The sequence below is a fragment of the Flavobacterium eburneipallidum genome (assembly GCF_027111355.2).
In the GTDB taxonomy this organism is placed as follows: Bacteria; Bacteroidota; Bacteroidia; order Flavobacteriales; family Flavobacteriaceae; genus Flavobacterium; species Flavobacterium eburneipallidum.
The window spans coordinates 1,384,114-1,441,784 of record NZ_CP114291.2; the positions used below are offsets into that span (position 1 = coordinate 1,384,114).

Genomic DNA, 57,671 nt, shown 5'->3' on the forward strand with positions numbered 1-57,671 from the left:
TTATGAGGTTTAGATTGGATTGAACCCATCAAATTTTGATAACTCCATAGTGTTGACGGTATGTAATCGGTTTCAGCTTGTCCGCTGTCAAGGATTTAACACGAGTTTCATTGTTCGTGCTGCGCACGCAACGAAACTCTAGCTGTTTGTGCGTAGTTTTTATAATTCATTTTTTCTGTAAAATAAAACTTATTATGTTTTTAACTTCAATTATTAACTTTTACTTTTAGGTTGAACATTAATTTCAGTTGGGGATTTTTAGATTTAATGTATTCAAATAATGATATTTTATCTTTTTCTTCATTTAATTCTCCAGTAACATAAATTATATTTTCATTTTCTGAATGTCCTCCAATGTAAACGTTTTCAAATTTTTCATTAGACCTAAATTCAGCATAAAAATTTTGTACCCAATCATTAATATAAATAGTACTTTTTCCTTTACTTGTAATTTTCCATACTAAGTCTGATTTAATTTCAGAAATTTCCTCTTTGAATTCTTTTATCACAGATTTTGAAATATTCTGTTTATTATCATCAATTATTTTCGCTATTAATTTTATACTTTTCTTACTATATATTTTTTGGCAAATTGTTTTTAAATCCTCAGATGATATAGTTGGAAAATCTGCTTTTAGTTTATCGATTAAAAATTCAGATATTTCATTTTTGATAAGCAAAGTACTCCATTTTTCCATTTCCTAACAGTTTTTTTATATTCTATCTAACGTTTTTTTTTTAATAGTCATCCAAATTTTCACTTTCTTCTGTTAGTCGAAGTAGTCATTTTTGGTGTAAATATGTGGAATTACGCACAACTCGTATATATGTATGATAAAATCATACAAACCCACCCATTTTAGGGTAGATAGGTCTGACAAATATCAGTGTTTATTTATTTTCAAATATAATCAAATTCTGATATCGAATTCTAATTTCGCAGTATTTTCTTTAAAAATAATTACTTCTTCTTCAACTTCTCCCTAAAAAAAGCAATAGTTCGTGTCCAAGACAAGGTGGCGGCTTTTTCGTCGTAGCGAGGCGTGGTATTATTATGAAAACCGTGATTCACTCCTTCATAGAAATATGCGGTATGTTCTACTTTGTTTTTTTTGAGAATGGCTTCATAAGCAGGCCAACCTTCGTTTACACGAGTGTCTAAACTGGCGTAATTTAATAATAAAGGAGTCGTGATTTTTTCGGCATCTTCAGCGGTTGGTTGTCCTCCATAATAAGGAACGGCAGCTCCTAAAGTTGGGATTTTTACCGCCATCATATTCGAAATCCAACCGCCAAAACAAAATCCTACTACGCCAACAGAACCATTACAATCTTTATGCGATTTCAGGTATTCGTAGGCAGCAATAAAATCTTCTAGCATTTCTTCGCGAGTGCGTTTCTTTTGCAATTCTCTACCATCATCATCATTCCCAGGATAACCGCCCAATGGCGATAAAGCATCGGGAGCCAAAGTGATAAATCCTTCGATAGCGGCTCTTCTGCCTACATCTTCGATATACGGATTTAATCCTCGGTTTTCGTGAACGACAATAATTCCAGGTAGTTTTTTCTTGTTTCCTTTGGGTTGCGATAAGAGCCCTTTGATTTTTCCACCACCTTTTGGGGAATCGTAGGTGATAAATCCTGATGTTAATCGGGAATCATCGGGTTGAATAGTGGTAGTGTCTTGATAATTGGGAGTCATAAAACTCAAAAGCGATGGAAGGGTTAAAGTTCCCACAGCAAAAACCGATAGTTTTTCGATGAATTGTCTTCTTTCAATTTTATTGTGTGCGTAATCATCGTACAAGTCAAATACTTCTTGGCTGATGTCTTCTTTGGTGAGTTTTTTCATAAGAGTTGTTTTTTTAGCAACTAATTTAGGAAATAAATGGATTGAGTATGCAATTCAAATTTTTTAAATACGAATCAAAGTCTAAAACTCTTCCACTACTTTTTTTCCTTCCAGCCAAGCAGCCATATTCAGCACGAGATAATTCCAGTTTTGAAATCCTTTGTTGAGTAATGGTTCTCCAGTTTCGGGTTCGTAATATTCGTGTAAAGCACCATTTTTTTCAAAATCTTTACCAAATAAACGAACAGTTTTAGTTGCCAATTCTTTTGCTTCAGCAGTATAACCATATTTTGTCAAACCTTTAAAAACAATATAATTGGATATTCCCCAAATAGGGCCTCGCCAGTTCGATGGATTAGCACTGGCACGCAAGCTGTACATTTTTTCCATTTTTGAAAGTGTTCGAACGCCAGCTGTCGCATTAAAGGTTTTCGGGTTCGAATAATGTTCTTTTACGATTCGTTCGGCTTGTACGGGAGAGGCAATTCCTGCCCATAAAGCTAAAAATCCAGACCAACTTTCGATCCGTTGAATCAGGCAATCATAATCTCTGGGATAGCCACTATGAATAACAAAAGCTCTTCCTAAAGTACTGTCGGTGTGATTGTCAACAGGAGTTAAGTTCAAATCAACACTGTAGAAAAAACCATCACGCTCATCCCAGCAATTTTTTTGAATGGCGGTTTTCAAAGCTTGGGCATCATTGGCAAATTCTTTACCAATAGCAGACTGATTCAATTGATTTGCCAAATAAACCATAGCTAACAGTTCTTTATACATCAGACAATTCAAATAAATAGAAGCCGAACTCTTGGCAGGTCTAAAAAAAGTAGCGGGATCATTATCTACACCAATAGCTACATCATTTTGCCAATAAAACAAACCTGTAGCTTTGTTGCGGTGATGCGATTTGTAATTGTTTACAAATGCCTGAAGATGGTAGAATTTCTCCCGAATCCATTCGGCATTTCCACCATTGGTTTGCGTGATAAAAGCCGCATGTTGTGCTAAAACAGGTTTGTGCATATTGACATTGTAGATGTTTTCTGGTCGAATATCTCTAGGTTTTGAGTCTTCCCAAATCACGATGGGCAAATACCCATCCCAATCGCCGTAATGCAGAAAATTGAGGACACAACCTTGCTCGTATTGAATGGCTTCTTTTTTGTCTTTTTCAGTACCAATGTCCGATAATATTTGGCGCAAAGCAATGTTACTTAACCACGAATCCCAGTCCCATAACACATTGTCATATTGGTTACTTCCCGGAGTGAGAAAAGGGTAAACCAATGATCCGCCACCTTTGCGATACATTCTTTTGTAATCTTTGTAAATATTTGTTTTTATCGTTTTGATATACTGGGAAATAGAATCCGATTGTTGGCTGTAAATACTTGAAGTGTAAAATACAAGGATGAAAAGTAATACTATTTTGTTTTTCATATTTTTTGGTTTAAAAAAATGGTTAGTATGTAATTTAACCTACAATAATAAGCTATTTTTTAAAAGAAATTAAATGTAGCGGTGTTAAATATTTGGCTGTATTATTTTATTTATTATTTTCGCTTAAACGTTAAAGCAAAATGACTAGGAAAACATCATTAAAGGATATTGCAAACAAAGTAGGAGTTTCTGCTACTCTAGTTTCGTATGTTTTAAATAATAAAGATAAAGAAAACAGAGTGTCGCAAGAAACAGCAGATATAATAAGAAAAGCAGCTCAAGAACTTCATTATTTTCCTAATTTGAATGCTAGAAGTTTAAAGACTAATATTTCACGCACTATAGGACTAATTGTTGCCGATATTTCGAATCCTTTTTTTTCGAGTTTGGCTCGAACCATAGAGGATGAAGCTTATGCCCATAACTACACCGTAATCTTTGGTTCGTCGGATGAAAATCAAGATAAATTTATAAAAGTACTGGGTTTTTTAAGCACCCGTCAGGTAGATGGATTTATTGTAGCCTCTCCCGAGTCATCAAGAGAAACGGTTTTAGGTATCCAACAATCTAATGTTCCTTTAGTTTTGATTGACCGTTATTTTGACGGAATTGATGTCAATACGGTAACAGTTGATAATTTTAAAGCCTCTTTCGAAGCAACTAGTCATTTGTTAAGTAAAGGACATCAAAAAATTGGAGCCATTGTCTATGAATCGGCACTTTTGCATTATCAAGATCGATGTAATGGGTATTTGGAAGCTATGAAACAAACCAATATTGCTGATCCTACTCAATATTTAAAGAAAGTGAACCATCAATCGTTGCAAAGTGAAATTCAAGAAGCCGTACGGGAATTGATTTTTGACGAAAAAGTCAGTGCTATTTATTTTGCTACTAATACTATTGCGACCGAGGGTTTGAAGCAAATTAGGAATTTTGGAAAGAAAATCCAAAGCGAAATTGACGTGGTGGCATTTGATGAGAATTTGATTTATCAGTTTTTGGATGTTCATATTCCTTTTATCAGTCAGCCCATAAAAGAAATGGGGCAAGAGGCAGTAAGAATCCTCATTGAACAAATTGAAAATAAAGATAAGGAATCCCAAAATATTCTCTTGACAGCCACACTTGAAACAAAATAAAAATTTTAAAATAAAACGATATAAATTCAATACAATGACAACGCAAACTAATAAACCTGCTTTCGGTGGAATTATTCCTCCAATGGTCACTCCTTTATTATCAGATAATCTTTCATTGGATGTAAATGGAGTTCAACATTTGGTAGAACATTTAATTTCAGGAGGAGTTCACGGAATATTTATTCTAGGAACTACAGGCGAATCAACCAGTTTAAGTTATACAACCCGTGAACAACTTATTGTAGAAAGCTGTAAAGCAGTGAATGGAAGAATTCCAGTATTTGTAGGGATTACAGATACTTCTATTGAAGAAAGTGTGAAATTGACTTTAATAGCAGAAAAAGCTGGAGCGGCAGCTGTTGTTGCGGCACCGCCTTATTATTATGGTTTGGGTCAAGAGGAATTGTATAAATACTATTGGAGTTTGGCAGACCAAGTTAGTTTGCCGCTTTTCTTGTACAATATGCCTTCGCATACCAAAATCAATATTGATGTGAAAACTGTAGTTCGCCTGTCTGAACATCCAAATGTTATTGGACTAAAAGACAGTTCGGCGAATGCAGTTTATTTTCAAACTTTGTGCTATTTATTGAAAAACAATTTCAGCCTTCTCGTTGGGCCAGAAGAAATCACTGCCGAAACCGTAATGATGGGCGGAAGCGGAGGTGTTAACGGAGGTGCGAATCTTTTTCCAAAATTATATGTTGCCTTATATGAAGCTGCTTTAGCTAAAGATTTTGATCGAATTGCAATTTTACAAGATTTGGTGATGGAAATCAGTACCCGAATTTATACCGTAGGTTCGTATGGTTCTAGTTATCTCAAAGGATTGAAAGGAGCTTTGTCAGGATTAGGAATTGTGAGAGGCAATATTGCTCCGCCGTTTACCGCTTTCGACGAAAAAGAAATGACAAAAGTAATCGCCAATATTAAGGAAATCGAAATTAAAGTTAACCAAGTAGTGTAACTTTTTTGAATAACCATATAAGTCATATAAGCTAAAAACTTATATGACTTATATGTTTTATAATTCAACTTCTTCCGTCATGTTGGCTGTTTTGGGATGTAAAGTTGTCAATTGCAAAATAATAGCAATGACAACTACCACAATTAGCAGTACAAATACACGACCCATTCCTCCATTATCGGCGGCTTTTCCTAAAAATTCAGTGATAACCGCTCCAGCCGAAATCCCAACCAAATTCATAATTCCGTATCCTGTAGCACGATAACGGGCTGATACAAATTGGCAAAGAATAGGCATATTATTAGTGTCAAAAATTCCAAAACCTAAACCAAATAGAATTCCACCAGTTATGATAGCCTCAATACTGATCCCATTTCCTAATAAAAACAAAGCAGGAATCGTAAACGACAAACCGATTACGCTGGTATAAATTCTTCCTTTGAGGTTTCTCATGACCCATTTATCGGAAATATAACCGCCCACTAAAACACCAACAAATGAAGACATAGCAATCGTAACGGTAGCTATGGGGCCAGCAACTGCCATTTCCAAATGCAATGTTTCTGAAAATAGGGTAGGTAACCAGTTTTTGGCAGCCCAACCGGGCAAACTCGGAGCCGAGAAATAAAAGAGCAAAACCCAAAACGAAATATTTCCGAATAAGATTCCCAATCCTTTGAGCATTTGTTTGAATTCTACTTGAATTTTTGTTTTTTGGTCTTTATTCAACGTATAACTTTTCTTTTCTTTAATGAGGAAAATAAGTATAATGCTATAAATTACGCCCAATAATCCAACAGAATGAAAGGTAAAATGCCAAGAAAAATGTTTGGAAATAGTAGCGCCAAATCCACCCAAAGCTTGTCCCAGATAAATTCCTGTAGTATGAATAGCAATGGCAAATGAGCGGGTGCTTCCTTGATGATAATCCACAATCAAAGACAAAGCAGCAGGAATATAAAAAGCTTCACTAAAACCCATAATCCCTCTTAAAATATAAATTTGATTGAAAGTAGTGGCATATCCCATCGCCATCGTAACGCCCGACCAAACAAAAAGACTACCCACAATCATATTTTTTCTATTGAGCCTGTCGGCAATGATTCCAGAAATAGGACTCATTAAAGCATAAATCCAAAGAAAAACTGCCATCAGTAAACCAAAATTTTCGGCTTTGGCAAGTTCTGGAATGTCAATCATCATGGCAGGTTTCATGGTAGAAAGCATCTGACGATCTAGGTAATTTAACAAAGCGACAAACCACAACAAACCCACAACTATCCATGGATAGCATTTTTTTTCATTCAATTTTGCAATCATAATTCGGTTACTAATAGACCCCTAATATACAAATTCAAATGAGAAAAATAAACATTATTAGCAGGGTATTAGCTTTTAAAACAAAAGACACATTAAATGCAAAAACATACCGCAGATTCGCAGATTTTCCACAACATAAATCAGATGAAATTAAAGTATATTTTTAAATTAGTGTAATAAAACAGCTCTTTTCATTTTTAAAATCTGCGAATCTGCGGTGGAATTTTAAAAGTGAATGCCTTGGATTATTAATGAGAAACGGATTTCAGTCCAATAATAGAGCTAATCAGTGTGATGATGAAGAAAATTCGCCAAAATGTAGCTGGTTCTTTGAAAATAAAAATTCCCATCAATACGGTTCCAACCGCTCCAATTCCTGTCCAAACCGCATAAGCCGTTCCGATGGGTAAAGTTTGAGTAGCTTTGACCAACAAAACCATACTAATAGTCAGCGAAACTAGAAATCCAGCATACCACCAATAGGCTTCGTTTCCAGAAGCTTCTTTGGCTTTGCCCAAACAAGAAGCAAATGCTACTTCGAATAATCCAGCGATAATCAAAAGAATCCAATTCATTTTTTTATTTTTAAAACTGATGCAAAGATAAAAGCTTTTTTATTTAGCCACTTTTTCAGCTGCTTTTTTTGCTTTTATCGCATCCGTGTAAGTTTTATACATTTGCTTCCAGCTGCGACCGTTGTTGTTTAGGTATTGCTCCGATTTGGTTTTGTAAATTTCGAAAATGGCCGAAATTTGTTTCATGCTCTTGTAATCGACAGCTTGTTCTCGGGCTTGTTTCATAAATTTCAAAATAGTTTCTTCTTCCAAAGTCGTCATGTCAGGAACAATAGCTTTGTACCCATTCATCGTAAATTGGACTTTTCCAATGGTGTATTTGTCTAAAATCAATTCCACTTGTTCTTCGGATAAATGGTTACGAAGCCCATTCATTAAGTTTTCGTGAACTGTTTTTGGCATTGATGATTGAGCAATAATTTGTTTTTCTAAATCGCTGAGTTGTTGTCCTGTGGTTGGATTGATTCCTGCTGGCACAATGGTTCCGGGATGTTCGTTGTTCCAATCTCGAACCGCTTTCAAGTGGGTAACGATTACCGCTTGAAGTCTTTGTTCTTTGGTAGAATTGTTCAAATTCAAAGTTGCAACCCATTCGGCGGCTTTCTTTTCTTGCTCCAGATTGGAATTGGCTTGTCTTTCTTCTTGGGTCAATTCCTTTTTTGGGCTTTGTTGTGGATTCGTTTGTTCTTGTCCGAAAGTAACATTCGAAAGGAATAAAGCGAGTAATAACGCGGGCAAGAGGGTTTTGTTTTTCATTTTAGTTTGAATTTTTGGTGACGGTTTTTTTTAGGGCAGTACGCTCGTCCTAATAATTGTTTCATTAATTTTTTAGTTTTCCAAATATTTCGTGATAGAAATAGAAAATAAAAAGAAGTATTAATGGAGAACTCATAAATAAAAACAAAATTGTAACAAAAGAGTTTTGTTCAATAAAAGTTCTAGCTTTAAACCACAATATTGTCAAAAAGAGTGTTGCCAAAACGGAAAGTAAAAAAGTTGAAATTAATACTCCGTAATTTTCATCATACTCTAATAATTGAGCGGAATATAATTGGTGCCAAATGAAAACGGTCAACAAAAACAGTGTAGTCACGTATATGATTTTTAGGATTGTTTGTGTATTCATAGGTTTAGTTATTATATTTTTATGTCAGTCTGAGACTGACTAACACATTCGCAAAGTCAGAGACTTTTGCGGAGCGGGGTGCACTCCATCAGTTTCTGGCGAAGCCCTAGATTAACAGAAGTCTTAACTCACCCAAGTGCTTATTGTTTTTACCTTTTTCCACTTTCCATTCTTCTTTTCATAAATCGCGGTTGAGCCACCACCACAAAGAGAACCACAATGGTGACCAAATGAAATAATTGCCAAATCAAGAGATTTATTAAAGATTGGCTGACTTATTGTAGAAAAGTCTTTTTCATTGTATTTAGATTCGAATCGACTCCAAAATGAAATAGAGCGCTCACCAGGTTTTATGAGATTGTCCAAATCTGAACGGAGCAAAACTTTTTTTATAGAAACTTTATCTTGGTCTAATCTGAAAGTAACACGATTAAGGATTTGACTATTAATAAATGTGGAATCTTTTTCGTTTAAATTTTCTTGAATAAATAACTTCAATGACTGTGAAGGATTTGAGTCTAATAACTCTTCAGATATATAGCCTTTATCTTGATCATTAAGTTCTGTTTTGATTACATAATTGATTAAAGAGTAACTTTCTTCTTGAAGTTTATTGTCATTTAGGTTATTACAACTTATGCATATTGCTACCAATAATAAGAAGAATTTTTTCATAGCGATTTGGTTAAGATTTCTGCGAACTTATATGTATTCGAAACGAACTTTTGCTTAGACTCCAAAATTGAGATAGACAGCGAAAGTTTTATTCAGTTTTATTTTTCTCTCAAATATATTAATTTTTTCTTACAAAAATTAAAAAGACTAGTTCGTATTTCAAACTAGCCTTTTGATTTCTATTGGTGAATTTTTCTGGGGTTTGCGTTAGGGATGGCAGCGGCATCCTTTTATGGAGCGATAGCGGAATAAAAGATACAGCGAACAGCCCGACCCTTATGGTAACGCCCAAAAAATCAACTGTTTTTATTCATACAAAGCCTTGTAAGTACTACAAGCTCTATAATCCGAAGATTCTGGATCCATACCAAAAGACGCCCAAGCACTTGGTCTGAAGATTTGGTCTTCGGGCACATTATGCATGTTTACTGGGATTCGGAGCATCGAGGCCAGAGTGATTAAATCGGCACCAATATGTCCGTAAGTGAAGGCGCCGTGATTGGCTCCCCAATTAGACATCACGTTATATACATCCTTGAAAGGTCCTTTGCCCGTGAGGTTCGGCACAAACCAAGTGGTTGGCCAAGTCGGATTGGTTCTTTCGTTGATGGTGTTGTGCACGTCTTCCGGAAGTTCGATGGTTTTTCCTTCGGCGATTTGCAATACGGGACCAATGCCTTTCACGATATTGATTCGGCACATCGTCACGGGCATTTCGCCTTTGGTTTTGAAAGTCGAAGAATAACCGCCACCTCTAAAATATTCCAACATTCCCGGTCCCCAAGTGGTTTTTTCGAGACATTTTTCAACTTCGTTTTCGGTAATGTCCCACCAAGGTTTCATTGCTGGTTTGCCGTCGATGGTTTGTTCTCCAGTTCCGTCCAATGCCGAAGCACCGGAATTGATGAGGTGGATGAAACCGTTAGCAGCGTCGCCTTTTAGTTCGTAACCCGTCACTCTTTTCACCGCTTCGGGACTCCAATAAGTTCTCACGTCGCTAAAAATTTGGGCTGCTCCAGTCAATAAATGTCCGAACAACATCGAAACTCCGTTCAAACTATCGTTTTCGGTAGCCAACATAAACGGTTGACGGATGCCATTCCAGTCGAAAGAAGAAGTAAGGATGGCTTCCATAAAATCGCCGTTTGGAAGGTGGTCTGTCCATTGTCTTTGTCCTTGGAAACCACCAGAAATGGCGTTTCTTCCTAAGGCTTCTTCGCCATAACCTAATGCTTTCAGTTTTGGATTCCCAATCATCAAGTCGCGACCAATCAAGGCCATTTTTACGACAAATTCCCAATCTTTGTCCAATTCTTCTCTTGATTTTTGTCGGTTTTCGGGATTGTAATCTTTGCCTTCTTTGCATTTTTCTTTAGTCCAAGCAAAGGCTTTTTCGTATTCTTGTTTGTCGTAGATTTCGTGTTCGATTCTTCTCGAAAATTCGGTCATGTCGATGTTTTCGCAACGCATTCCCAAAAAGCTTTCGAAGAAATTCGGATCAATGATAGAACCCGCAATTCCCATAGAAACGGCTCCCATAGACAGGTATGATTTGCCTTTCATTGTTGCAACTGCTAAACCGGCTTTTCCGAAAAGCAATAATTTTTTCTGTACATCTTCTGGAATGCTGGTGTCGTCGCTGTCTTGAACATCACGACCGTAAATACCAAAGGCAGGAAGTCCTTTTTGGTTGTGACCCGCCAAGGCTGCCGCCAAATAAACCGCTCCCGGACGTTCGGTTCCGTTGAAACCCCAAATGGCTTTTGGAATCAAGGGATCCATATCGATAGTTTCACTGCCATAACACCAACAAGGCGTCACGGTCAAACTTAATCCAACGCCCTCTCTCGAAAATTTATCGGCAGAAGCGGCTGCTTCGGTAACACCACCAATACAAGAATCCGAAATCACACATTCTACTTTGCTTCCATCAGCGTGACGTAAATTTTTTTCTAGGAAATCGGCGGCAATTCGTGCCATATTCATGGTTGATTCTTCAAGCGATTCCCTTACTCCATCCAATCTTCCGTCAATTACGGGTCTAATTCCTATTTTTGGTAATTGTCCAATTAAATTTTTAAAGTTCATTATGGTTTATTTTAGTGAATAATTTTAGGTTAGTTTTTTTTAAATAGCTTTTAAAAATAATGATTTTTTTAGGATAATGATGTTTGAAAATAAAATAATTGTATTTTCTACACAAAAAATAATTTCTCAAGAATTTGCTTTCAAGAATTTGAATAATTTTTAAGTAATTTTACGCTTCTCTAAAATTTCAAAATGGCATTATTAAACCAAATAAACAAAAAAGCGAAATCTTATTTAAATTCTGGATTTGGTGTAAATACTTACAGTTACGGAGGGCGTTTTGTGAATAAAAACGGAAAAGCAAATGTAGAGAAACAGGGAATGAATTTCCTGCATCGCATCAGTTGGTACCACACGATGATTGAAATGCCTGCTTGGAAATTTATGCTGATTCTTTTATCTTTTTACATTTGTATTAATTTTCTGTTTGCTTGCCTTTATTTCGTTATTGGTATCGAATATCTGAATGGTATTGACCCTTCTGATTCGGAATGGGTAAAGTTTGGAGAAACCTATTTTTTTAGTGCGCAAACCTTTACTACTGTGGGATATGGTCACGTTAGTCCGTCAGGTTTTTTGGCAAGTACGGTTTCGGCTTTGGAAGCTTTGATTGGTTTGTTGAGTTTTGCTATTGCTACAGGTTTATTCTTTGGACGTTTCAGTAAACCCATTGCTTTTATAAAATTTTCTCACAACGCCATTATCGCGCCATACAAAGACACAACAGCATTGATGATTCGACTCACGCCTTTTAAAAACACTAATCTTACTGATGCTGAAGCAAAAATTACGGTAGGAATAAGTGTGGAAGAAGATGGAAAAATGAGCAACAAATTCTATTCATTAGATTTAGAATTGGATAAAATTAATGCCTTGACTTTGAGTTGGACACTTGTGCATCCTATTACAGAAGACAGCCCATTGTATCAATTTACAAAAGAAGATTTCGAAACTATCAATGGCGAAATTTTGGTTTTTATCAAGACTTTTGACGATATGTTTAGCAATACCGTCGCCATCAGAACCTCTTATACTTTTGCCGAAGTGGTTTATGGAGCCAAGTTTCAACCCATGTATTCTAGAAATAATACCAATACCAAAACCATTTTGCATTTGGATAAATTGAATCATTTTGAAAGTGTTAGTTTATAATTTTAGAGGCTAAATATATTTTACTATATTTGTTTATTAATTTTCTGAAAATGATAAACAATATTAAATCGGTTTTTAGTATCAAAGACCTCGAAAACCTTTCGGGTGTGAAAGCACACACCATTCGAATTTGGGAGAAAAGATACAATATTCTAGAACCCATGCGTTCTACGACCAATATCCGAAATTACGATACACACAATTTACAAAAACTGCTCAATATTGTTTTGTTACACAATTATGGGTACAAGATCTCGAGAATTGCCTCACATTCATCCGAGAAGATTGAATTGCTGGTTAGAGAAATAATTTCGGAAAAAAGTTCAAAAAATCACGCCCTTAACGCTTTTAAAATGGCAATGATGAACTTTGATCAAGTGTTGTTTTTTAAGACTTATGCAAATTTGCTTTCCGAGAAATCATTCCGTGAAGTTTTTTATGAAGTCTTTATTCCATTAATGAATGAAATTGGGTTATTGTGGCAATCAGGTACAATTACTCCAGCTCAAGAGCATTTTGTTTCCTATTTAATCAAGCAAAAATTACTAGTCAATACTGAAAAAATTCAAGTTTTAGAACCTACACGAACCGATAAAATCTTCGTTTTGTATCTTCCTGAAAACGAAATTCATGAATTGGGGTTGATGTATCTTAATTATGAAATATTACTCAATGGTTACAAAACCATTTACCTAGGTGAGAGTGTTCCTGTAGAGAGTTTAAAGGATATGAAGCAATATTTTGATAATATCGTTTATGTAGCTTATTTAACGGTACAACCTACAAAAGATGATGTTGATGATTATTTAAACGAAATGGCTACTGAAGTTATGGATGCTAATTCACAACTTTGGTTACTAGGTCGAATGACAGAGTCAATTAACAATAAAAAAATCCCTGAAGAGATTAGGATTTTTAGTTCGATTCCAGATTTGGTAAAAGAATTATAATTTAATGTTAATGATGTATTTTTGTTTAACTTTTTAGTATATTTGCTAAACAAATGAAAAAAACAATCACAATAATAGGTTCAGGGTTTTCAGCTTTAGCAGCATCTTGCTATTTAGCCAAAGAAGGATTTGATGTTACTATCCTCGAAAAAAACAATACTGTAGGTGGTCGAGCAAGGCAATTGGTAAAGGAAGGTTTTACTTTTGATATTGGTCCCACTTGGTATTGGATGCCCGATGTGTTCGAGAAATTTTTTAATGATTTTGACAAAAAACCTTCTGATTATTATCATTTAGACAAGCTAAATCCTGCTTATGAAGTCTATTTTGGTAAAGAAGATTCTGTTGAAATTCCGGATAATTTACTTCATATTTACAAAATTTTCGAGAAAGAAGAATTAGGAAGTTCAAAACATTTGGAAATATTTCTAAAAGATGCCAAACACAATTATGATGTGGCTATCAAGGACTTGGTGTATCGTCCAGGGATTTCGATAACCGAATTGATTACTCCAGTTACTATCAAAAAAGTAAATCAATTTTTTACCAGTATTAGAACTAAAGTTCGAAAGAAAATCAAGAACAACCGCTTGCAACAAATTATGGAATTTCCAGTTTTGTTTCTGGGTGCCAAGCCTTCAAACACGCCTTCGTTCTATAGTTTTATGAATTATGCTGACTTTGGTTTAGGGACTTGGCATCCAAAAGGAGGAATGTATGAAGTGGTTAAAGCAATGGTAACTTTGGCAGTAGAATTAGGAGTAAAGATTGAAACCAATCAAAATGTCGAAAAAATAAATGTAGAAAATGGAGTCGTAAAAAGTGTTGTTTCTAACGGAATAACAATTACATCAGACGCGGTTTTGAGCGGAGCCGATTACCATCATACGGAAACTTTATTAGACGAAAAACACCGAGGATATTCGGAAAAATATTGGGATACCAAAATTTTTGCACCATCGTCATTATTATTTTATGTAGGTTTTGATAAGAAAATAAAAAATGTTTCGCATCATACCTTGTTTTTTGATACCGATTTTGATGTACATGCTAAAGATATTTACGACAATCCAAAATGGCCCGAAAAACCACTTTTTTACGCCAGTTTTCCCAGTATAACAGACAATTCGGTTGCACCAACAGGCAAAGAAGCGGGAATATTTTTGATTCCAATTGCGCCCGGAATCGAAGATACGCCAGCAATCAGAGAGGAATATTTCAAGAACATTATCGGAAGATTTGAAGCGTTGACCAATCAAAAAGTGACAGAAAACATTATCTTTAAAGAAAGTTTCTGTGTAAATGATTTTGTCAATGATTACAACTCCTATAAAGGAAACGCTTACGGATTGGCCAATATTCTAACACAAACGGCTTTCTTAAGACCCAAGATTATTAGCAAAAAAGTAAAAAATCTATTTTTTACAGGACAATTAACCGTTCCAGGGCCAGGAGTTCCACCATCGATAATTTCGGGAAAAATAGTATCCGATTTAATTAAAAAGCAATTTTAATACGCATAAATATGAAGCAATTATTTGATGAAGTGTCCTTTAAATGCAGTGTTTTAGTAACTAAAAGCTACAGCACTTCATTTTCTTTGGCTGTCAAAACACTTTCGCCAAGTATTCGTGATGCCATTTATAGCATTTATGGATTTGTGCGTTTTGCTGATGAAATTGTCGATTCATTTCACGGTTTCGACAAAGAAACATTAATCAATGATTTTGAAAACGATTATTACAAAGCTCAAAAAATGGGTATTAGTTTAAACCCTATTTTGAATTCTTTTCTTCAATCTGTTAACAAATACAATATTTCAGACGATTTAATTCAGTCTTTTTTGAAAAGCATGAAAATGGATTTGGTCAAATCTGAATACAATAGCAAACAAGAATATGAAGAATACATTTATGGTTCAGCCGATGTGGTTGGATTGATGTGTCTAAAAGTTTTTGTGAATGGTAACGAAGCGATGCGATTGGGTTCGGCGTTTCAAAAAGTGAATTTTTTGCGAGATTTGAAAGACGATAATTTGGTTTTGAATCGAAATTACTTTCCAGGGGTCGATTTGAGTTCTTTTGACGAAAGTTCTAAAGCAATGATTATCAAAGAAATTGAAGAAGATTTTAGAGTGGCTTATGAAGGAATAAAAAAATTACCCATTGAAGCTAAATTTGGGGTTTATACTGCTTATGTTTATTATAAAAAATTATTAAAAAAACTAGAAAATACGCCTTGTCATAAAATTGGAGCCGAGAGAATTCGAGTTTCTAATTATTCAAAAGGGATTTTGTTTGCCAATTCTTTCGTATCTTACAAATTAAAATTGGTCTAGTTTTTAGCTTAAAATTTCAACTATAAAATAGTAAAAAATGACATCTTTTCTGATTGTTTTAGGTACATATTTGATAATGGAATGCATTACTTGGTGTACGCACAAATTTGTGATGCACGGTTTTTTGTGGTATTTACACGAAGATCACCATCAGCCGAAATATGCTAATATCTTTGAACGTAATGATTTGTTTTTTGTGATTTTTGCCATTCCGAGTATTCTGCTTTTTTATTTTGGAGCCGAGGCTGGTTTTGATTACAAATTTTTTATTGGCTTGGGTATTTTTGCCTACGGTTTGAGTTATTTTATCGTGCATGATATCTTTATCCATCAACGATTTAAGTTGTTCAAGAATACCAAAAACAAATATTTACTCGCCTTGAGAAAAGGACACAAAGTTCACCACAAACACCTTGGCAAAGAAGACGGAGAATGTTTCGGGATGTTGTTTGTTCCTTTCAAATACTTTAAAAAATAATGTTCCAACATCTTTGTCAAAGTTCAAAACTTTGACAAAGATTAATTCAAAAATATGTCATTATACTTTTTCCTAAATATCGCTTCCTTTATTATTCCGTTTCTGTATAGTTTCGAGAATCGAATGAAGTATATAAAAAGATGGAAAGCTGTTTTTTCTGCCATCATTATTACGGCAATTTTCTTTATTATTTGGGATATTATTTTTACTAAAATAGGAGTGTGGAGTTTCAATCCTCGCTATCATTCGGGTGTAGAATTCTTTGATTTGCCTATTGAGGAATGGTTGTTTTTTATCTGTATTCCTTATGCCAGCCTGTTCATTCACTTTGCCTTTCATTATTTTTGTCCCAATATTGCATTGACTGATAAAGCGGTTAAAATCATCTATTGGATTTTGATGTTAGTACTTTTGCCAGTACTTTTTGTAAACTATGATAAATGGTACACGGCTATAAATTACAGTGTTTTTGTTCTCTTATTGACTTATACTGTTTTTAAAGTGCCTTATATTTTGAATACGTTTTTCATCACTTTTCTTATCATATTAATTCCATTTGCGATAGTCAACGGAATCCTAACAGGTAGTTTTATTGATGAGCCAGTCGTAATGTATAATAATTCCGAAAATTTAGGAATTCGATTAGGGACAATCCCAATTGAAGATGTAGGATATGCCTTTTCGATGTTGTTGATGAGTTTGGTTTTGATTAAAAAAATAGAAAAATAATTAATTAGCCACGGATTAAACGGATTTACACTGATTTTTATTTTTTTAATCTGTTAAAATCTGTGGCGAAAAAAACTAAAATGAAAGTATATAAAAAAGAAACCGTTCAGCACATCAACGCAACAATCGAAGAATGTTGGGCTTTTTTCTCTAGTCCAAGAAATTTACAAAAAATCACACCAGAAACTATGGGTTTCATCATAACTGATTTTGATGAAAAATCCATGTATGCTGGGCAAATTATTCAATACAAAGTATCGCCTCTTGCGGGTATAAAATTGCGATGGACAACTGAAATTACTGTCGTAAAAGACAGAGAATATTTTATCGACGAACAACGTTTTGGACCATACACTTTATGGCATCACAAACACTTTTTTGAACCAACTGAAAACGGTGTAAAAATGACCGATGTGGTGCATTATGCTTTGCCGTTGGGATTTATTGGTCAAATAATGAATACTTTGGTAGTCAAAAATAAGCTCAAAGAAATTTTTGAGTACCGAGTGCAAGCCGTAAACAAAATCTTCAATTCTAAATAATGATAAAGCAAGCAGTGACTCTTTTTTGGTTTCGTAGGGATTTACGATTGGAAGATAATGTGGGATTGTTTCATGCTCTGAAGTCGCAATATCCAGTAATTCCGTTGTTTATTTTTGATGAAGCTATTTTGAATAGTTTGCCAAAGAATGATGCTAGAGTGGGTTTTATTCACGAATCGCTTTCAAAAATTAATGAAAAACTACAAGAAATAGGAAGTTCGCTTTTAGTCAAAAAAGGAAAAACTCCAGCCGTTTGGCAACAGCTCATTCAAGAATTTGAAGTAAAAGAAGTTTTCTTCAATAAGGATTACGAACCTTTTGCTATTCAAAGAGACTTGGCTATAAGCGAATTATTAAAAGCGAATAATGTAAGTTCGTTTTCATTCAAGGATCAAGTTATTTTTGAAGAAAAAGAAATCACCAAATCCGATGGATTGCCCTATACGGTTTATACGCCTTATAAAAACAAATGGTTAGAAAACTATAAATTGATTGCACCTGTTCCTGAATATGACGCAACTAATTATTTTTCTAATTTCTATAAAAGCGATTTTGTTTTTCCAACTTTAGAACAAATTGGGTTTGAAGAAAATACCATAAAAGTAATTCCTCATAACCTGAAAAACGTGGCTACTTATCACGAAACCCGTGATTTTCCAGCCTTGAATACCACTACTTATCTTTCGCCACATTTGCGTTTTGGAACGGTGAGTATTCGAAAATTAGTCAATTGGGCAGTTCGAAAAAATGATGTATTCTTGAGTGAATTGATTTGGAGAGAGTTTTTTATGCAAATTCTATTTAGTTTCCCAAAAGTGGTTACGAATAATTTTAAATCTGCTTATGACGGAATCCAATGGCGGAATGATGAAGCAGATTTCAAGCGCTGGTGTTCGGGAACCACTGGTTATCCAATGGTTGATGCGGGAATGCGAGAACTGAACGCAACAGGTTATATGCACAATCGGGTTCGAATGGTGGTAGCGAGTTTTCTTTGCAAACATTTACTACTTCCTTGGCAATGGGGCGAAGCTTATTTTGCACAGAAATTATTGGATTACGAATTGGCAGCCAACGTAGGAAACTGGCAATGGGCTGCAGGAACAGGTTGCGATGCTGCGCCTTATTTCCGAGTTTTCAATCCCGAAATTCAACTCAAGAAATTTGACGAAAAAGGAATTTACATTCGAAAATGGATTCCTGAATTCGATTTAGGATATGGTCAACCAATGGTAGATCATGCACTAGCTAGAGATCGGGCAATTGCTACTTATAAAGCGGGAATTTTGAAGTGATTTTTTTAAACCATTAAGAAAGTTAAGTTTTTATTCTTTAATGAACTTTAACTTTCTTAACGGTTTTGCGGTTTTATAATTTGAAAACTTATATGACTTATATGTTTCAAAATTTTTATTGAATTAATTTATTCAACATTCCTTGAAAAATAAATCCATGAAAGGGCAAAACCGCATACCAATAGAGTTTTCCCCAAATACCTTTTGGTCTAAAAGTAGCCGATTGATACAACGTATTATTGATGATTTTGAATTCCAGCCAAGCCTCGCCTGGTAATTTCATTTCGGCAAATAGGATTAATTTTCCTTCTTCTTTATTGGCATACAAAACACGCCAAAAATCCAATGCGTCTCCCGAGTGAATTTCATGTTTGTTGGTTCTTCCTCTGCGAGAGCCAACTCCGCCATACAATTTGTCGATGAAACCTCTCAAACTCCAAAGCCAATCACCATAATACCAGCCTGTTTCGCCACCAATCGACCAAATCCGTTCGATGGTAAATGCTCTATTTATAATTTCTTTTTTTCGTCGGTCGATGAAACAATCTTTTTTTGGAACTTTCAAATATTCAGAAATATTACTGTTAAATCTACCACTAACTAATGAATCTTTCCAACTCGATGCTACTTTGTCTTCATCTACTTTGATCAAGGCTCTTGCTAATGCTTGTTCATAAGTCATAGGTTGTACGCCCAATAAATTATTGATTTTGTTGTTCCTGCAAATCACCTCCACTTTCATGCTGCTGACCAATGCTGAAGCCAGTTTATAAGAAGTTGAAGTCACAAAATACAACCAATAAGAAGATAATTTAGGAGTCATTACTGGAACGGTAAAAATCCATCTTTTTAATTTTTTTGCTTTGGCAAAACCCAATAACATTTCTTTGTAAGTAAGAATATCAGGACCGCCAATGTCAAAATTCTTACCATAAGTAACAGGATTTAAAAGTGATTTTGACAAGAATTCCAAAACATCGTTGATGGCAATGGGCTGGCATTTAGTATTCAACCATTTTGGGGTAATCATAATCGGGAGTTTGTTGACCAAATCCCGGATTATTTCGAATGAAGCGCTGCCAGAACCCACAATAATTCCAGCCCGAAGTGTTGTTACAGCAAAGTTTCCTGTATCCAAAACATCTTCTACTTTTTTTCTGGATGATAAATGTTTGGAAAGAGAGGTGTCATTTACGATTCCGCTCAAATAAATGACTTGTTTTACTTGTGTTTGATTCAACCGGTGGACAAAATTTTCAGCCGAAATCTTTTCAAATTCATCATAATTTGTAGCAGAACTTGACATGGAATGAATTAAATAAAACGCAGCGTCAATAGTGTCAGGAATGGCAGACAATGTTTCGTTTTTTAAAAAATCGACTTCAATAACGCTGATGTTATTTAAAAATTTTTTGGGAGTATAAAACCTGTTTTTATCTCTTACGCAACAGATAATTTCGTGACCTTGTGCTACCAAAATAGGTAAAAGTCGCTTGCCGATATAGCCTGTTGCGCCTGTTAAGAGAATTTTCATCTGTTTTATTTTGAATCATTTATTTAACTCAATTTATTCGAAACCAAACTAATAAATTCTTTTCTGGTTTTGTTTTTTTCGAAAGCTCCGTTAAAGGACGAAGTTGTCGTAACCGAGTTTTGTTTTTGAATGCCTCGCATGCACATACACATGTGTTGGGCTTCAATAACCACGGCAACTCCCAGGGGTTCTAGCGCATCTTGAATGCAATTTTTTATCTCGTCTGTTAGTCTTTCTTGTACTTGCATTCTTCTGGCAAAAGCATCCACAATTCTAGGGATTTTGCTTAATCCAACAATCTTTCCATTTGGAATATAAGCTACATGCGCTTTTCCAAAAAAAGGCAACATGTGGTGTTCGCACATCGAATATACTTCAATGTCTTTTACTACAATCATTTGCTTATGGTCTTCAGTAAAAAGTGCCGATTTTAAAATTTCTAAAGGATCTAGCCCATAACCGTGAGTTAAATATTGCATCGCTTTCGCAGCTCTTTCGGGTGTTTTTTGCAAACCTTCTCGATTTACATTTTCGCCTAAATTGGCTATTATCGATTTGTAATTTTCGGCTAATATTGTGGTTGTTTCCTCGTCGTATTGTTCAATTCTGTTGTAGCTGCGTATTTCTTTTATCATTTTTTTGCTGTTGTTGTTTATAATTTGAATGTTACAATTCCATAATCCATTTCAAAAACCTGCCCAGAGATAGATTTGGCTTCATCCGAAATCAGGTAATTCGCCATACTTGCTACTTCTTCGGGTTTCAAATAATTCTTCATCGGGTGGCGTTCCATCATATTTTCTTTCATCCGATCGTTTCGGAGAATTCCTGCTGCCAATGTAGTTTCAGTAATGGTAGGAGCAATGGCATTTACCCGAACCACCGAAGCCAATTCTGCCCCAAGCGATTTGACCAAACCTTCAACTCCTGCTTTTGCTGTAGCGATGCTGGCGTGAAAAGGCATTCCTAATTTTGCCGCTACCGTACTAAATAAAACAATGGATGGATTGGTTCCTTTTTTCAAAACGGGCAAATATTTTTGAATGCTTTTTACAGCTCCAATCACGTTAATTTCGAAATCATTTCTAAAATCATCGATGCTTAAACTGCCAATGGGTTTTAAGTTTATCGAACCTGGACAATAAATCAAAACATCAATATTTTCGATATCTGGAAGCGTATCTTTTAAAACATCTAATTCATAATGTTTCAAATTGTGATGTGAAATTTCGGGGGTATTTCTGCTAATATTATAGACTTGATTTTTTTCTAACTGTTGCAACAAAATGGCGTTTCCAATGCCTTTGCTGCCGCCAATGATTAGGATATTTTTCATTTGTTATTGATATTTTTTAAATTCATTGACTACAATTTTCGCTTTCAAATCGAACATCAAATTGTATAATCCAAAGAAAGTTCGGTTCATGTATATAAAATGTTTCGACCCTCGATTGCCGTTCATTTTTCGAAGATTGGTGTCCTTTGAAAATCGTTCGCCCAATTGTGCAATATTTTGAAAAAATTCTTCGTCTGAAAAATTGAAAGTTTCGGATTGAAACGGTTGGGTAAACAACGATAACAAATCGTAAAACATCGTAGTGAAATACTCAATTTCTTCTTGAGAATCATCGGTGCGAAGAATTTCTAATTCAAATAATTTGTCGCTAAACAATTGGGTATTATCTATTACTTCTTTGTTGATTAACTCAAAATAAGGAACGTAAAAATCGTTAGGAATTTGTTTCATACAACCAAAATCAAGTGCTACCAATTGATTTTCGGCATTTACCAAGAAATTTCCAGGATGTGGATCGGCGTGCACTTTTCTTAAAATATGAATTTGGTACATATAAAAATCCCAAAGTGCCTGACCAATTTTATCAGCGATTTCTTGATTATTGTTCTTGAATTCGGATAAATGTACGCCCGTCATCCAATCCATCGTGATGATTTTATCGGAAGAATATTCAGGATAATAGTGTGGGAAAACCAGATTTTCTATTTTTTGGCAAGCATCCACTACTTCTTGACTTTGTTCAAGTTCCAACAAATAGTTGGTTTCCTCAATCAATTTGTCTTCCACTTCTTTGAAATATTTATCAGAATCCTTGCCTTGCAGATTGAACATTCGAATCGCAATAGGTTTTACCAAAGCCAAATCAGACGAAATACTATTGGCAACGCCCGGATATTGAATTTTTACCGCTAGTTTTTTACCATTTTTTACCGCCAAATGCACCTGACCAATACTGGCAGCATTCACGGAATTGGCATTGAATTCGTCGAAGATTTCATAAGGTGTTTTGCCAAAATTGGATTTAAAAGTTTTTAAAACCAATGGAGCAGAAAGTGGCGGAACCGAGAATTGCGACAACGAAAATTTCTCTACATAAGCCTGTGGCAAAAAACTCTTGTCCATGCTCAACATTTGGGCAACTTTCAGTGCACTTCCTTTCAGGCTTTTAAGTCCGTCATAAATGTCTTCGGCATTGTCTTCGTTGAGTTTGTCACGAGTCAAATCGCTATTGACCATTTTCTCGCCGTAATATTTCAGATAATTTACGCCTACTTTAGCTCCGGTTTGCACCAGTTTTGTAGCTCTTTCAATTTTGGAAGTGGGGATATAGTCTATAGTCTTCATTAATTTTTTTGTGTTTTTTCTTTGAAAAGGAATTTTCCAAAATCGATTAGGCTGTCCAATGGTGCGGTATTCATTAATTCGAATGATAGTTTCACGGATTTTTCGATGTAAATGTCGGTTTTTTCAAAAGCGGGAGATTCATCATCCATCCAAAATTTCAAAGTCAATAATAATTGAATCCAAGCCGATTCTTGAATGGCTTTTTCTTGAAAATTTTGAAGTTTTTCGAATTGTATTCGCTCTTCATCCGTAATAATTCCCGAAACATAATTTTTGAATTCGTTTCGAAGACTCGAAAGTTGCATTAGATTTTTGAGTTGGTTTTGATGCTCTTTCAAACTCATCACCACATAACTTTTATTGGCTGACAGCATTTCGAAAAAAGTAAAATAAAAACTCAACATTTTACTCTTCATATCATAGGTCGAATAATTACCATCTTTTTGAATTAATTCGACTGTTTTTTCTAAAAATATCTTGAAAATTTCTTTTTCAACACTTTCTAATGTGCCAAAAAAGGAGTAGAATTCTTTTTCATCAAAGCCATTTTCTTTTGCAAAATGATACACTGATTTTGGCTTGGCATTATTTTCCAATTTGTAGTTCATGTACATCGAAACTATCTTGTCTTTGGTAACTGCTGTTTTTTTGGTAGCCATTTTTTAGTTTTTTTAATTGGGTATAAAGATAAGTAATGTTTAACTATATTTTGTAAAAGTTAAACAAAAATATATGTTAATGTTTTACATTTGTCAAAAAAACTTATATTTGGAAGATGAAAAAGAATGTATTGATAAGCGGAGGATCAGGATTTATAGGGAAGTATTTGACTCATTTATTGGTCGAAAAAGGATTTTCTGTTGCTGTTTTGAGTAGGAGCAAAAGAGAAAACACCGAAAATATTAGTTATTATCAATGGGATGTTAATAAACAGTATATTGATGAAAATTCGGTTATCAATGCTGATTATATAGTGCATTTAGCTGGCGAAGGAATTGCCGATAAACCGTGGACAAACAAACGCAAGAAAGTAATTGTTGAAAGCAGGGAAAAATCCATTGAGTTGATTTATGAAGCCTTAAAGAAGAATGATAAAAAACCAGAAGCTTTCATTTCAGCCTCTGGAATCGGGATTTATGGTGCTGTAAATGGTCCTTTGATTTGTAATGAAAACACTCCGTCTGCAAAAGATTTTTTGGGAACAACTTGTCAAAAATGGGAAGCTGCTGCAGATAAAATTGCTAGTTTGGACATCCGTACCGTTAAAATCCGCACCGGATTAGTTCTTGGAAAAGACGAAGGTTTTTTGAAGAAATTAGTTCCAATTTTTAAATTAAAATTGGGTTCGGCTTTGGGTTCGGGCAAGCAATATATGCCTTGGATTCATATTGATGATTTGTGTAGCATTTATTTCGAAGCTATTACTAATTCTAAATTGGTTGGTCCTTTTAATGCTGCTGTTTTTGATAATACAACTAATACTAGTTTTTCTAAAACTTTGGCTAAAACGTATGGTTATACACTTTGGTTGCCTAATGTTCCTGCGTTTTTATTGAAATTAGTATTGGGTGAAATGTCAAAAATTATTCTCACGGGACGAAGAGTTTCATCGGCTCAGATAGAAAAATTAGGTTTTGAATTTCGATTCAAAAACTTGAAAGATGCCCTTAAGGATTGTTTGCTAGAATAGCGTTGTGGAATAAAAAAAAGGTTTTGATATTCACAGTTTCGGCCACTTTCATGCTCAACATTTTTGGGATTTTAATATCAAAATCTTTGGTTTGTACTTTGAAATCAGTTCTCATTTCTAATCCGTTTTTAGTTTTTTTTAAAATAACGATGCTGTTGATTTTTTTCGATTTTCCGTGAAGTTTTAATGTTCCTTTTAGGTTAAATTCTTTTGGTACATCACCAATAATATTGATGTTGAATCCTTCGATGGTTCCTTTGAAAATAGCTTGAGGATATTTGTCACTTTCCATATAATTTTCATTGAAATGCGTTTGCATTAAAGGAATTTTAAATTGGAAATCTTTGATGAGAGCTGTACTTGAAATTTCTCCAGTTTCAAGGTTTAAAATACAACTTGCATTCTTGTTTTCTGCTTTAACTTCTTCAAATAAAGGTACAGAAGCCTCAAAATTAATGATTCCGTTAGTGGCAGTTATTTTTTCTTGAGCCAAAGATATATTGGCAAAAAAGAGTAGTGATAGTAGTATAATTGTTTTCATAACCTTAAGGAATTAGGTTCTCCTAAAGTTACAAAATTCAGTCCATATTATTGTGTTAAATAATTGAAAATGATACTCATAAATTACATTTTTGGATCAAACCTCGTAGAGCTGTACTGTTTGTAGAAAATGTAATTTGTTCCAAAAATTAAGCTCCATCGGAGCGACCTGTATTTGTAGATTTCAGGTCGCTCTGATGGAGCTTATATACAAGATGATATTATTTTTTCTACAAGCAGTAAGCTTCTATGAGGCTTTTGCTTTTCGTAAATTGAAAAAGCTGTAAATTATAGATCGTCTATCAAAAATCAATATCAGTTATTTGATTTTAAATGGCGATTCTTCTTTTTTAACTTCGATGATAAAATATTTGGAATCGCCCCACCAAGGCAATGTTTTGTAGCGTTCAATATAAGTCAGTTTTACATAGTGACCTTCCATTTCTTTCAAATCCGAGATTACTTTTGCGTCACTATCTAAAACTGAAAAACTAAAAATTTGAGCTCCAGAAATTCCTTGGCTTAACTCTCCTTCATACGTTTTGAAGATCATTCCTTTGTTACTAAATTTTATCAATTCGCCTGATCGAACGCCTTCGCTGTAAGTTGCATTATATATAAATGTAAAATAACAAACAATCGATAGTGTAATTATCGCTAAAGAAATTCCTAAAATTTTTTTCATTTTCGTGTTTTTAGTTAAGTGAATTTTCGTCTTTTTCAGCTCGGTTTAATATGTTTTCTGGAAGTGCTTTTTTGGCTTTGGCTCCCATTTTTTTCAATTTTTCGACACTTACAATCAAGTTTCCTTTTCCATCCACGAGTTTGTTCATAGCCAAACCATATTCTACTTTGCTTTCGTCAATTTTCTTTCCAATTTTGATTAAATCGGCAATAAAACCTTCAAACTTATCATATAAAGCACCAGCCTGACGAGCAATTTCAAAGGCATTTTCCTGCTGTTTTTGGTTTGCCCACATACTGTCAATCGTGCGCAAAGTTGCCAATAGAGTAGAAGGTGTTACAATGACAATATTTTTCTCGAAAGCCTTGTTGTATAATGCCGTGTCTTCGTTTAACGCCAAGGCGAAAGCAGGTTCCATCGGAATAAAAAGCAAAACAAAATCAGGGCTTTCTATTTGGTATAAATCGTGATAGTTTTTATCGCCCAATTGTTCTACGTGACGTTTGATAGAATGAACGTGTTCTTTTAAAAAACCATTTTTTAGACTATCGTCTTCTTCGTTGATGTATTTTTCATAAGCGGTTAGGGAAACTTTCGAATCGACAATCATTTTTTTTCCGTCGGGAAGATTGATAACAACATCGGGAAAAACACGACTTCCCTCGGTTGTGGTGTGGGATTGTTGTACAAAATATTCTCTGTCTTTTTCCAATCCTGATTTTTCTAAAACGCGTTCTAGAATTAATTCGCCCCAGTTTCCTTGCATTTTGCTATCGCCTTTCAAGGCTTTGGTCAAATTCAGCGTTTCTTTACTCATTTGCAAATTCATTTCACGCAAACCTAGAATTTGTTGGCGTAAAGCAGCATGATAATCAATGCTTTCTTTGTGAGTATCTTCGACTTTCTTTTCGAACAATTGAATTTTATCTTGCAAAGGCGACAAGATATTTTTCATGTTTTCTTTATTCTGCTCTGTAAATTTATTCGATTTTTCGTCTAATATTTTATTAGCTAAATTCTCAAATTCTTTGGTAAATTTTTCTTGAAGTTTTTCTACTTCTTCCTTTTGTTCTTTGTTGCGTTCCCAAAGATTGTCAAAATCAACTTCTTTTTTAGAAAGTTGAATGGCAAGACTGTCTTTCTCATTTCGGATGTTTTCTTTTTCAGAATTGGCTAATTCCAATTGTTTTTCGAAAGCAGTTTTATCGAGTAAAAATTGTTCTTTTTGTTGGTCGAATTGGTTGTTCAGTGCAATTAATTTTTGTTCCAGACTTATTTTTTCGGATTGAAAACGAGCTGAAAAAATAAGCTTTCCAATGAAAATTCCAATGGCGAGCGCAACAATAAAAAGCAATAAAAACGAAAGCATATTTGACATAAAAAGTAAGGTTTTTGTAGAAAGTAAAAGTAAGGAATTATATCAAGTTAAAATTGTATCAGAAGATAATTTGAAAAATGTATTTTTGCCTTTCAATTAAAACCAATGTCAGAACACCGCCATTTCATCCTTCACAAACCTTACGGGTATTTAAGTCAATTTATTTATGAGTTGAAACGCAAGAAAAAACTTTTGGGTGAATTACACGATTTTCCCGCAGGAACAATGGCTATTGGTCGCCTAGACGAAGACTCCGAAGGCTTACTTTTGTTGACTACGGACGGAAAAATGAGTGAAATTGTCCGAAGTAAAAAAGTCGATAAAGAATATTATGTTCAAGTCGATGGAATTATTACGCAAGAAGCCATTGATGAAATGAAAAATGGAGTGGAAATAGGCTTTGATGGAGGAAAATACAAAACCAAAAAATGCGAAGCACGACTCGTTACTGAAATTCCTAATTTTGGTCCAAGAGGAAAAAAAATAAGAGACGAGCGTCACGGACCCACTTCTTGGGCTTCAATAATTGTTAATGAAGGAAAGTTTCGTCAGGTTCGAAAAATGACGGCAGCTGTAGGTTTTCCAACATTACGATTGGTGCGAGTTCGCATTGGAAGCGTATATTTGAATGATTTAAAAGCGGGTGAAGTGAAAGAAGTAGATGCTTTTGAAGTTTGATATATTTTAATTACTTTTGAGTAAACTTTGTTGCTATGACCATTATTATAAATAAAAATACAACTAAAAAAGAATTTGTAAAATTACTTGCTTCCATGGAAAAAAGTAAAAAATCAAATGGTGTCGATTTATCTAAACATTGTGGTGTTTTGAAATTAAAAAAAGATGCTTTACAAATTCAAAAAGAGATGAGAAATGAATGGGAATAGCATAGTTTTAGATACTAATATTGTGCTATATTTACTAAATGGCGATGATGAATTAGTGACTATTTTAAACCAAATGCAATTGTATGTTTCTGTAATCACCGAAATTGAATTGCTTGCTTATCAAGAAATTTCTATTCAAGATAAAGCCAAAATAAAATATTTTTTATCTGAATGCATAATTGTTCCTTTGAATGATGAAATAAAGAATATTTGCATTGCTATAAAACAAACTTCAAAAGTTAAAACCCCTGACGCTATAGTTGCAGCAACTTCTATTCACAATAAAATTCCATTAATTACTTCTGATAAAGGATTTGAAAAAAATCAAAATTTAGATTTATTTTTATACAAAGCTTAATGTTAAACATCGTTTTAGTAGAACCTGAAATCCCCAACAATACTGGAAACATTGGTCGATTGTGCGTGGGTACCGAAAGCCGTTTGCACCTTGTTCATCCCTTTGGGTTTGTGATTAATGATAAAAACTTGAAACGTTCTGGACTCGATTATTGGGTACATTTGGATGTAACCGAATATCAAAATGTAGAAGAATGGATTAGTCAAATTCCAGATAAATCCAGAGTTTTCTTAATGAGTTCCCACGCTTCAACATCCATTTATGAAGCCGAATTTCAAGATGGAGATTGGTTAGTTTTTGGTAAAGAAAGCGTTGGTTTAAGCCAAGAAGTTTTGTCTCAATTCGATAATCATTTGACTATTCCAATGTCGAATTTAATTCGAAGTTATAATATTGCGAATTCGGTAGCTTTTGTGGTTGGCGAAGCGAAGAGGCAGATTTCAGTAGGCAGGTAGCAGTGTTCAGTATTCTAAACTTCGTGAACCTTGTGCCTCCTTTGTGAACTTTGTGGTTAAGATATCACAAATTTCCCTTTTTCGCTATCAAAAACAATATGTTCATCTTTGAACAAAGTATTGAAACTTCCTTTTAGAATCAAATTACAAGGCTGATCTTGTATTGTATCTTCGGGAGTCATAATAATCATTTCGTCGCTCAATTGTATCGCCATATCAATATCGTGAGTAGAAAATAGAATGCACTTTCCTGTTTCTTGAGTGAGTTTTTTTAGGAGTTTAAAAAGCACTACTTTGTGTAATAAATCCAAGTGGGTGGTGGGTTCGTCTAAAATTATCAAAGGCGTATCTTGTGCCAAAGCTCTTGCAATTAATACGATTTGTAATTGTCCATCACTAATTTCAAAATGTCTTTTGGATACCAAATGTTGGATTTGAGTCAGCGCGATTGCTTGGTTGATTTTTGCAATATCGTTGTCGGTTAGCGTTCCAATCCAGTTGGTGTAAGGTTGTCTTCCTAAAGCGATAAGTTCCCAAACCGTTAGGTTGCTTGGAGGTAATTTTTCGGTCAGAACTACACTTAAATTTTGTGCTAAAGTCAATGGATTTAATTCGTGGATATTCTTTTGATTTAGAGAAACTGTTCCTGCTAAAGGTTTCTGAATTCCAGTAATGGTTCTTAAAAGAGTAGATTTTCCAATACCATTGGCGCCAATTAGAGCAATTAGTTTTCCTTCTTGTAAATTCAGGTTTAGATTTTCGGCAATGGTTATTATCGAGCTTTTAGCTTTGTAACCAATGCATAAATTTGAAGTGGAAAGGATATTTTTAATCATAATTTTAAAATTTTAAACGCATAGAAACATAGTTTTTTGGAATCTATAAAAGAGTTTATAGTTGAAACACGTTTCAAACATAGAGAAAGAGTTTACTTTTCAGGTAAATTTTTAAAATATTCGTTTACAAAAGTTTTTTGCCCTTCTTTAAAAATATTGAAACAATTAAAATTAATTAAAATCCCTTTAGGTGCTTTCAATAGTTTCATATAAGTTAATAGTTGAGCTTCAAATATAGGATTTGGTTGGATTACAGATTTTAATTCTACAACTAAACAATTTTCAATGAATAAATCACATTTGAAATCTAATTTTAGTTCTTTGGTTTTATATACTAAAGGAACTTTCATTTCTGTAGAAAAGTTTATTTTTCTTTGTGTTAGTTCTTCTTTAATACACTGGTGATAGACACTTTCGAGTAAACCTCTACCCATTATTTTATGTACTTCAATCGCAGAACCAATGACTTCATAAGTTAATTCATCTAAATATTTTTGTGTTATCATAGTAGTTTTTTTTAATTTAAACGCATAGAGTCATAGAAAATAGATTGATAGAAGATTTTTTTTAAAGACTATGTATTCTAAAAAAAAGTGAAACGTCTTTTGATATTTACAAAAAACTATGTCTCTATGCGTTTAAAAAAAAATTAATTCATCATTTTACGTTTTCGAAGTAACAACCAAATTACGATTGGCGCACCAAACATGGAAGTTACCGCATTAATTGGTAAGGTAATATCAGTTCCCGGAAGTTGTGAAATGCTGTCGCAAATCAACATAATTATAGCGCCCAAAAGTAAAGTACTCCAAAATAAAATAGTGTGATTACTGGTTTGAAAAAGTAATTTAGCAATATGTGGAACTGCCAATCCAATAAAGGCAATTGGACCCGCAAAAGCCGTAATACTTCCAGTTAAAATACTGGTGGCTAAAATGATAATTAATCGTGTTTTTTTGTAATTCATCCCCATACTTCGAGCGTAGTTTTCGCCAAGTAACAAAGCATTTAAAGGTTTGATGTTTAATAAGCTTAAAAACAAACCAATACCGATACAAACGGATAAAATGACAATCGATGACCAAGACAAATTTCCTAGATTTCCCAAGGACCAAAAAGTGAATTTTTGCAATTGTTCAGCAGTGCTGAAATAGGTAAGTGTTCCCACAATGGCGTTGGTCAAACTACCAAACATCAAACCAACAATAAGAATTGCCATGGTGTTGCGTAAACTTTGCGAAACAGACAAAACAGCTAATAAAACCAAGAAACTCCCCAAACTGGAAGCCAAGATAATTCCATAAGACGAAAGTAAAAATGAAGCCAAAACCGAAGGTAAAAAAACCGCTCCTAAAATAACCGTTGCCACTCCTAAACTGGCTCCAGAACTCAATCCTAAAACGTCTGGTCCAGCCAATGGATTTCGGAATAAGGTTTGCATTAATAATCCGCTAATAGCCAATCCCATTCCAACAAGAATGGCTGCAATAGCTTTGGGCAATCTATAATTGACGATGATATAATCCCAAGTTTCTTTGCAGGAGTTTCCACCAGTAAGGCTGTTGAAAACGTCTTTCATTGGAATAGAAACCGACCCCAAACTGATATTCAATACCAATAGTAATAGCAATGACACTGTCAATAGGGAGAATAAGATGGTATTTCGGTTTTTGTTTGGCAAGTTGGGATTTGTTAGTGTTGTCGTCTGTTCGAGTGTTTTATTAAAAAATGCGATAGCTTTTTTTAATAAAATGTATCGAGAACTCAACTATTATAGGCTTCTCGATACAATTTTTAACATTAAAGCTGTCGCATTAATGTTAAAAATCACTCGAAGTGACTAGCGAATTTGTTATTTTTCTATTGTATTAATTACTATCATTCCAATTTCTGCAAGAAAAATAATTTATGATTCGGTAACAATTCTGGATGAAAAATCTTGATTAAATCTTTCAAAACCCAGTCGGGGCGAGTAGGCGACCATTCGAAATAAAGAATTCCGCCTTTTTCACCTTTGTTTAAGCTATACGAATATACTTTTTTATTTTTAAATGAAGCAAATTGATTGTAATGCGGATTGCTATCACTCATTTCTTTTAAGGACGAAAAATCACCAGGAGCAATCCAGAAATCGGCATTTTGTGCTTTTTCTAGGATATTTTCAAATGAGATTGCCAAGCTTCCAGTTCCTCTCGTATCGGCCCATAAGTATTGGGATTTAGCATCTTTCAAAAACAAGGCAGCCCAACTTTCGCCTTGTGGAACGTACCATTGTTCTTGATACATTGCGCCGCTCAAAACGGTTGGTTTGGTGGTTGCTTTTTGGACTAAAGCCAAAGTCGTTTTGTATTCCTTTTCAATTTCCGAAAATATAGTATTTGCCTTGGAATCTAACCCATATAAAGCACCAAAAAACTTAATCCATTCTGCTTTTCCTAATGGAGATTGCTCTGTCCAATCACCGTTGAGCATTACTTTCAACCCACTTTTTTGAAGATTATCCAAAGTAGGATTGCTGTTGTTCAACCCAAAACTGACAATCAAATCGGGATTTATATCGATTAAAACTTCGGTGTTGAGGTTTTCATTAACACCTACTTGTCTCACTTTTCCAGCGTCAATTCGTTTTCTGGTTTTTTCCGAAGAAATGTAATCGGTGTTAGGAAAACCTATCAAAGTATTTTCGACACCCAATAATTCCAACGCTGGAATATGTGTGGTTGAGGTAACCACAATCGATTTTAAAGGAATTGGAATAACGGTAAATTGCTTCAAACTATCGGGAATAATTCCGTTTTTTTCTTGGAGAATATAGGTAAAATTTTCTTTGGCTTCAGGCCAAGGACTTGTGATTTTTATGATCGAAAAACCGTTGTGTTTATAGATTTCAAAACCTTTAGCATATTGAACTAAATTATTGGAAATCTCTGTTTTAGTTTTGGAATTACTGTCGTTTTGCTTGCATCCAATAATGGAAATTAGAAATAAAAATAGACTGATTCGAAGAAGAATAGATTTCATAAAAAGGTTTTTGAAAAAGAGACGCAAAGGTATATCTATTCCTTTTTAAAAATCAATTTTATTTTTTTATCCAAATGTTAGAACTACATTTGCATCCGAATTAAGGTTGTGTTTTACTTTTTGAGAAAACACATTAAAAGGGAATCAGGTGGAGATTGCAGATTTCAGAATTTAGAATTCAGATTGTAAAAAATCTAATATCTAAAATCAGAATTCTAAAATCCTAAATCCTGAGCTGTTCCCGCAACTGTAAGCTATAAAGCTTGTTGTTATCTACAAAACCACTGTTTAGAAGTGGGAAGTTAGAAGTTAGAAGTTAGAAGTGAAACACTTCGTACTTCGCACTTCTAACCTCTAACTTCGAATGGGAAGGTCAACAACAAGACGCAAGCCAGGAGACCTGCCTTTTTTCATAACGAATATCGAACTTTCGGGAAAAAAGGTTCAGAAATTATGACTTTAAAAAAACATTTTGCTTTTTGCTTGCTATTGCTGTGCCAGATTATTTGGGCGCAACAGGATACTATTGTTTCGCTGAAGGAAGTTTTGATTTCCGATGCTCAACTGAATAAATTTTCCAATTCGCAGTCTGTTCTACAATTGACGGATTCGGTTATTGCCAACAATAAAACTTCATTAACCACTTTATTGAATTACAATTCGGTTATTTATTTCAAAGAAAATGGTCTCGGAATGGTTTCTTCGCCTTCTTTTAGAGGAACAACTGCTTCGCAAACTGCTGTAATTTGGAACGGAATCAATATCAATTCGCAATTGAATGGTCAAACTGATTTTAATACCATTTCTGCCCAAGATTTTAATTCGGTTGCAATCCGAGCGGGTGGTGGAAGCGCCATTTACGGTAGCAGTGCCATTGGTGGCAGCATTCATTTGAATTCTGATTTGAGTTTTGCAAATAAGTTTGACAATAGATTACAACTGAATTATGGCAGTTTCAATACGCTCGGTTTGAACTATAAAATGCAAATAGGAACAGAAAAATTCAGTTCTCAAGCTAGTATTTCCCGCAATAGTTCGGATAACGATTATGCCTATTTGAATACCAATAAAAAGAACGAAAACGGACAGTTTTATAACACCAGTTTGAATGTGAATTTGGGTTATAAATTGGATGCCAAAAATGTTTTGAAATTCTACAGTTATTTATTTGATGGCGAAAGGCATTTTTCAGGAACCCTTGCAGCACCGTCAAAAAGCAAGTATGTTGATTTGAATACTCGAAATTTAGTAGAGTGGATGGGGAATTACAACCATTTTACATCCAAGTTGAAAATGGCTTTTTTAACTGAAAAATATAAGTATTTTGAAAACGCAACCACTTCTATTTTTACTTATGGAGAAGCAAAAACAGCAACTGCCAAATATGATTTGTCGTATAAAATCAATTCGAATATAGAATTAAATTCGGTTTTGGATTATACCCAAACCAAAGGAAATGGTAGTGATATTGTTGAAGATACAAGGAAAATTGGTTCAGGAGTTTTACTTTTAAAACATCGACCTTTTGCTAAATTTCTTTATGAAATAGCAGTTCGAAAAGAAATAACCAATATTTATAAATGTCCCGTTTTATTTTCGGTTGGGACGAATTATACTCCGTTTTCTTTTTATCAATTGAAATTGAATGCTTCTAGAAATTTTAGAATTCCAACCTTCAACGATTTGTATTGGAAAGGAAGTGGTAACCCTGATTTGAAGCCCGAAAGTTCGTATCAGGCAGAAATTGGACACGTCTTTAAGTTCAAAAAAACTACTTTTTCGCTTACGAATTATTACATAAAAATTCAGGATTTATTGCAATGGTCACCTGGTGTTGATGGCAATTGGAGACCCAATAATGTGGGTAAAGTAGCCACTTATGGTGCAGAGATTTTGTTGAATCATGCCCAAAAAATAGGCAAACATCAATTTGATTTGACGGCAACTTATGCTTATACCGTTTCTGAAGACGAACTCAAAAAGAAACAATTGATTTATGTTCCTTATCATAAATTCACGGCTTCGTTGGGGTATTCCTTTGAAAAATTTGCGGCACATTGTCAGTATTTGTATAACGGAGAGGTATTTACTTCCTCTGATAATTATTATTCACTGGATGATTATTTGGTTTCGAATGTTGGAATCGACTATCAATTCGGGAAAAAGAAATTCCTACAATTGGGTTTTGATGTTCTCAATGTTTTTAACGAAAGTTATGAAAATGTGAGTGTTAGACCTATGCCGGGAAGGAATTACACGATAAATTTAACCTTTAATTTTTAATAAAATGAAATTCAGTAGATTACTAGTAGTAGCTTTAATAAGCTCGATTTTTTTTGTTTCTTGTACCGATGATAATGACGATAATGGAATTCCGTTAGGGAGTTATGATAATGGAGTTTTGATTTTGAATCAAGGCGGTTATGGTAAAGGAAACGCTTCGGTTTCGTATTTGTCTGATGATTTTGTTACGCAACAAAATAATATTTTTTCGATAGTCAATCCAACTATTACTCTAGGAGATGTTGGTCAGGATATTGGGTTTTATCAAGATTTGGCTTTCATTGTTTTGAATGTTTCCAACAAAATTGAAGTGGTAAACCGTTACACGATGGAGCATGTTGCTACAATTGCAACAGGATTGGACAATCCGAGATACATTACTTTTTCTAACGGAAAAGGCTTTGTTACTAATTGGGGCGATGGCGGAAGTACTACAGACGATTATGTTGCGGTTTTGAACCTTTCAACTTATGCTGTTACAACAAAAATTCCTGTAGCCGAAGGGCCAGAAAGAATTGTTGAAAACAACAATAAATTATATGTTGCTCATATTGGTGGATGGGGTTATGGTAAAACCATTTCGGTAATCAATGCTGCCAATAATACCTTGTCAACTACAATTACTGTTGGCGATGTTCCTAATTCGTTAGAAATAAATAATGGTTCATTGTACGTTATTTGTGGAGGAAACCCAAGTTATTCGGGGTCAGAAACTGCGGGAAGTTTGGTTAAAGTAAACTTATCTAACAACACGGTTGCTAGCACAATAAATTTTGCAGCAAAGACACATCCCTCTAATTTGGATGTTGTAAATTCAAATATTTTCTATACTGTAGGTTCCGATATTTATAAATCGACTGTATCTGCTACCACTTTGCCTAGCACTGCTTTGTTTTCAACTACTGCACAAGGAGTTTATGGTGTATATAGTTTTGCTGTAAAAAACGATAAAATTTATGTTGGTGATGCTGGAAATTATAGTTCTAATGGTAAAGTTTATGTTTATTCAGCTGCAGGAACTTTAGAAAACCAGTACACAGTAGGTGTTATTCCTGCTGGATTTTATTTTAATTAAGTTAGTTTAGTTAATTCAAAAAAACCGTCTCAAAACTTAATTTGAGACGGTTTTTTTGTTTTTATTTTTGCGTCCCCACCAGATGTAAAATCCTGTTATGGGAAGGCTAGCAATCAATAAACTGATGAGGAAAGCAAATATTTTCCCTGGCAAACCCAATACAGCTCCAGTATGTAAGTCGTAATTCATACGCATTAATTTATCTGATACAGCAGCATTTTTATATTTGCCAAACAGGTGATTGACTTCTTTTTCTTCTAACGAATATTGGTCAAAATAGCGGTAATCGGTTTTCCAATAAGTGCCTTCTTCGGGATTGGCATTTGCGGCTATGGATGTACTGTCGTTTTCAGGAGGATGCACTTCAATGGATTTGGCATGAGGATATTCTTTTTGCATCAAAGTCCAAACTTTATCAACAGGTTTTTCTATGCTTGATTTGTTTTTTCCAGAAACAGGATCTTCATAAACCAATGATTTTTCGCCTCCAATAACAGTATAGTAAGAATAAGCAAACCATTGGAAACCCCAAACCAAACCTGTAATGGCAAAAATAAGCGCAATCAAAAACACATAAAAACCAGTGATGTTGTGCAAGTCATAATTTTTTCTCTTCCATTTCGTTCCTTTTTTCCATTGGAAAGAAAAGCGCTGTTTAGTAGCGTTTTTATTTCTCGGATACCAAAGAATTAAACCTGAAATCAAAAGTACAAGAAATATCAAAGTTGCCGATGCCACTACAATTTGACCTATATCGTGAGGCAACCAAAGATAGAAATGCCCATCAAGTATAAACCTAAAAAAGCCTTCTTCCATATTGGCTTTTTCTAATACTTTTCCCGAATACGGATTGAGATAAACGATATAATAATAAGTGGGTTCATAATGATAAAAAATAGCCTCTGCCGATTTTTCGGCTCCGTTGTATTTTATGGCATGAAGCGCTTTTTTTGGAAATTCTTTTTGGGCAATTGCTTCCAATTGAGACGGTAGCAGAAAAGGCTTGTCTTCTTTTTCGACAAAGCGATATTCTTCGGTAATGTTTTGAATTTCTTCCTGAAAGGCATACAAACAACCCGTAACGGCAATAATAAAAACAATAATTCCCGAAGATAATCCGATCCACAAATGTATTTTCCCTATTGCTTTTTTTAAATTAGTATTCATAGATATGAATTTTATTATTGGTCTTTTATTAAACATACAAAACTCCCCACCGAAATGAGGAGCCTCAACTAAACAAAATTAACTACAATTCTGAAACTAAATTTTATAGGTTATTCCAGCCACTAAACTTCTTGGTCTTTGAGGGGTAATTGTTGACCAACCAGAATAGTATTTTTCATTTAAAAGGTTATTCACTTTAAGCGAGAGGTTAAATTTAGTACTGTTGTATGAAACTACAGAATTCAATACGGTATAACTAGGTAATGCGAACGTACCGATATTAGAACGGTTTAATGTTTTGTATTCGCTGGCATAATTTCCTCCAAATCCAATTCCAAATCCTTTAAGGCTTCCTGATGTGAAGTTGTAATTTGCCCATAAGTTGATTAACGTTTCAGGACCTGCTTCTTCAGGTCTTAAACCTAAATATCCTGCATTAGGGGTTTCTTTTGTAACCTCACTTTTGTTGTTACTGAAACCAGCTATGATGTTTAATCCTTTGGCAGGATTTGCTGTAACACTAACTTCAAAACCTCTACTAAATACTGAACCACCTTGGATAGAATTATTAATATTATTTGGGTCTGTCATTAATTTGTCCTTCACATCAATATCGTAATAACTTATAGTTGCCGAAATGATGTCTTTGTATAAATTGGTTTTTAATCCAATTTCAAACTGATTAGCATGTTCTGGATCAAATGATTTCAAACGAGGATTACTTCCATTAACATCAGCAACTTGTTGAGGCATAATGTTAGTAAAACCATTCATATAGTTACTAAATACCGAAACTTTATTTGGAATCAATTGATAAACTAAACCAAATTTTGGAGAAACAGATGTTTGATCATTTGATTCACCACCAGCTATAGACTTAAAATTGTCAATTCTTAAACTCACCATTGCCGAAAAACGATCCGTAATGTTAAGCACATCCGATGCGTAGGCGCTAATAACTTCTGATTCAGCAGTAGTGTTTCCTGTGAAAGTACCTTTTAATAAATCATCAATTCCTGCTTGAGTCAAATCACTTGGGAGTGTTGGATCATTTGGATGAGTGTCAGTTTGATTTACTAATGAAATGGTTCCTCCATTTACCCATCCTGAACTGCCACTTTGAATGTCGGATTTAAAATAATCTACACCAACGACCAATCTATTTCTTAAACTTCCAATTTTGAAATCGCCAATAAAGTTTTGTTGGATGTCAGTCGTATTAGTTTGACCATTTCCTTTTGAAATAAATCTTGTAAAATGATCACTATCTCCAGAATCCCAAAGATAAGAGTAGTAGCCAAAGGTTTTAGTATGGCTTCTGGATAAAACCGTTTGCGATGTCCATTGGTCTGATAATTTGTAAAACATTTGCGTTTGCATATTAAACGAAGGATTACTCATTACCAAATCATTAGAGTTGTATGATTTCTTATAGTTTTGCTCGAACAAATCCATAGAATTGAAAGAAAGCGGAACGTATCTATTCAAAAAAATCATTGGTGCATTTACTGAATTTTTGCTACTGATTTCAGTGTTTACTAAAAATGAAAGTCGATTATTTACTTTATAACTCAACGATGGAGCAAAGAAAAATGATTTACTAAATCCAGAATCTTGGAATGAATTCTCATTTTGATAAGCAGTATTAAATCGAACCGCAATGTCTTTGTTTATTGGAGTATTAACATCAGCAGTGATTCTATCTAATCCGTAAGTTCCAGAAGTATAATTTATTTCGCCACCAAAAGAGCTGTATGGTTTTTTTGTAACAATGTTAATCAAACCTCCATAAGAAATTAAACTACTGCCAAAAAGTGTTCCAGATGGTCCTTTTATCACTTCAATATTATCAATATTGATGGGGTCAGTAGAAGTATTGGTAACAGCAGGCAAACCATTAACCATCGTTGGTTGCACGGCAAAACCTCTCATACTATAATATTCGGCTCCATCGCCACCACGGCCTGTCGATTCCCAAAGTCGAGTAATTCCGGTAGCATTTTTTAAGGCATCGTTTAAATTGGTAACCACTTGCTCCTTCAATAATTCTGCGGTAACCGTATTGTAAACTTGTGGGTTTTCAATATTATTCAAAGGCATTTTAGAAACCGTAGTACTTTTTTCTCTTTTGTACTTGTATTTATTATTGATTTCTATTTCTTTCAATTGGCTCACGCTGTCTTTTTTGATTTCTTGACCGAAAGAAGTCATCGAAAATAACATTGCTGTAGATAGTAAAATTACATTTTTCATTTTTATTTAGATTTATTAAAAATAACAATGCAAATGTAAAAACTAATTTTATTTGAGCAAATTTATTTAGAATAAATAAAAATAAATTTTTAACGCCATTTTAACTTATTGTTTTTAGGGGTTTTATAAAAAAAAATCCTGCCTTGTGAAAAGCAGGATTCATAATCTTAATCAAAAAAATAGAAATTTATTGTGTTTTTTTCATCGAATAGCGTGTTGAATTTGGTTTTTCTTGTTCGATTCCAGTAATCTCAATTAGCAAATGATCTTTGGCAAAAGGCTTGTAAACAATTTTTTTTGGATACTCATTTTTTGGATTTTCAAAAACCAATACTTTCTCTTCAGAAGTATTTTGCTTGAAAATAATCGGTTTATTGTTGTTTTGCCCTGTGATTGTCGAAATATAAATCAGGTTTTCACCCATTTGTTTCAATTGCATTTTCTCCGAATGCAAGGTGTCTTTTGCTTTGATGAAATAACTTTCGCCAATAAAAACGCTGTCATTTACCTTCGTCCAAGTTTCTAATAAATTACCATCGGGCGATTTGTTTTCCCATTTTCCTATTAACCAATCGGTGTCAATAATCTTGGAAACTTCTTTTGATTTGTTACAAGAAGTTATGGATAATACTATAATGAGGGAAAGAATTATTTTTTTCATAAAAAGCGTGATTGATTGCTGGTGTTTCAAAATTAAGGAAAAGATTGCGAATATGGTTATTCAGTAATTCAAATAGTTATATTGGAGTACTTTTTATTCTTGCTATTTGTCACGCTGGAAGCGTCTCGATTATGTTGCTCACTTGTGTTGAGAAGCTTCCAGCGTGACAAATGGAGTAGAAGGTTGGAGTGATAAAGCAATTGTAATTGGTACAAATTTGTATAAAATCGTCTTGATAGTTATGAAAAATTTTCCTTCAAAATACTATAAACCAATTCTTTGCTGGGTTTTTGATCTTTTAATTTTGTACGAACCACATCAAAAGGTACTTTAAAATCGCACCCCAATTTGTAATTGGTGCAACCATAAGCGGTATTTCCTTTGAGGACTGTTCCTTTTTTACATTTTGGACATTCTAATTTATCCGATATTGGTTTTACTGCTGTTTTCTTTTGTTCTAGTACAAGTTCAAAATTTTCGTCAAAACGTAGCAAACCCTCTACAATTCCAGCATCGGTTTTGAAATCTTTCAAGTTTACTGTTGAACCTTTTTGTAGCAATCGCAAATATTGGTTTTCGGATATTTTTTTGTCTAAAAATGTATAAGGCAATAAAAATCGGCAGCCCGCTTTATAATCGCCACAACCGTAAGCAGATTTTCCTTTGATTAGAGTAGCTTTTTTGCATTTTGGGCACGCTTCTGTCAAGATTCCTTCTGCCTTTTTTTTCTCGGCTACAGCTTCTTGTTTTTGAATGCTTTCCGTATGCGAAATATTGGCACGTCTGGTTTCATTCCTAACTTCATACACCAAAACTTCAACCATTTGCTTCATATTCTTGATAAAAGCTCCAGCGGTAAACGTTCCTTTTTCAATGTCTTTCAACTGCTTTTCCCAAGAACCAGTCAATTCCGCCGATTTGACCAATTCATTCTGAATGGTATCAATCAGCTGAATTCCCGTTGGTGTTGGCAAAACTTGTTTTTTGTTTCGAACGATGTATTGTCTTCTGAAAAGGGTTTCAATAATATTCGCTCGTGTTGATGGTCGTCCAATGCCGTTTTCTTTCATCAATTCTCGTAAATCTTCATCATCTACTTGCTTGCCTGCGGTTTCCATAGCTCGCAATAAAGTAGCTTCTGTAAATTGATTCGGCGGTTTGGTTTCTTTTTCCAAAAATGAAGGTTCGTGAGGCCCTTTTTCGCCCACAACAAAACTCGGTAAAATATCGGCTTCTTTTTCTTTGGCATTCGGGTCTTCAAAGACTACTCGAAATCCCTTTTTCAGGATTTCTTTTCCAGTAGTTTTGAAAAGTACTTCGGCTGCTTTTCCAATTACTGTGGTATTGGCAACCAAACAATCGTCATAAAACACAGCAATAAAACGGCGTGTAATGATGTCATAAACTTGCTGCTGATTGTATTGCAAATTGCTTTGCATTCCCGTTGGAATAATAGCGTGGTGATCCGTAACTTTTTTATCGTTGAAAACCTTGGGCGATTTTTTTATTTTTTTCTCTAAAAGCGGTTGGGTTAATTCACTATAATTAGTCAATTTTTGAAGAATTCCAGACACTTTTGGATAAATATCATTGGGTAAGAAAGTCGTATCCACTCTAGGATAGGTCACTATTTTTTGTTCGTATAATGTTTGTACAATCTTGAGTGTTTCATCTGCTGAAAAGCCAAATTTTTGATTGCAATAGACTTGCAATCCTGTTAAATCAAAGAGTTTGGGAGCAAATTCATTGCCGTTCTTTTTTTCAACAGATACAATTTCGAATTCACTTTCCTTGACTTTATTCGCCAAAAGTTGACCGTCTTCTTTGTTTAAAAAGCGTCCTTCTTCGTAACTAAAAAGTGTTTCCCTGTATAAAGTTTGCAACTCCCAATAGGGTTGAGGTTTGAAATTTTCTATTTCTTTAAAGCGATCCACAACCATTGCCAAGGTTGGTGTTTGCACTCTTCCGATAGATAAAACTTGTTTGTATCCGCCGTGTTTTACGGTGTACAATCTAGTGGCATTCATACCCAATAACCAGTCGCCAATGGCTCTGGAAAATCCTGCGTAGAATAAATTATCGTAATTGGCAGATGGTTTTAGGTTCTCAAAACCTTCTTTGATGGCTTCGGTGGTTAGGGAAGAAATCCACAAGCGTTGCACTTCGCCTTTGTAATTGGCTTCGTTCATCACCCAGCGCTGGATGAGTTCCCCTTCTTGTCCCGCATCCCCGCAGTTGATGACCAAATCGGCTTTATCGAACAAACTTTTTATGATTTTGAATTGCTTCTGAATTCCTGAATTATCGACTACTTTGGTTTCAAATTTCTCGGGAAGCATCGGCAGATTATTCAAATCCCAGCTTTTCCAATGCGGTTTGTAATCGTTGGGTTCTTTCAAGGTGCATAAATGCCCAAAGGTATAGGTTACCTGATAGCCATTGCCTTCAAAATAGCCATCGTGCTTGGTATTGGCTCCCAAAACGGATGCAATTTCACGGGCGACACTGGGTTTTTCGGCAATACAGACCTTCATTTTTTGCTTCTAATTTTGAAGCCGCAAATTAGGAATTTAGAAATTGGTATGGAAAGGAAATTTTGTAAAGGATTTTTAGAATATAACGATACGAATGACTATTTGTTCTAATTCAGTCTAAAATTTCTTTATAAAATTATAGAAACGTTGTTTTAGAAAAACAAAAAAATAATAAAATTGTTGTTTTAGTTTAACAATTTTTAATTAAATTTGCTATTTATAAATAGCATTATGGAAGATCTAATTTTAGAATTTCAAGAAAAAATCACTTTAGTATCGTTGAAGTTTCAACGGTATTTGATTGATAAAATGGATTTGAATAATCGATTAATTGCCGTAAAAGGAGCTAGAGGTTCCGGAAAAACGACTTTGTTGTTGCAAATTGCAAAAAGAAAATTACCGTTAAAAAGTACGCTTTATGTAAGTTTAGATCATATTTATTTTTTTGATAATAAATTATATGATTTGGCAAAGCTGTTTGTGAAATTTGGGGGCACTCATTTATTATTAGACGAAGTTCATAAATATCCCAATTGGTCTAGAGAGATCAAATTAATGTATGACAATTTTCCGACTTTAAGCATTGTTTTTACTTCTTCTTCGATGCTCGAAATTTACAAAGCCGAATCCGATTTGAGTCGAAGAGCGGTTTCTTATACTTTAAAAGAGTTGTCTTTTAGAGAATTTATCGAGTTGGATACCAATAAAAAATTTCCCGTTTTTTCTTTAGATGAAATTTTGAGTAATCACAACGAAATAGCTTCAAAAATGCTGGAAGAGATGAAGCCTTTGCCTCTTTTTGCAAAATATTTGCAAATGGGAGTTTATCCGTATTTTAAAGAAAGCGAGAATGATTATCCTCAAAAATTACGCAATACAATCAATTTAATCATCGAAATAGATATTAATGCGGTCGAAGATTTGAATTATGAAACCTTGGTCAAATTGAAAAAATTATTGATAACTGTTGCAACGAGTGCTCCATTTACGCCCAATATTACCAAGTTGAGCGAAAAAGTGGGTGTTTCTAGAAATACCTTAATTCAGGCGATAAAAATTCTAGACCGTGCAGGATTAGTAAACGAATTATACAAAGACACATCAGGAATTGGAGTTTTAACAAAACCCGAAAAGTTGTTTTTGAACAATACCAATTTGATGTATGCTTTGGCAAAAGAGAATATCAATATTGGTACTATTAGAGAAACGTTTTTTCTAAATCAATTCAAAGATTTATATGAAATTAATCTCTCTGATCAATCCGATTTTTTGGTTAATAAAAAGTACACTTTCGAGATAGGAGGCAAAAACAAAACCAAGAAACAAATTATCAATGTCCCAGATTCCTACATTGCCAAAGACATGATAGAAATAGGGTACGGGACTATCATTCCAGTTTGGCTATTTGGGTTTATGTATTAGTGTTCACGAGCGTGACGCTTGCGCTAGCTGGGACTTTGCGGAGCATTATATAAGTGCTTATTACAGTTTTATTTTTACAATTTTATTGTCTTGAATGATAACAAGTTCGCTTTTGTGTTGTTTTTTGAATTCAATCATTTTTTCATAAGCTATCTCAAGTCCTTTTATGATTTTATTTCTGCGTTCTATTTTAGTTTCAGTTGTCATAAATAATTTTTTAGTTCATTAAACTTTTGGTTGTCAATAATGATTAATTCATCACTACTCGATTTTTCAGCTATTAATTTATGCTTACCTTCTGAATTATCAAAGATAAGAACTTGATCTATAATTGGAATGTAAATTTCGAATAAGTTTTTAATTCCTTTGATATATCTTCTTTTAATAACATCAGTAGGAATGTTATGACCGCCTTCCAAAACTCTCGTTTTGACCCTTTCTATTGCTAATTCAGGATTTTTTAGCCAAAAGAAAAGTAATGTAACGTTGTAATTATTTCTTTTAGCTTCAAGAACTTTGTTTTTGTAACTTCTAGTTGCAAGAGTGGTTTCAAAAGCGAAATTTTCATGCTGTTGAAGAAGCTCATTAACTCGATGGAGCATAATTCTTCCTGCTTCAAAGGCTACTTTTTCAGGTTGAAAAGGGGATAGCCCTTTTGCAATTTCATCGGCATTTACAAACTCCTTACAATTCAAAATTTCAGGTAAAATAGTAAAGGAAGCGGTAGTTTTTCCAGCTCCATTACAACCTGCAATTATGTAAAGGTTTTTACTCATATTGTACAAATGTAATCAAAATGAAAATCTTAAAAATAATTCTTGTTGTATTTTACTAATTTTTAGCACTCTCGCTTCGCAAAGTCTCCGACTTTGAGGAGGTGTGTATCAGTCTGTGACTGGTGTAAAAGATTTAAAACAGGTCGGTTGAAAACCGAAATTCACTACCTCAAAGTCGGAGACTTTGCGGAGCGGGAAAATGACTAAATTTATTCAAAGGAAAGCAGAGGTGGGACTTATTCATACTTCTCAGAGCTGGTTTCTATATTTGTTATTTTATTGGAAAAATCGAGTTGTTTTAAATTCTCAATAGCACTATTTCTAATTTCAATAATTCTAAATTTTTCTCTTTCAGATGAGTTTATTGTATTAAGAATATTTAATTTTTTTTCGATAATATCTAATTCTAAAATTTCATTCTGTAATTTTTGATTTTTATTTGGTATGTAGTGTTTAATAGTGTCAAAAATGTTTTTTACAATTTCACCTGAACCAAAAAAATCTGCAAATCCTGGTGAAGCATATTTTAATTCTTTAATTTTCAAATCTCTGTAATCTTCAACTGGTGAGTTTTTTATATTTATATTGTTTAAATTTTTAGTGTTTTCAAAAGTATCTCCCAAATTCAATTTTTTAAATATAAACCCATTTACATTTAAATAATTTTTTGTCAACTCACTTTCCATTTGATAATTTTGTAGCAAATTTAAATTATCAATTTCTACAAAAATTTGATTAAGTAGGTTTATACTTTCAAATAATTTTATAAAATCATTTGAAGTCCAATTGCCGTCTATACTTATTTTTAAAATTTTAAAATTATTATTATCTTCTGATTCAATTTTCTCAATTTTTTTTAGCATAATTTTTTTGTTTTTTTGTAATATTAATATTCACAACTGTAAAAAATAATAATTAGTCATTATCAATTGGTACATCAATTCGGTCACTTGAAACACAAAATTCATCTTTACTTATATAACTTCAACAAAATGTTATGAATATTTATTTGGTAGTATCATAGTAATCTGGGGATTTTATACGGAATGTTGAAGTTCAATTTCAGGCATTTCGTCATAAGTTCTTCCATTTAATATTCTTCCATTTGCCTTTTTATTTTTTCCACCCCATTGTTTAAAGAAAAAAGCGACACTTTTTTCTTTGCATTGTTCTTGAATATCTAATACCCAATCCGCATCCATTGGACGAGGTTTATGACCACTTTCACCTCCAACAATTACCCAATCAATATTCTCTAAATTTAGTTCGCCTAAATGCGCGAGTAATGGCTCTAGTGAAAGAAATTTTACTTTTGCATTTATTTTTCGTAAATCATCAATTCTATGTTTTTCGTTAGCATTTTCAACTGAAACTCCCATCCAAATATTATGTGTCCATTTTAATTCCGAGTGTAATTCAAAAAGTCTTTCAGACCTTTTAGTTAAAACTTGGAAAACATGTTGTGGATTATCATTCATAACTTTAAATACTTTTTGAATAAATTCTAAAGGTATTTCTTTGTGAAATAAATCGCTCATCGAATTTACAAAAACAACTTTACTATGTTTCCAAGTGTATGGAATTTTTAAAGCATCATTGTGAGTTCTAACTTCAAAATTATCTTTATATTTTTCAACACCCATTGCTTTTAATCTTTTTGACATAATTTCTGCATAGCAGAATTTACAACCTGTTGAGATTTTTGAACATCCCGTTGTTGGATTCCAAGTCATTTCTGTCCATTCTATACTTGATTGTGCCATAACTAATTTTTAAAAGTAACAATTATATCATCCGCAAATGTTCCTGCTTTAGGTGCTTTATTTTTATTTGAAATCGCATCGATTAATCCGTTTTCATAGAACTCTTTCAATACATCTTTGTAATTTTTTTTAATATATGGGGTGTCAACATTATGTTGCTCATAAATTTCGCGCATAGTTAATTTCTTTTTGTAAAAAACCTTTAGCAAATCTTCTTTTAAATCATCCAAAGGTCTTGATAATTTAAACAAAAGTGTTTGTTTTGGCATTAAATCTGCTGGATCATAAGCAAAACTTGGAACACCTTGTTCATCGTTTGTGCTTTCTTTTGCCATTATCTCTTTCATAATTTCATAACCTTTAAAGTTTTTGCTTACAAATATTAAATGATGACTTGTTTTTTTCTTATTAGAATCTCTAAATCTAAAAGGCAAAACAAACCTTGAACCATATTCCTTTAGTGCTTGACACAATTCTTCAATAATTAGTAATTCTCTCTGAACAGCATTTTTTTTATCTAATTCTATTCTCATTTTTTCGCTTCTATCTTTTCCAAATAAAGCTTCCATATGAGACTTAACTTTATCATTACTCAAACCCATATTTATTCTATTATAATTAAAGAAAAATATTGCATCACAACCCCAATCTTTCACTACGGAATTTACTAGTCTCAAAGATAATCCTTTATAACCCCAAGGATCCACAAAAAACAATGTTGGGATTAAGTTAATCTTTTCAAACTTTAAAACAATATTCTCTCCAACTTCCTGATTCCATATTTCAGGTTTATGTTTTAAAGTATCGATTTTTGGAATTTCAAAAATCGTTTTTTCAAGTTCTTGAGAATTTGTTTCGTCTTTATCGTTAAAAACAGCAACTAATCTTTCACTTAAATCATTGTCATCTATTGCGTTACTTAATATTTTGTGAGGCGTTGACATTGTTCCATCTTTATATCTTCCAGGACCAGCAAATAAATCAATATATGCAATTTTTTGTGAGTTTCTTGGAAACCTCTTTTGAGTGCTAATTATAACTTTTGACCAAACTCCAAAATACTTTGAAACTATAGTTGATTTGACTAAAGATTGTTCAAGTTGTTCATCAAAAAAATTGCTGTTTTTCATATATTATTTTCTTTTTATGAGGTTTTTTTAGAGTTTTAGAAGTTAACTAGTTATGTAGTCTAACGCTTTCCGGTTAATCACTCTATAATCGGGGCACTTTATTTTACAGTGTAAATTTTATTTTTACTCAAATATATAAACTAATCACTAAAAAACTTATAAAGTTATTTCATTTCCAAAACTACCCCCTTTTAAAACACCAACCTTACGGGAAACCGTAAACGCAGTAATTTTTTTAAAAAATAGTACTATTTCCCGTCTCTTCGAGTGATTTTGAATGGTAATGCGACGGCTTTACTATTCAAAATTGTATCGAGAAGCCTTTAATAGGTTTAGTTCTCGATACATTTTATTAAAAAAGGCTATCGCATTTTTTAATAAAACACTCGAACAGACGGAAGAGAATTTTTAATTTGGTGACACAATATCCGAACGAATAAACACCAAAGTCAACTATAAATCGAAAAACTTTTTTCTTTGTGTCATCGTGTCTTTGCGGTAACATCCATTAGTTTTCCCCCCATCAAACCCCACTTTAAAATTTCTAAAATCTAGATTCTAAAATCTCCAATCTTTTCACTAAATTTGCACTCCAATAAAAGGAACAAGACTATGTTAGACAGACTTCAAATAGTAAAACAGCGTTTCGACGAGATTTCGGACTTGATTATCCAGCCGGATGTGATTTCGGATCAGAAACGTTATGTACAGTTGAATCAAGAGTATAAAAACCTAAAGGCTTTGGCTGAAAAAAGAGACGAATATGTCCTTTTGATGGCCAATATTGAAGAAGCCAACGAAATAATTTCAGACAATTCAGATGCAGACATGACCGAAATGGCCAAGATGCAACTGGAAGAAGCCAAAGAAAGATTACCAGAACTAGAGGACGAAATCAAATTTATGTTGATTCCAAAAGATCCTGAAGATGCCAAAAACGTAATGGTCGAAATTCGTGCTGGAACGGGTGGAGATGAGGCGAGTATTTTTGCAGGAGATTTGTTCCGTATGTACACCAAATATTGCGAAAACCGTGGTTGGAGAACTTCGGTTGTGGATATGAACGAAGGAACTTCGGGTGGATTCAAAGAGGTGATTTTTGAAGTGACTGGAGAAGATGTTTACGGAACTTTGAAGTTTGAAGCAGGTGTTCACCGTGTGCAACGTGTTCCGCAAACGGAAACGCAAGGTCGTGTGCATACTTCGGCAGCGACCGTTATGGTGCTTCCAGAAGCCGAAGAATTTGACGTTCAGATTGATATGAACGATGTTCGTGTGGATTTCTTTTGTTCGTCAGGACCTGGAGGACAATCGGTAAATACGACGAAATCAGCGGTTCGTTTGACACACATCCCAACAGGTTTGGTGGCTCAATGTCAGGATCAGAAATCGCAACACAAGAATAAAGATAAAGCTTTAATTGTTTTGCGTTCTCGTTTGTACGAACAAGAATTAGCCAAAAAACAAGAGGAAGATGCTTCAAAACGTACTTCGCAAGTAAGTTCGGGTGACCGTTCGGCTAAAATTAGAACCTACAATTATGCACAAGGTCGTGTAACTGATCACCGTGTGGGATTGACTTTATACGATTTAGGAAACATTATGAATGGCGACATTCAGAAAATTGTTGACGAATTGCAATTGGTCAACAATACCGAGAAGTTAAAAGAAGCCAGTGAGGTTTTTTAAATATCGATGCAACAATTAAAATCCCTACTTGTAGGGATTTTTTTTGTGTACTATAAGAATTATTTTTGAAAAATAATTTACAATTTCTTGTTTAAGGAATTCTTTAACTTGTATTTTTTGTGGTATTTTTGTTATCAATAAAAACTTAACGCCCTTATTTACTAATATTAATAAACTCAATTTTATGAAAAAACAATTCCTTTATGTAGGCTTACTGTTTTCGGCAATAGCCACGAATGCTCAATCCTATATTGGCTTTACACCAGACAATTATGCGGGTGTACAAGGCGTACTTTTTAATCCGTCTTCTATTGTAGATTCTCGTTTTAAAACCGATATTAACTTATTTTCTTTCAGTACGTCTGTAAATAATGATGCTTATGGAGTAAATGTTTTAGATGCGTTTAAGACTGGATATGATTTTGATTTGGATGCCAAAAAAACATTTACTACTAGTAATAGTGCCACAATAAATTTTGATTTGATGGGGCCATCTTTCATGTTCAACATTGCACCCAAACATTCATTAGCGATTTACACAAGAGCAAGAGCCTTTGTAAATGTAGTTGATATTAACGGAACTGTGATTAATGATATTGCCAAAGACGATACTAATAGTTTTCCTACTGCTACATTGGGTAGTGTGAATGCCGTTGGGAATTCATGGGGCGAACTGGGTGTTTCTTACGCTGCGGTTTTGCTTCAAAAAGGACAACACTTCTTAAAAGGAGGGGTTACAGCCAAATATTTGCAAGGTGTAGCCAATTATCATTTTCAAGCGGATAATGTAACGGTTCGTTTTAACGAAGATTTGATTGTGCCACAAAATAGTACTTATGTTACTACAGGAAATGCTATCTACGGTACCAGTCAAGATTTTGACGCCAATTCAGATGTAGAAATCGATAGCAAATCAAAAGGGTTTGGATTCGATTTAGGTTTAACGTATGAATGGAGACCCGAATATGATGCTTCAAGAGTAGATATTAACGACCTTAAATATGTAAACAAATACAAATTGCGTTTTGGTGTTTCGGTTACTGATTTAGGTTCGATGAAATATGACAAAGGAATTCGTGAAAATTATAATTTGAATAATACTTTTACCAGCGATGATTTAGATAATGCAGACGGTCTTGAAGATTTATACCCAACTTCAGGAACACCAATTGCAGGTACTGTAAAAGCCTATTTGCCAACTGCCGTTCACGCCGATATTGATTGGAATATTCACAATAAGTTCTATCTTAACTTGAATGGCGATTTTAGTGTTGTTTCTAACACAAAATTGAATCAAAATAGCGTGGCTAACAGAATGAGTTTAACTCCTCGTTTTGAATCAAGATGGTTTAGTTTCTATGTACCAGTATCTTATTATGAGTTGAATAAAGAAACTCAAGTTGGAGTAGGATTGCGTACAGGAGTATTTTTTATAGGTTCAGGTTCAGCATTATCGAATGTGGTTTCTAATAATTCAAGAGGTGCTGATTTTCATTTGGGTGTAAAAATTCCAGTATATCAGAAAAAAGCAAAAGATCAGGATGGCGATGGCATTTTTGATAAAGAAGATAAATGTCCAACAGAAGCTGGACCTATAGAAAACAAAGGTTGTCCATGGCCAGATACTGACGGAGACGGTATTTTAGACAAAGATGATAAATGTCCAACTACTGCAGGACCAGCTGAAAACAATGGTTGTCCTTGGGGAGATGAAGATAAAGATACTGTTTTAGATAATGTAGATGCTTGTCCTTCTATCGCAGGAGCAGTAGAAAATAAAGGTTGCCCTTGGCCTGATACTGATGAGGATAGTATTTTAGACAAAGACGATAAATGTCCTAACGAAAAAGGATTAGCCGAAAACGGAGGCTGTCCAGATGCCGATAAAGATGGCGTAATTGATAGAGAAGACGCTTGTCCTACAGTTGCTGGACCAGCAAAAAATCAAGGTTGTCCTGAAATAACTCAAGAAGCTTTGAAAGAACTTAAAGTTCAAGCGAGATCGGTATTTTTTGTTACAGGAAAAGCGGCTTTACAAACGGCTGATAAAGGAGAAACCAACGGAAGATTAGATGCTATCAAAGAAATTCTAAAAAATTATCCAACGGCTAAATTCTCTATCGAAGGTCATACAGATAGTGTAGGAAATGCTGCAGCTAACCAAAAACTTTCAGAGGCTAGAGCCAAAGTAGTTATGGATGCTTTGATTGCTAGAGGAGTGAATCCAAACAATTTAACTTATAAAGGATTTGGAGCAACAAAACCTGTAGCAACTAACAAAACACCAAAAGGTAGAGCTGAAAATAGAAGAACCGAAATAATTCATGTAGGTACTATTTATGAAGGTAAACTATAATACTAGCTTTTTATAAAATCAAAAATGAGGTCTGAAAAGACCTCATTTTTTTTGAAAATTACTTTCTGAAAAGTATTTTACTTTTTAGCATCGCTATTTTCTTCTGACTTGGCACCCATTCTATTTACGGTGTACATAGGCGAAAATTTAAGTTTTAGGGCCGCAATTTTGCGGTTGTCAGCTCCGCTTAAACCTTCTTTTTCAACAGTATTTTTTCTAGTATCTAATGCTTCGTAAACCAGTTTGATCTCATCCCAATCTTCACGAGAATAGGAATCTTTATTTTTTTGTACTGCATTCACAAAGTTGTCATACACGCTTAAAATATTGGATTTGTTTACCCAATTGAATTTCATATCGTCATTGACATAACTAGAGCCAAATAATGCTTTGTAAATCACCGTCTTCGAATTCATCGCATCCATTTTTTCTTTTTCGGCCAATACATTGTTTTTGAATTCTTCGTATTGAGTTGCCGAATTTTCTAAACTAGATTCTAACATCGATTTGTCACTTAATGGAGCCAAAGCCGTTTCAGCTTCAGTCTTTAATCGAGTGTAATTGTTTTCAATTACGCCCCAATTTTCTACAGCATCTTCCTTGGCAACAGTGCTTAAAGAATCTACATATTTAGTGTAAACTTCCAGTGATTGTTGCGCTTTCTCTTGTTTTTCGTCTTTGCAAGAAGTTAATACTAGAGCTGATGCAACTAATGCGAATGTTATTTTTAAGTTTTTCATGTTTATTGAAATTTGTTGATTTTTTTGATGTTTTCGAAGCTAATTTCATCGGCTGTTTTTTCAGTTAATACTTCTCCTTTGTTTAGAATTGAGTTGTATTTTTCAGAGAAAGAATTGGCGATACTATTAAGTTTTTCTTTCAACTCATCTGTAGCATCAGTACTTTTTTTAGCGATTTTTTTTCTAGTATTTGAGCCTTTGTCTGGTGCAAATAATATTCCTAATGTTGCACCTATGGCAACTCCTCCTAAAATTCCGATTAGTGTTTTACTATTTTTCATGTTCTTTGTTTTTTAAAATTATTTAAACTCTTTTTCCGCTGATTATCCTTAACAAAAAGACAATTACAGCAATTATTAATAAAATGTGAATGATGGATCCAACGTTGTAAACAAAAAATCCAAAAGCCCAAAATGCCATTAAAACGACTGCCATTACATACAATAAATTAGACATGATTTTTTGTTTTTAGTTGGTTAATTAATTTAATTTGAAGGCTACATACAGACTCAAACTGCTGTTTTTTCCATCTGGTACGGTATAAGTACTTCCGCCAACTGTTCTCTCTTTTCCGATGGTGGTTAGACCGTAGTTGTATCGAGCTCCAATGCCAATAGAGTCAAAATCCAATCCAATTCCGCCAGAAATTCCAGCATCAAATTTGTTGAAATCGTCGTTGTCATAGTTTTCTTCAAAGTCAAATGTACCACCACTGGACTCGTTTTTTATATTGGCATCAATTAAGTAAGCAAAATAAGGTCCTGCGTGAATGTTTAGGTTTTTAGTTAAATTTACTTTTACTAAAACAGGCACTTCTACGTAGTTTAGGTTGAATTTTGCTTTTCCTGATACAAACGCATTATCATAGGTTAACTCCGAACCTTTTCGACTGTACAAAACTTCAGGTTGAATAGCTATGAAACTGGTAATAGGCAATGTGGCATAAAAACCAGCATTGAAGCTAGGTAGTACATTATTATCATCTACATCATCGGTGTAAATGTTAGAAAGATTTAATCCTCCTTTGATACCAAATTGGGCATCAGTACCCGAATTGGTTTGTGCCTCAACAGCGGTGAATGATAATCCTGTCAAAGCAATTGCAGCTAAAATTTTGATTCTGTTTTTCATGGGGTTAATTTTTTAATTAATGATATAGTACAAAGATGCAACAGTACTTCATCTTTTATGTTACACTATAATTGTTGTGTTTTATATAATTCCCATTTTGGCGGAATTGAATTGATAATAATGGTTTAATTCTCTGAATAACAGTGTTCTGTAGAGATATTTATTAAAACATATTAGTCATATAAGTTGTTTATTTGAAAAAAAGCAAAGCCAAAAGTGCATTTAAGTAAAAGTAAATAACTTCATAGAGTATATTTTTTTTACTTATTTGTACTTTTTTCGACTAGGAAAAGTGTTTGTTGATTTTTACTTATATGACTTATATGTTTAAAATTAAATGCTGTTTATTTTAGGATATTGCTATAACAAAAAAACTCCCCGTAAATAGAGAAGTTTTTGTGTTTTATAAGGGAATGAAATTATTTTTCGAGTTGTTCTTTTTTGATGATTTCCAGTTCTACTGCTGCTTTTTGAAGGGTTTTTTCTTCAGAAACAATTTCTACGGTGTGTACTAAATCGGCAAATTTAGAAGGAACAATAGCACTCGAAAATTGTACAGCATAACTTTTGGCAAACTCGGCTCCAAAATAAAGGATAACCGATGAATAATAAACCCAAATCATTAATACGACAAAGGAACCTGCCGTTCCGTACACATTTTGAATATTGGAATTGGCAATATAAAAAGAGATTAAAAATTTACCAACCATAAACAAAATCGCAGTAGTGAAAGACGCTAATCGAACTTGTCTCCATTTAATTTCGGCATCGGGCAAAATGGTGAAAATAGCTCCGAATAAGGAGGAAATAATAATAAAAGTGATGAAGTTGTTTAGTACATAAACCACATAAAACAAGGTTTCAGGAAACCGAGCAAAGAGGCGGTCGCTCAAACCATCCATAATGGTAGAAATACCTAATGATACCAATAAAATAAATCCAAAACTACCAATAACACCAAAGGACAAAAGACGTGATTTAAGGTACAACCAAAATCCAGATTGTTTCTTGGGTTTGATACCCCAAATGGTATTAATAGAATCTTGAATTTCTGCAAAAACGGATGTAGCGCCTATAAACAAGGTTATTCCTCCTATGATTCCAGCTAGGTTTCCTTCTTTGGAAATGGATAAGTTTGTAATTATGGTTTGGATTTGTTCTGCACTTGATGGTCCAACAAAGTCTTTGATTTGATTGTAAATAGTTCCCTCGGTTACTTCTCTACCGCTGCCCCAAAACAAATCCGATAAATACAAAATAACCAAGAGTAAAGGTCCCATCGAAAACATAGTAGTATAAGACAAGGCAGCGCTCATCTTCATTACTTTATGTTCCAAAAAATTGTTCCCAGCATCTTTAAGCACATGGAATAAGGAAAGGAGATATTTTTTTAAATTTTTTATCATTATTGAAGGGCAATGTTCGTTTGAACGATGTGAATATTAGACTCAATTCTTTTTTTTGAATGAGCTGCAAATTGTATAAAATCATCGTTCTGTGCTGTCTTTTTTATTTGATCTAAAATGGTAGCCATATTTTTTATTTCCTTGTCTAACAAAGCAAAAAGATAAAGATTAGCCTTTTTATTTTTGAGCGAATCAGATTTGATGTTCAAATCATAAACTGCTCTGGGGATGATAATCAAGTTTTTTGCAGTCAATTTTCTCAATTCGGAATCTATTTTGTAATGATCTTTTTTTATTTTCAAAAGCAGTTGCAGGCTTTTTAAATCTTTAGTTCGATTGAAAAGAATAGTAGCTAAATCGATGGTTTTTTTATTGGATTCGTTCAAATTATCAATCAAATTAAAATCGATAGTAGATTCAGTTTGCAGCGATTTCTCTTCAAAAAAAGGTGTATAGATTTGCTTATCTCTGTTGTTGCAAGAAATAACCAAAAGAATTGCAAAAATCAGTATAAAACTGCAAAGGATGTATCGAGGTTTGGATAGCTTTTTCATGGCTTATTTTTGCTACAAAGTTCAAAAAATAAGCCTCAAAAAAATTATACTATTTTTTCTTAATCTTATAATATTACCATATTCAAATTATAAAATTTATGCAAGTGTTGGTGTCGGAACTGGCAGAAAAATAGTAAATGTAGCACCTTCGTTTGGTATGCTATTGGCAAAAATACAACCCTTGTGGTTTTCTACAATTTTTTTGCAAATGGCTAGACCAACCCCAGTTCCGTGGTATTCTGTTTTGCCATGAAGACGGTTGAATAGCAGAAATATTTTTTCGGCATGTTCTTGTTCAAAACCAATTCCGTTGTCGGTAAGGCTTATTTTGTAATATTTTTTCAAGCTTTTATCATTGAGTAGCACTTCCGTTTTGGCTATAATTTCCGTGCAATCAATCGTAATTATTGGAGGAATATTTTCTTTAGCATATTTCAATGAATTGCTCAATAGGTTCGTAAAAAGTTGTTGCATTTGAAAATGAATACCATTAATTTCTGGTAATTTGGCATAACTGACAATGGCTTTTTTATCTTCAATATTTTGTGATAATTCGCTCAAACTATCTTTTAGGACATCGTTTAAATTGGTTTCGACTAGATTTTTTTCAGAACGATTGGCTTTCGAATATTGCAACAAATCATTGATTAATACTCGCATTCTGTTGGATGCTCTTTCCATTCTCGACAAATATTCTTTGCCTGTTTCACTCATTTTTTCTTTATCTCTATCGTTAATTCTAGAGATGAAGGTTTGAATTTTTCGCAGTGGTTCTTGCAGGTCGTGGCTGGCTACTTGGTTAAATTCATTCAGTTCTTTGATGTGTTTTTCAAGTTCTAAATTTCTTTGTTTTAGTTGTAAACTTTTATTAAAATCCTCGGTTACATCTTGAGTAGTTCCAATCAAGCTTTGTACTCCTTTCAAATCGGTAAACGATTTTGCAATGGTTTTGAACTGTCTTATTTTGCCGTCTTTTCGAATGACTCTATAATTGATGGCAGGAATTTTCATAGATGTTGACGCTTTTTTAAAGGCATTATCAACGATGCTATGATCTTCTGGATGAACATTTTCTAATATGTTGTCAATACACGGTTCAAATGATTGAGGATCGCAGCCCATCAGTCTGAATTGATTGTCTGAATAAGTAAATTTTGAGGTGTTATAATCTAAAGTCCAACTGCCATATTTACCAAGAATTTCGGCTTGTTTGCTCGATTCATCAAATATTTTTAGTTGGTTGTTTACACCAATCAAATCTTGATAATTGCTTTTTAGGATTTCATTTTTGGTATGCTCATCTGTAACATCTCCTGTTACTCCTAAAACGGTTTTATTACCCAATGAATCTGTAAATAGCTTTCCTACAGATCTTAAAATTCGTACCTTTCCATCGGTTCTGATAATTCTGTAGTAGGAATGTGGTAAGTCTTCGTCTTCTATAATTTTTTCGAAAATAGTATTCACAATGTCAATATCTTCTGGATGAATGAATTTCATAAAATTGGCTTGTCCAGCTTCAAACGATTGAGGTTCTGTTCCTAAAATTCGATATAAATTATCCGAATAACTAATGATATTGGTATTCAAATTCCATTCCCAGGTACCAAATTCAGAAAGAATTTCGGCTTGATAGCTTAAGAATTGGGATTTGTTTAATTTGACATTGGCTAGTTGTACTTTCTGAATATCTTTTGTGGTTTGATAATAAGTAAATATCAAAAGTAAAAGCGTGATGAATAAAATGCCTAATGTTAAAATTGGTGTAAGGTATATTTGATTGTCATAGACCGAATTGCGTTGGCGTAAATTGGATTTTTCAATATGCACCATTTCGTTCAACTTGAACCGAATATCAATGAGTAGCATGCTACTTTCTCTAAAGTTTTTTTTGAAGTCGTAGTTTTTAGAGAGATCAATATTTTCATTTAGGTTCGAATATTGATCCATATATTCATACCTTTTAGTTATGATTTTATAAAGTGATTCTAGATTTTGCTGTTGTTTTGGGTTGTCGCTGGTGAGTTTTTT

Annotated in this window: 56 protein-coding genes and 1 riboswitch (1 of these 57 running past the window's edge); of the genes, 20 read left to right on the forward strand and 36 right to left on the reverse strand. The window is 33.9% G+C overall.

What is annotated here, in order from left to right; genetic code table 11:
• Nucleotides 1-206: 206 nt before the first annotated feature.
• The 3 genes from OZP15_RS05720 to OZP15_RS05730 form a co-directional block, all read right to left on the reverse strand.
• Nucleotides 207-698 (reverse strand): hypothetical protein, encoded by a 492-nt coding sequence (locus OZP15_RS05720; protein ID WP_281337245.1) that lies wholly within the window; start codon nucleotides 696-698, stop codon nucleotides 207-209.
• Nucleotides 699-961: 263 nt separating this feature from the next.
• Nucleotides 962-1,855 carry a dienelactone hydrolase family protein gene (locus OZP15_RS05725; RefSeq protein WP_269227509.1) on the reverse strand — a complete coding sequence of 298 codons (894 nt, stop codon included), beginning with the start codon at nucleotides 1,853-1,855 and terminating at the stop codon, nucleotides 962-964.
• A gap of 81 nt (nucleotides 1,856-1,936) precedes the next feature.
• A complete protein-coding gene (locus tag OZP15_RS05730; protein ID WP_281337246.1) occupies nucleotides 1,937-3,298 on the reverse strand; it encodes an MGH1-like glycoside hydrolase domain-containing protein in 1,362 nt (453 codons plus the stop codon).
• Between the two features lie 140 nt (nucleotides 3,299-3,438).
• Between OZP15_RS05730 and OZP15_RS05735 the strand changes: the two genes are divergently transcribed.
• Both OZP15_RS05735 and OZP15_RS05740 read left to right on the forward strand, forming a co-directional pair.
• Complete coding sequence (locus OZP15_RS05735) at nucleotides 3,439-4,440, forward strand: LacI family DNA-binding transcriptional regulator (protein ID WP_281337247.1); 1,002 nt, start codon at nucleotides 3,439-3,441, stop codon at nucleotides 4,438-4,440.
• A 34-nt stretch (nucleotides 4,441-4,474) separates the two neighbouring features.
• Nucleotides 4,475-5,407: a dihydrodipicolinate synthase family protein gene (locus OZP15_RS05740; RefSeq protein WP_281337248.1), complete on the forward strand. Its 933-nt coding sequence runs from the start codon at nucleotides 4,475-4,477 to the stop codon at nucleotides 5,405-5,407.
• A gap of 57 nt (nucleotides 5,408-5,464) precedes the next feature.
• Here OZP15_RS05740 and OZP15_RS05745 read toward each other — a convergent pair whose 3' ends face one another.
• From OZP15_RS05745 to OZP15_RS05765, 5 genes are all read right to left on the reverse strand, one after another.
• A complete protein-coding gene (locus OZP15_RS05745) occupies nucleotides 5,465-6,727 on the reverse strand; it encodes an MFS transporter (RefSeq protein WP_281337249.1) in 1,263 nt (420 codons plus the stop codon).
• A 248-nt stretch (nucleotides 6,728-6,975) separates the two neighbouring features.
• Entirely contained in the window at nucleotides 6,976-7,302 is a 327-nt protein-coding gene (locus OZP15_RS05750; RefSeq protein WP_269227519.1) for a DMT family transporter, read from the reverse strand.
• Between the two features lie 39 nt (nucleotides 7,303-7,341).
• Complete coding sequence (locus OZP15_RS05755; RefSeq protein WP_281337250.1) at nucleotides 7,342-8,058, reverse strand: DUF3826 domain-containing protein; 717 nt, start codon at nucleotides 8,056-8,058, stop codon at nucleotides 7,342-7,344.
• A 493-nt stretch (nucleotides 8,059-8,551) separates the two neighbouring features.
• Entirely contained in the window at nucleotides 8,552-9,103 is a 552-nt protein-coding gene (locus tag OZP15_RS05760) for a hypothetical protein (protein ID WP_281337251.1), read from the reverse strand.
• A gap of 306 nt (nucleotides 9,104-9,409) precedes the next feature.
• Nucleotides 9,410-11,191, reverse strand: a complete 1,782-nt coding sequence (locus tag OZP15_RS05765; RefSeq protein ID WP_281337252.1) for an L-fucose isomerase — start codon at nucleotides 11,189-11,191, stop codon at nucleotides 9,410-9,412.
• Between the two features lie 192 nt (nucleotides 11,192-11,383).
• Between OZP15_RS05765 and OZP15_RS05770 the strand changes: the two genes are divergently transcribed.
• The 8 genes from OZP15_RS05770 (at nucleotide 11,384) to OZP15_RS05805 (ending at nucleotide 18,675) form a co-directional block, all read left to right on the forward strand.
• Nucleotides 11,384-12,343, forward strand: a complete 960-nt coding sequence (locus OZP15_RS05770) for an ion channel (RefSeq protein ID WP_269227525.1) — start codon at nucleotides 11,384-11,386, stop codon at nucleotides 12,341-12,343.
• Nucleotides 12,344-12,393: 50 nt separating this feature from the next.
• Nucleotides 12,394-13,293: a MerR family transcriptional regulator gene (locus tag OZP15_RS05775; RefSeq protein ID WP_269227526.1), complete on the forward strand. Its 900-nt coding sequence runs from the start codon at nucleotides 12,394-12,396 to the stop codon at nucleotides 13,291-13,293.
• A 53-nt stretch (nucleotides 13,294-13,346) separates the two neighbouring features.
• A complete protein-coding gene (locus OZP15_RS05780) occupies nucleotides 13,347-14,807 on the forward strand; it encodes a phytoene desaturase family protein (RefSeq protein WP_281337253.1) in 1,461 nt (486 codons plus the stop codon).
• An 11-nt stretch (nucleotides 14,808-14,818) separates the two neighbouring features.
• The gene (locus OZP15_RS05785; protein WP_269227527.1) at nucleotides 14,819-15,631 is read left to right on the forward strand and encodes a phytoene/squalene synthase family protein; all 813 of its coding nucleotides are present in this window, start codon (nucleotides 14,819-14,821) and stop codon (nucleotides 15,629-15,631) included.
• Between the two features lie 37 nt (nucleotides 15,632-15,668).
• Nucleotides 15,669-16,109 carry a sterol desaturase family protein gene (locus tag OZP15_RS05790; RefSeq protein WP_269227528.1) on the forward strand — a complete coding sequence of 147 codons (441 nt, stop codon included), beginning with the start codon at nucleotides 15,669-15,671 and terminating at the stop codon, nucleotides 16,107-16,109.
• Nucleotides 16,110-16,163: 54 nt separating this feature from the next.
• Nucleotides 16,164-16,838 (forward strand): lycopene cyclase domain-containing protein, encoded by a 675-nt coding sequence (locus OZP15_RS05795; RefSeq protein ID WP_269227529.1) that lies wholly within the window; start codon nucleotides 16,164-16,166, stop codon nucleotides 16,836-16,838.
• Between the two features lie 80 nt (nucleotides 16,839-16,918).
• Nucleotides 16,919-17,380, forward strand: coding sequence for an SRPBCC family protein (locus OZP15_RS05800; protein WP_269227530.1), 462 nt, complete (start codon nucleotides 16,919-16,921; stop codon nucleotides 17,378-17,380).
• Nucleotides 17,380-18,675: a cryptochrome/photolyase family protein gene (locus OZP15_RS05805; RefSeq protein ID WP_269227531.1), complete on the forward strand. Its 1,296-nt coding sequence runs from the start codon at nucleotides 17,380-17,382 to the stop codon at nucleotides 18,673-18,675. The genes OZP15_RS05800 and OZP15_RS05805 overlap by 1 nt, the downstream gene beginning before the upstream one ends.
• A gap of 115 nt (nucleotides 18,676-18,790) precedes the next feature.
• On the opposite strand, the gene OZP15_RS05810 is transcribed toward OZP15_RS05805, so the two are convergent.
• Genes OZP15_RS05810 through OZP15_RS05830 form a run of 5 tightly spaced genes read right to left on the reverse strand, consistent with a single transcriptional unit; the run spans nucleotide 18,791 to nucleotide 23,509 of the window.
• Nucleotides 18,791-20,209, reverse strand: a complete 1,419-nt coding sequence (locus OZP15_RS05810) for an SDR family oxidoreductase (protein ID WP_281337254.1) — start codon at nucleotides 20,207-20,209, stop codon at nucleotides 18,791-18,793.
• Nucleotides 20,210-20,232: 23 nt separating this feature from the next.
• A complete protein-coding gene (gene folE / locus OZP15_RS05815; RefSeq protein WP_269227535.1) occupies nucleotides 20,233-20,844 on the reverse strand; it encodes a GTP cyclohydrolase I FolE in 612 nt (203 codons plus the stop codon).
• A 17-nt stretch (nucleotides 20,845-20,861) separates the two neighbouring features.
• On the reverse strand, nucleotides 20,862-21,545 hold the full coding sequence (locus OZP15_RS05820; RefSeq protein WP_281337255.1) for an SDR family NAD(P)-dependent oxidoreductase: 684 nt from the start codon (nucleotides 21,543-21,545) through the stop codon (nucleotides 20,862-20,864).
• A 3-nt stretch (nucleotides 21,546-21,548) separates the two neighbouring features.
• Nucleotides 21,549-22,850 (reverse strand): ABC1 kinase family protein, encoded by a 1,302-nt coding sequence (locus tag OZP15_RS05825; protein WP_269227536.1) that lies wholly within the window; start codon nucleotides 22,848-22,850, stop codon nucleotides 21,549-21,551.
• Nucleotides 22,850-23,509, reverse strand: a complete 660-nt coding sequence (locus tag OZP15_RS05830; protein WP_269227537.1) for a TetR family transcriptional regulator C-terminal domain-containing protein — start codon at nucleotides 23,507-23,509, stop codon at nucleotides 22,850-22,852. The genes OZP15_RS05825 and OZP15_RS05830 overlap by 1 nt, the downstream gene beginning before the upstream one ends.
• 116 nt (nucleotides 23,510-23,625) lie before the next feature.
• On the opposite strand from OZP15_RS05830, the gene OZP15_RS05835 reads away from it, so the two are divergent.
• Nucleotides 23,626-24,540 carry a TIGR01777 family oxidoreductase gene (locus OZP15_RS05835; protein WP_269227538.1) on the forward strand — a complete coding sequence of 305 codons (915 nt, stop codon included), beginning with the start codon at nucleotides 23,626-23,628 and terminating at the stop codon, nucleotides 24,538-24,540.
• Here OZP15_RS05835 and OZP15_RS05840 read toward each other — a convergent pair.
• The 3 genes from OZP15_RS05840 to OZP15_RS05850 all read right to left on the reverse strand — a co-directional run bounded on the left by OZP15_RS05840 (nucleotide 24,518) and on the right by OZP15_RS05850 (nucleotide 27,143).
• Complete coding sequence (locus OZP15_RS05840) at nucleotides 24,518-25,081, reverse strand: YceI family protein (protein WP_281337256.1); 564 nt, start codon at nucleotides 25,079-25,081, stop codon at nucleotides 24,518-24,520. The two genes, OZP15_RS05835 and OZP15_RS05840, sit on opposite strands and share 23 nt — an antisense overlap.
• A gap of 318 nt (nucleotides 25,082-25,399) precedes the next feature.
• On the reverse strand, nucleotides 25,400-25,765 hold the full coding sequence (locus OZP15_RS05845; RefSeq protein WP_269227540.1) for a DUF8785 domain-containing protein: 366 nt from the start codon (nucleotides 25,763-25,765) through the stop codon (nucleotides 25,400-25,402).
• A gap of 10 nt (nucleotides 25,766-25,775) precedes the next feature.
• Nucleotides 25,776-27,143 carry a DNA recombination protein RmuC gene (locus OZP15_RS05850; protein ID WP_281337257.1) on the reverse strand — a complete coding sequence of 456 codons (1,368 nt, stop codon included), beginning with the start codon at nucleotides 27,141-27,143 and terminating at the stop codon, nucleotides 25,776-25,778.
• A gap of 105 nt (nucleotides 27,144-27,248) precedes the next feature.
• Between OZP15_RS05850 and OZP15_RS05855 the strand changes: the two genes are divergently transcribed.
• The 4 genes from OZP15_RS05855 to OZP15_RS05870 are packed head-to-tail and all read left to right on the forward strand — an operon-like array spanning nucleotide 27,249 to nucleotide 28,843.
• Nucleotides 27,249-27,821 carry a pseudouridine synthase gene (locus OZP15_RS05855; protein WP_281337258.1) on the forward strand — a complete coding sequence of 191 codons (573 nt, stop codon included), beginning with the start codon at nucleotides 27,249-27,251 and terminating at the stop codon, nucleotides 27,819-27,821.
• A gap of 35 nt (nucleotides 27,822-27,856) precedes the next feature.
• Nucleotides 27,857-28,030 carry a hypothetical protein gene (locus tag OZP15_RS05860; RefSeq protein WP_269227541.1) on the forward strand — a complete coding sequence of 58 codons (174 nt, stop codon included), beginning with the start codon at nucleotides 27,857-27,859 and terminating at the stop codon, nucleotides 28,028-28,030.
• On the forward strand, nucleotides 28,017-28,388 hold the full coding sequence (locus tag OZP15_RS05865; RefSeq protein ID WP_281337259.1) for a type II toxin-antitoxin system VapC family toxin: 372 nt from the start codon (nucleotides 28,017-28,019) through the stop codon (nucleotides 28,386-28,388). The genes OZP15_RS05860 and OZP15_RS05865 overlap by 14 nt, the downstream gene beginning before the upstream one ends.
• A complete protein-coding gene (locus OZP15_RS05870) occupies nucleotides 28,388-28,843 on the forward strand; it encodes a tRNA (cytidine(34)-2'-O)-methyltransferase (RefSeq protein ID WP_269227543.1) in 456 nt (151 codons plus the stop codon). The genes OZP15_RS05865 and OZP15_RS05870 overlap by 1 nt, the downstream gene beginning before the upstream one ends.
• A 56-nt stretch (nucleotides 28,844-28,899) precedes the next feature.
• Here the strand turns inward: OZP15_RS05870 and OZP15_RS05875 are convergent, their stop codons facing one another.
• From OZP15_RS05875 to OZP15_RS05890, 4 genes are all read right to left on the reverse strand, one after another.
• Nucleotides 28,900-29,679: an ABC transporter ATP-binding protein gene (locus OZP15_RS05875; RefSeq protein WP_269227544.1), complete on the reverse strand. Its 780-nt coding sequence runs from the start codon at nucleotides 29,677-29,679 to the stop codon at nucleotides 28,900-28,902.
• 92 nt (nucleotides 29,680-29,771) lie between these two features.
• A complete protein-coding gene (locus tag OZP15_RS05880) occupies nucleotides 29,772-30,185 on the reverse strand; it encodes a GxxExxY protein (protein ID WP_269227545.1) in 414 nt (137 codons plus the stop codon).
• Nucleotides 30,186-30,328: 143 nt separating this feature from the next.
• A complete protein-coding gene (locus tag OZP15_RS05885; RefSeq protein WP_281337260.1) occupies nucleotides 30,329-31,360 on the reverse strand; it encodes an iron ABC transporter permease in 1,032 nt (343 codons plus the stop codon).
• Between the two features lie 197 nt (nucleotides 31,361-31,557).
• Nucleotides 31,558-32,700 carry an ABC transporter substrate-binding protein gene (locus tag OZP15_RS05890; RefSeq protein WP_281337261.1) on the reverse strand — a complete coding sequence of 381 codons (1,143 nt, stop codon included), beginning with the start codon at nucleotides 32,698-32,700 and terminating at the stop codon, nucleotides 31,558-31,560.
• Nucleotides 32,701-32,786: 86 nt separating this feature from the next.
• A riboswitch (cobalamin riboswitch) is annotated at nucleotides 32,787-33,122 on the forward strand.
• A 31-nt stretch (nucleotides 33,123-33,153) separates the two neighbouring features.
• On the opposite strand from OZP15_RS05890, the gene OZP15_RS05895 reads away from it, so the two are divergent.
• Both OZP15_RS05895 and OZP15_RS05900 read left to right on the forward strand, forming a co-directional pair.
• Nucleotides 33,154-34,983: a TonB-dependent receptor plug domain-containing protein gene (locus OZP15_RS05895; RefSeq protein WP_269227546.1), complete on the forward strand. Its 1,830-nt coding sequence runs from the start codon at nucleotides 33,154-33,156 to the stop codon at nucleotides 34,981-34,983.
• Between the two features lie 4 nt (nucleotides 34,984-34,987).
• A complete protein-coding gene (locus OZP15_RS05900; RefSeq protein ID WP_281337262.1) occupies nucleotides 34,988-36,058 on the forward strand; it encodes a YncE family protein in 1,071 nt (356 codons plus the stop codon).
• 36 nt (nucleotides 36,059-36,094) lie between these two features.
• Here the strand turns inward: OZP15_RS05900 and OZP15_RS05905 are convergent, their stop codons facing one another.
• From OZP15_RS05905 to OZP15_RS05920, 4 genes are all read right to left on the reverse strand, one after another.
• Nucleotides 36,095-37,225 (reverse strand): PepSY-associated TM helix domain-containing protein, encoded by a 1,131-nt coding sequence (locus OZP15_RS05905; protein ID WP_281337263.1) that lies wholly within the window; start codon nucleotides 37,223-37,225, stop codon nucleotides 36,095-36,097.
• Between the two features lie 96 nt (nucleotides 37,226-37,321).
• The gene (locus OZP15_RS05910) at nucleotides 37,322-39,478 is read right to left on the reverse strand and encodes a TonB-dependent siderophore receptor (protein ID WP_269227550.1); all 2,157 of its coding nucleotides are present in this window, start codon (nucleotides 39,476-39,478) and stop codon (nucleotides 37,322-37,324) included.
• 187 nt (nucleotides 39,479-39,665) lie between these two features.
• On the reverse strand, nucleotides 39,666-40,139 hold the full coding sequence (locus OZP15_RS05915; protein ID WP_281337264.1) for a DUF6265 family protein: 474 nt from the start codon (nucleotides 40,137-40,139) through the stop codon (nucleotides 39,666-39,668).
• Nucleotides 40,140-40,378: 239 nt separating this feature from the next.
• Nucleotides 40,379-42,673 carry a DNA topoisomerase 3 gene (locus OZP15_RS05920; protein ID WP_281337265.1) on the reverse strand — a complete coding sequence of 765 codons (2,295 nt, stop codon included), beginning with the start codon at nucleotides 42,671-42,673 and terminating at the stop codon, nucleotides 40,379-40,381.
• A gap of 231 nt (nucleotides 42,674-42,904) precedes the next feature.
• On the opposite strand from OZP15_RS05920, the gene OZP15_RS05925 reads away from it, so the two are divergent.
• Nucleotides 42,905-44,095: an ATP-binding protein gene (locus OZP15_RS05925; protein ID WP_281337266.1), complete on the forward strand. Its 1,191-nt coding sequence runs from the start codon at nucleotides 42,905-42,907 to the stop codon at nucleotides 44,093-44,095.
• 60 nt (nucleotides 44,096-44,155) lie between these two features.
• Here the strand turns inward: OZP15_RS05925 and OZP15_RS05930 are convergent, their stop codons facing one another.
• The 5 genes from OZP15_RS05930 to OZP15_RS05950 form a co-directional block, all read right to left on the reverse strand.
• On the reverse strand, nucleotides 44,156-44,302 hold the full coding sequence (locus tag OZP15_RS05930) for a hypothetical protein (RefSeq protein WP_269227554.1): 147 nt from the start codon (nucleotides 44,300-44,302) through the stop codon (nucleotides 44,156-44,158).
• The gene (locus tag OZP15_RS05935) at nucleotides 44,299-44,871 is read right to left on the reverse strand and encodes an ATPase (RefSeq protein WP_269227555.1); all 573 of its coding nucleotides are present in this window, start codon (nucleotides 44,869-44,871) and stop codon (nucleotides 44,299-44,301) included. The genes OZP15_RS05930 and OZP15_RS05935 overlap by 4 nt, the downstream gene beginning before the upstream one ends.
• A gap of 236 nt (nucleotides 44,872-45,107) precedes the next feature.
• Nucleotides 45,108-45,734, reverse strand: coding sequence for a hypothetical protein (locus OZP15_RS05940; protein WP_281337267.1), 627 nt, complete (start codon nucleotides 45,732-45,734; stop codon nucleotides 45,108-45,110).
• Nucleotides 45,735-45,908: 174 nt separating this feature from the next.
• Nucleotides 45,909-46,634, reverse strand: coding sequence for a DUF5131 family protein (locus tag OZP15_RS05945; protein WP_269227557.1), 726 nt, complete (start codon nucleotides 46,632-46,634; stop codon nucleotides 45,909-45,911).
• 2 nt (nucleotides 46,635-46,636) lie between these two features.
• On the reverse strand, nucleotides 46,637-47,764 hold the full coding sequence (locus OZP15_RS05950; protein WP_281337268.1) for a three-Cys-motif partner protein TcmP: 1,128 nt from the start codon (nucleotides 47,762-47,764) through the stop codon (nucleotides 46,637-46,639).
• 612 nt (nucleotides 47,765-48,376) lie between these two features.
• On the opposite strand from OZP15_RS05950, the gene prfA reads away from it, so the two are divergent.
• Both prfA and OZP15_RS05960 read left to right on the forward strand, forming a co-directional pair.
• On the forward strand, nucleotides 48,377-49,453 hold the full coding sequence (gene prfA / locus OZP15_RS05955) for a peptide chain release factor 1 (RefSeq protein WP_269227559.1): 1,077 nt from the start codon (nucleotides 48,377-48,379) through the stop codon (nucleotides 49,451-49,453).
• A 184-nt stretch (nucleotides 49,454-49,637) separates the two neighbouring features.
• Entirely contained in the window at nucleotides 49,638-51,809 is a 2,172-nt protein-coding gene (locus tag OZP15_RS05960; RefSeq protein ID WP_281337269.1) for a DUF5723 family protein, read from the forward strand.
• 77 nt (nucleotides 51,810-51,886) lie between these two features.
• Here OZP15_RS05960 and OZP15_RS05965 read toward each other — a convergent pair whose 3' ends face one another.
• The 7 genes from OZP15_RS05965 to OZP15_RS05995 all read right to left on the reverse strand — a co-directional run.
• On the reverse strand, nucleotides 51,887-52,549 hold the full coding sequence (locus OZP15_RS05965; RefSeq protein ID WP_281337270.1) for a DUF6565 domain-containing protein: 663 nt from the start codon (nucleotides 52,547-52,549) through the stop codon (nucleotides 51,887-51,889).
• Nucleotides 52,550-52,551: 2 nt separating this feature from the next.
• Nucleotides 52,552-52,830, reverse strand: coding sequence for a YtxH domain-containing protein (locus OZP15_RS05970; RefSeq protein WP_281337271.1), 279 nt, complete (start codon nucleotides 52,828-52,830; stop codon nucleotides 52,552-52,554).
• Between the two features lie 22 nt (nucleotides 52,831-52,852).
• Nucleotides 52,853-53,005 (reverse strand): lmo0937 family membrane protein, encoded by a 153-nt coding sequence (locus OZP15_RS05975; protein ID WP_269227565.1) that lies wholly within the window; start codon nucleotides 53,003-53,005, stop codon nucleotides 52,853-52,855.
• Nucleotides 53,006-53,029: 24 nt separating this feature from the next.
• Nucleotides 53,030-53,680 carry a porin family protein gene (locus tag OZP15_RS05980; RefSeq protein ID WP_269227566.1) on the reverse strand — a complete coding sequence of 217 codons (651 nt, stop codon included), beginning with the start codon at nucleotides 53,678-53,680 and terminating at the stop codon, nucleotides 53,030-53,032.
• A 419-nt stretch (nucleotides 53,681-54,099) separates the two neighbouring features.
• Nucleotides 54,100-55,086, reverse strand: a complete 987-nt coding sequence (locus OZP15_RS05985) for a YihY/virulence factor BrkB family protein (RefSeq protein WP_281337272.1) — start codon at nucleotides 55,084-55,086, stop codon at nucleotides 54,100-54,102.
• Nucleotides 55,086-55,640, reverse strand: coding sequence for a hypothetical protein (locus OZP15_RS05990; RefSeq protein WP_281337273.1), 555 nt, complete (start codon nucleotides 55,638-55,640; stop codon nucleotides 55,086-55,088). Before OZP15_RS05990 ends, OZP15_RS05985 begins: the two co-directional genes overlap by 1 nt.
• Nucleotides 55,641-55,736: 96 nt before the next feature.
• Nucleotides 55,737-57,671 carry the 3' portion of a PAS domain-containing protein gene (locus OZP15_RS05995; protein WP_281337274.1) on the reverse strand. The gene runs 291 nt beyond the window's last position, so the window shows 1,935 of its 2,226 coding nt (coding positions 292-2,226); its start codon lies off the right edge, out of view — the gene reads right to left on this strand; it ends in the stop codon at nucleotides 55,737-55,739.

Coding starts and splice junctions, on each gene's coding strand:
- OZP15_RS05810 (WP_281337254.1), bottom strand. CDS start 20,209: ATGAAAATTCTCTTAACAGGCGCAACAGGCTATATCGGCAAGCGACTT.
- OZP15_RS05890 (WP_281337261.1), bottom strand. CDS start 32,700: ATGAAATCTATTCTTCTTCGAATCAGTCTATTTTTATTTCTAATTTCC.
- OZP15_RS05960 (WP_281337269.1), top strand. CDS start 49,638: ATGAAAAAACAATTCCTTTATGTAGGCTTACTGTTTTCGGCAATAGCC.
- OZP15_RS05925 (WP_281337266.1), top strand. CDS start 42,905: ATGGAAGATCTAATTTTAGAATTTCAAGAAAAAATCACTTTAGTATCG.
- OZP15_RS05875 (WP_269227544.1), bottom strand. CDS start 29,679: ATGATTAAAAATATCCTTTCCACTTCAAATTTATGCATTGGTTACAAA.
- OZP15_RS05915 (WP_281337264.1), bottom strand. CDS start 40,139: ATGAAAAAAATAATTCTTTCCCTCATTATAGTATTATCCATAACTTCT.
- OZP15_RS05755 (WP_281337250.1), bottom strand. CDS start 8,058: ATGAAAAACAAAACCCTCTTGCCCGCGTTATTACTCGCTTTATTCCTT.
- OZP15_RS05945 (WP_269227557.1), bottom strand. CDS start 46,634: ATGGCACAATCAAGTATAGAATGGACAGAAATGACTTGGAATCCAACA.
- OZP15_RS05760 (WP_281337251.1), bottom strand. CDS start 9,103: ATGAAAAAATTCTTCTTATTATTGGTAGCAATATGCATAAGTTGTAAT.
- OZP15_RS05930 (WP_269227554.1), bottom strand. CDS start 44,302: ATGACAACTGAAACTAAAATAGAACGCAGAAATAAAATCATAAAAGGA.
- OZP15_RS05765 (WP_281337252.1), bottom strand. CDS start 11,191: ATGAACTTTAAAAATTTAATTGGACAATTACCAAAAATAGGAATTAGA.
- OZP15_RS05745 (WP_281337249.1), bottom strand. CDS start 6,727: ATGATTGCAAAATTGAATGAAAAAAAATGCTATCCATGGATAGTTGTG.
- OZP15_RS05880 (WP_269227545.1), bottom strand. CDS start 30,185: ATGATAACACAAAAATATTTAGATGAATTAACTTATGAAGTCATTGGT.
- OZP15_RS05735 (WP_281337247.1), top strand. CDS start 3,439: ATGACTAGGAAAACATCATTAAAGGATATTGCAAACAAAGTAGGAGTT.
- OZP15_RS05870 (WP_269227543.1), top strand. CDS start 28,388: ATGTTAAACATCGTTTTAGTAGAACCTGAAATCCCCAACAATACTGGA.
- prfA (WP_269227559.1), top strand. CDS start 48,377: ATGTTAGACAGACTTCAAATAGTAAAACAGCGTTTCGACGAGATTTCG.
- OZP15_RS05795 (WP_269227529.1), top strand. CDS start 16,164: ATGTCATTATACTTTTTCCTAAATATCGCTTCCTTTATTATTCCGTTT.
- OZP15_RS05825 (WP_269227536.1), bottom strand. CDS start 22,850: ATGAAGACTATAGACTATATCCCCACTTCCAAAATTGAAAGAGCTACA.
- OZP15_RS05840 (WP_281337256.1), bottom strand. CDS start 25,081: ATGAAAACAATTATACTACTATCACTACTCTTTTTTGCCAATATATCT.
- OZP15_RS05785 (WP_269227527.1), top strand. CDS start 14,819: ATGAAGCAATTATTTGATGAAGTGTCCTTTAAATGCAGTGTTTTAGTA.
- OZP15_RS05950 (WP_281337268.1), bottom strand. CDS start 47,764: ATGAAAAACAGCAATTTTTTTGATGAACAACTTGAACAATCTTTAGTC.
- OZP15_RS05865 (WP_281337259.1), top strand. CDS start 28,017: ATGAATGGGAATAGCATAGTTTTAGATACTAATATTGTGCTATATTTA.
- OZP15_RS05805 (WP_269227531.1), top strand. CDS start 17,380: ATGATAAAGCAAGCAGTGACTCTTTTTTGGTTTCGTAGGGATTTACGA.
- OZP15_RS05910 (WP_269227550.1), bottom strand. CDS start 39,478: ATGAAAAATGTAATTTTACTATCTACAGCAATGTTATTTTCGATGACT.
- OZP15_RS05940 (WP_281337267.1), bottom strand. CDS start 45,734: ATGCTAAAAAAAATTGAGAAAATTGAATCAGAAGATAATAATAATTTT.
- OZP15_RS05970 (WP_281337271.1), bottom strand. CDS start 52,830: ATGAAAAATAGTAAAACACTAATCGGAATTTTAGGAGGAGTTGCCATA.
- OZP15_RS05920 (WP_281337265.1), bottom strand. CDS start 42,673: ATGAAGGTCTGTATTGCCGAAAAACCCAGTGTCGCCCGTGAAATTGCA.
- OZP15_RS05830 (WP_269227537.1), bottom strand. CDS start 23,509: ATGGCTACCAAAAAAACAGCAGTTACCAAAGACAAGATAGTTTCGATG.
- OZP15_RS05775 (WP_269227526.1), top strand. CDS start 12,394: ATGATAAACAATATTAAATCGGTTTTTAGTATCAAAGACCTCGAAAAC.
- OZP15_RS05990 (WP_281337273.1), bottom strand. CDS start 55,640: ATGAAAAAGCTATCCAAACCTCGATACATCCTTTGCAGTTTTATACTG.
- OZP15_RS05935 (WP_269227555.1), bottom strand. CDS start 44,871: ATGAGTAAAAACCTTTACATAATTGCAGGTTGTAATGGAGCTGGAAAA.
- OZP15_RS05725 (WP_269227509.1), bottom strand. CDS start 1,855: ATGAAAAAACTCACCAAAGAAGACATCAGCCAAGAAGTATTTGACTTG.
- OZP15_RS05835 (WP_269227538.1), top strand. CDS start 23,626: ATGAAAAAGAATGTATTGATAAGCGGAGGATCAGGATTTATAGGGAAG.
- OZP15_RS05985 (WP_281337272.1), bottom strand. CDS start 55,086: ATGATAAAAAATTTAAAAAAATATCTCCTTTCCTTATTCCATGTGCTT.
- OZP15_RS05730 (WP_281337246.1), bottom strand. CDS start 3,298: ATGAAAAACAAAATAGTATTACTTTTCATCCTTGTATTTTACACTTCA.
- OZP15_RS05980 (WP_269227566.1), bottom strand. CDS start 53,680: ATGAAAAACAGAATCAAAATTTTAGCTGCAATTGCTTTGACAGGATTA.
- OZP15_RS05860 (WP_269227541.1), top strand. CDS start 27,857: ATGACCATTATTATAAATAAAAATACAACTAAAAAAGAATTTGTAAAA.
- OZP15_RS05855 (WP_281337258.1), top strand. CDS start 27,249: ATGTCAGAACACCGCCATTTCATCCTTCACAAACCTTACGGGTATTTA.
- folE (WP_269227535.1), bottom strand. CDS start 20,844: ATGATAAAAGAAATACGCAGCTACAACAGAATTGAACAATACGACGAG.
- OZP15_RS05720 (WP_281337245.1), bottom strand. CDS start 698: ATGGAAAAATGGAGTACTTTGCTTATCAAAAATGAAATATCTGAATTT.
- OZP15_RS05780 (WP_281337253.1), top strand. CDS start 13,347: ATGAAAAAAACAATCACAATAATAGGTTCAGGGTTTTCAGCTTTAGCA.
- OZP15_RS05790 (WP_269227528.1), top strand. CDS start 15,669: ATGACATCTTTTCTGATTGTTTTAGGTACATATTTGATAATGGAATGC.
- OZP15_RS05820 (WP_281337255.1), bottom strand. CDS start 21,545: ATGAAAAATATCCTAATCATTGGCGGCAGCAAAGGCATTGGAAACGCC.
- OZP15_RS05975 (WP_269227565.1), bottom strand. CDS start 53,005: ATGTCTAATTTATTGTATGTAATGGCAGTCGTTTTAATGGCATTTTGG.
- OZP15_RS05895 (WP_269227546.1), top strand. CDS start 33,154: ATGACTTTAAAAAAACATTTTGCTTTTTGCTTGCTATTGCTGTGCCAG.
- OZP15_RS05750 (WP_269227519.1), bottom strand. CDS start 7,302: ATGAATTGGATTCTTTTGATTATCGCTGGATTATTCGAAGTAGCATTT.
- OZP15_RS05905 (WP_281337263.1), bottom strand. CDS start 37,225: ATGAATACTAATTTAAAAAAAGCAATAGGGAAAATACATTTGTGGATC.
- OZP15_RS05850 (WP_281337257.1), bottom strand. CDS start 27,143: ATGTCAAATATGCTTTCGTTTTTATTGCTTTTTATTGTTGCGCTCGCC.
- OZP15_RS05800 (WP_269227530.1), top strand. CDS start 16,919: ATGAAAGTATATAAAAAAGAAACCGTTCAGCACATCAACGCAACAATC.
- OZP15_RS05770 (WP_269227525.1), top strand. CDS start 11,384: ATGGCATTATTAAACCAAATAAACAAAAAAGCGAAATCTTATTTAAAT.
- OZP15_RS05965 (WP_281337270.1), bottom strand. CDS start 52,549: ATGAAAAACTTAAAAATAACATTCGCATTAGTTGCATCAGCTCTAGTA.
- OZP15_RS05900 (WP_281337262.1), top strand. CDS start 34,988: ATGAAATTCAGTAGATTACTAGTAGTAGCTTTAATAAGCTCGATTTTT.
- OZP15_RS05740 (WP_281337248.1), top strand. CDS start 4,475: ATGACAACGCAAACTAATAAACCTGCTTTCGGTGGAATTATTCCTCCA.
- OZP15_RS05845 (WP_269227540.1), bottom strand. CDS start 25,765: ATGAAAAAAATTTTAGGAATTTCTTTAGCGATAATTACACTATCGATT.